Annotated in this window: 50 protein-coding genes (1 of these 50 running past the window's edge); 26 read left to right on the top strand and 24 right to left on the bottom strand. The window is 69.8% G+C overall.

Annotated elements, in window-relative coordinates; genetic code table 11:
- On the top strand, positions 1 to 300 hold the 3' portion of the coding sequence (locus tag A9310_RS00250) for a hypothetical protein (RefSeq protein ID WP_139104500.1). The gene continues 330 nt to the left of window position 1, outside the view; the window shows 300 of its 630 coding nt (coding positions 331–630); the start codon falls outside the window, past its left edge; it ends in the stop codon at positions 298 to 300.
- Between the two features lie 21 nt (positions 301 to 321).
- On the opposite strand, the gene A9310_RS00245 is transcribed toward A9310_RS00250, so the two are convergent.
- Entirely contained in the window at positions 322 to 1,689 is a 1,368-nt protein-coding gene (locus tag A9310_RS00245; protein ID WP_175401037.1) for a DUF349 domain-containing protein, read from the bottom strand.
- 262 nt (positions 1,690 to 1,951) lie between these two features.
- Here A9310_RS00245 and A9310_RS00240 point away from each other — a divergent pair, with 262 nt between their 5' ends.
- The 4 genes from A9310_RS00240 to hflX are packed head-to-tail and all read left to right on the top strand — an operon-like array spanning position 1,952 to position 6,068.
- Complete coding sequence (locus A9310_RS00240; RefSeq protein WP_065628919.1) at positions 1,952 to 2,734, top strand: hypothetical protein; 783 nt, start codon at positions 1,952 to 1,954, stop codon at positions 2,732 to 2,734.
- Positions 2,731 to 3,651, top strand: coding sequence for a tRNA (adenosine(37)-N6)-dimethylallyltransferase MiaA (miaA, locus tag A9310_RS00235; RefSeq protein WP_065628918.1), 921 nt, complete (start codon positions 2,731 to 2,733; stop codon positions 3,649 to 3,651). Before A9310_RS00240 ends, miaA begins: the two co-directional genes overlap by 4 nt.
- Positions 3,652 to 3,661: 10 nt before the next feature.
- The gene (gene dapF / locus A9310_RS00230) at positions 3,662 to 4,573 is read left to right on the top strand and encodes a diaminopimelate epimerase (RefSeq protein ID WP_065628917.1); all 912 of its coding nucleotides are present in this window, start codon (positions 3,662 to 3,664) and stop codon (positions 4,571 to 4,573) included.
- Positions 4,574 to 4,625: 52 nt separating this feature from the next.
- Positions 4,626 to 6,068 (top strand): GTPase HflX, encoded by a 1,443-nt coding sequence (hflX, locus tag A9310_RS00225; RefSeq protein WP_065628916.1) that lies wholly within the window; start codon positions 4,626 to 4,628, stop codon positions 6,066 to 6,068.
- Between the two features lie 40 nt (positions 6,069 to 6,108).
- Here the strand turns inward: hflX and A9310_RS00220 are convergent, their stop codons facing one another.
- From A9310_RS00220 to A9310_RS00205, 4 genes are all read right to left on the bottom strand, one after another.
- Positions 6,109 to 6,369 carry an HPr family phosphocarrier protein gene (locus tag A9310_RS00220; protein WP_058250193.1) on the bottom strand — a complete coding sequence of 87 codons (261 nt, stop codon included), beginning with the start codon at positions 6,367 to 6,369 and terminating at the stop codon, positions 6,109 to 6,111.
- Positions 6,370 to 6,467: 98 nt separating this feature from the next.
- Positions 6,468 to 8,606, bottom strand: a complete 2,139-nt coding sequence (locus tag A9310_RS00215; RefSeq protein WP_065628915.1) for a fructose-specific PTS transporter subunit EIIC — start codon at positions 8,604 to 8,606, stop codon at positions 6,468 to 6,470.
- 116 nt (positions 8,607 to 8,722) lie between these two features.
- Positions 8,723 to 9,688 (bottom strand): 1-phosphofructokinase family hexose kinase, encoded by a 966-nt coding sequence (locus tag A9310_RS00210; protein ID WP_065628914.1) that lies wholly within the window; start codon positions 9,686 to 9,688, stop codon positions 8,723 to 8,725.
- Entirely contained in the window at positions 9,685 to 10,455 is a 771-nt protein-coding gene (locus tag A9310_RS00205; RefSeq protein ID WP_058250196.1) for a DeoR/GlpR family DNA-binding transcription regulator, read from the bottom strand. Before A9310_RS00205 ends, A9310_RS00210 begins: the two co-directional genes overlap by 4 nt.
- Positions 10,456 to 10,604: 149 nt before the next feature.
- Here A9310_RS00205 and A9310_RS00200 point away from each other — a divergent pair, with 149 nt between their 5' ends.
- On the top strand, positions 10,605 to 12,314 hold the full coding sequence (locus A9310_RS00200) for a phosphoenolpyruvate--protein phosphotransferase (RefSeq protein ID WP_065628913.1): 1,710 nt from the start codon (positions 10,605 to 10,607) through the stop codon (positions 12,312 to 12,314).
- On the opposite strand, the gene lexA is transcribed toward A9310_RS00200, so the two are convergent.
- A complete protein-coding gene (gene lexA, locus A9310_RS00195) occupies positions 12,292 to 12,996 on the bottom strand; it encodes a transcriptional repressor LexA (protein ID WP_058250198.1) in 705 nt (234 codons plus the stop codon). The two genes, A9310_RS00200 and lexA, sit on opposite strands and share 23 nt — an antisense overlap.
- Positions 12,997 to 13,220: 224 nt before the next feature.
- On the opposite strand from lexA, the gene A9310_RS00190 reads away from it, so the two are divergent.
- Both A9310_RS00190 and nrdR read left to right on the top strand, forming a co-directional pair.
- Positions 13,221 to 13,760, top strand: coding sequence for a LysM peptidoglycan-binding domain-containing protein (locus A9310_RS00190; RefSeq protein ID WP_065628912.1), 540 nt, complete (start codon positions 13,221 to 13,223; stop codon positions 13,758 to 13,760).
- Positions 13,761 to 13,859: 99 nt separating this feature from the next.
- A complete protein-coding gene (nrdR, locus tag A9310_RS00185; protein ID WP_058250310.1) occupies positions 13,860 to 14,360 on the top strand; it encodes a transcriptional regulator NrdR in 501 nt (166 codons plus the stop codon).
- On the opposite strand, the gene hrpA is transcribed toward nrdR, so the two are convergent.
- Positions 14,334 to 18,320 (bottom strand): ATP-dependent RNA helicase HrpA, encoded by a 3,987-nt coding sequence (gene hrpA, locus A9310_RS00180; RefSeq protein ID WP_065629070.1) that lies wholly within the window; start codon positions 18,318 to 18,320, stop codon positions 14,334 to 14,336. The genes nrdR and hrpA overlap by 27 nt on opposite strands.
- A gap of 82 nt (positions 18,321 to 18,402) precedes the next feature.
- Here hrpA and A9310_RS00175 point away from each other — a divergent pair, with 82 nt between their 5' ends.
- Positions 18,403 to 19,653 carry an aspartate aminotransferase family protein gene (locus tag A9310_RS00175; RefSeq protein WP_065628911.1) on the top strand — a complete coding sequence of 417 codons (1,251 nt, stop codon included), beginning with the start codon at positions 18,403 to 18,405 and terminating at the stop codon, positions 19,651 to 19,653.
- 166 nt (positions 19,654 to 19,819) lie between these two features.
- Here A9310_RS00175 and A9310_RS00170 read toward each other — a convergent pair whose 3' ends face one another.
- Both A9310_RS00170 and A9310_RS00165 read right to left on the bottom strand, forming a co-directional pair.
- Positions 19,820 to 20,353, bottom strand: a complete 534-nt coding sequence (locus A9310_RS00170; RefSeq protein ID WP_065628910.1) for an alkyl hydroperoxide reductase — start codon at positions 20,351 to 20,353, stop codon at positions 19,820 to 19,822.
- Between the two features lie 11 nt (positions 20,354 to 20,364).
- Positions 20,365 to 20,952, bottom strand: a complete 588-nt coding sequence (locus tag A9310_RS00165) for a peroxiredoxin (RefSeq protein WP_058250204.1) — start codon at positions 20,950 to 20,952, stop codon at positions 20,365 to 20,367.
- A 125-nt stretch (positions 20,953 to 21,077) separates the two neighbouring features.
- Between A9310_RS00165 and A9310_RS00160 the strand changes: the two genes are divergently transcribed.
- Complete coding sequence (locus tag A9310_RS00160) at positions 21,078 to 22,010, top strand: hydrogen peroxide-inducible genes activator (RefSeq protein ID WP_065628909.1); 933 nt, start codon at positions 21,078 to 21,080, stop codon at positions 22,008 to 22,010.
- Here the strand turns inward: A9310_RS00160 and A9310_RS00155 are convergent.
- Together A9310_RS00155 and A9310_RS00150 are read right to left on the bottom strand one after the other, a co-directional pair.
- Complete coding sequence (locus A9310_RS00155; protein ID WP_175401043.1) at positions 22,007 to 24,130, bottom strand: RNA helicase; 2,124 nt, start codon at positions 24,128 to 24,130, stop codon at positions 22,007 to 22,009. The genes A9310_RS00160 and A9310_RS00155 overlap by 4 nt on opposite strands.
- A gap of 17 nt (positions 24,131 to 24,147) precedes the next feature.
- Positions 24,148 to 25,119 carry a proteasome assembly chaperone family protein gene (locus tag A9310_RS00150; protein ID WP_065628907.1) on the bottom strand — a complete coding sequence of 324 codons (972 nt, stop codon included), beginning with the start codon at positions 25,117 to 25,119 and terminating at the stop codon, positions 24,148 to 24,150.
- A gap of 239 nt (positions 25,120 to 25,358) precedes the next feature.
- Here A9310_RS00150 and A9310_RS00145 point away from each other — a divergent pair, with 239 nt between their 5' ends.
- On the top strand, positions 25,359 to 26,030 hold the full coding sequence (locus A9310_RS00145) for a hypothetical protein (protein ID WP_065629069.1): 672 nt from the start codon (positions 25,359 to 25,361) through the stop codon (positions 26,028 to 26,030).
- A gap of 91 nt (positions 26,031 to 26,121) precedes the next feature.
- Positions 26,122 to 27,246 carry a DUF4192 domain-containing protein gene (locus A9310_RS00140; protein ID WP_065629068.1) on the top strand — a complete coding sequence of 375 codons (1,125 nt, stop codon included), beginning with the start codon at positions 26,122 to 26,124 and terminating at the stop codon, positions 27,244 to 27,246.
- Positions 27,247 to 27,282: 36 nt separating this feature from the next.
- On the opposite strand, the gene A9310_RS00135 is transcribed toward A9310_RS00140, so the two are convergent.
- A complete protein-coding gene (locus A9310_RS00135; protein ID WP_065628906.1) occupies positions 27,283 to 27,978 on the bottom strand; it encodes a metal-dependent transcriptional regulator in 696 nt (231 codons plus the stop codon).
- 185 nt (positions 27,979 to 28,163) lie between these two features.
- Between A9310_RS00135 and A9310_RS00130 the strand changes: the two genes are divergently transcribed.
- Positions 28,164 to 29,408 (top strand): acetoin utilization protein AcuC, encoded by a 1,245-nt coding sequence (locus A9310_RS00130; protein ID WP_065628905.1) that lies wholly within the window; start codon positions 28,164 to 28,166, stop codon positions 29,406 to 29,408.
- Between the two features lie 46 nt (positions 29,409 to 29,454).
- Positions 29,455 to 32,244, top strand: a complete 2,790-nt coding sequence (locus A9310_RS00125; RefSeq protein WP_240199188.1) for a bifunctional GNAT family N-acetyltransferase/acetate--CoA ligase family protein — start codon at positions 29,455 to 29,457, stop codon at positions 32,242 to 32,244.
- Between the two features lie 44 nt (positions 32,245 to 32,288).
- On the opposite strand, the gene A9310_RS00120 is transcribed toward A9310_RS00125, so the two are convergent.
- Both A9310_RS00120 and A9310_RS00115 read right to left on the bottom strand, forming a co-directional pair.
- Positions 32,289 to 33,227, bottom strand: a complete 939-nt coding sequence (locus A9310_RS00120) for a sigma-70 family RNA polymerase sigma factor (protein WP_175401036.1) — start codon at positions 33,225 to 33,227, stop codon at positions 32,289 to 32,291.
- Between the two features lie 302 nt (positions 33,228 to 33,529).
- Positions 33,530 to 33,988, bottom strand: coding sequence for a DUF3099 domain-containing protein (locus A9310_RS00115; protein WP_065628902.1), 459 nt, complete (start codon positions 33,986 to 33,988; stop codon positions 33,530 to 33,532).
- A 212-nt stretch (positions 33,989 to 34,200) separates the two neighbouring features.
- On the opposite strand from A9310_RS00115, the gene A9310_RS00110 reads away from it, so the two are divergent.
- Positions 34,201 to 34,473, top strand: coding sequence for a DUF3039 domain-containing protein (locus A9310_RS00110; RefSeq protein ID WP_058250213.1), 273 nt, complete (start codon positions 34,201 to 34,203; stop codon positions 34,471 to 34,473).
- Positions 34,474 to 34,504: 31 nt separating this feature from the next.
- Here the strand turns inward: A9310_RS00110 and A9310_RS00105 are convergent, their stop codons facing one another.
- Complete coding sequence (locus A9310_RS00105) at positions 34,505 to 35,743, bottom strand: YihY/virulence factor BrkB family protein (RefSeq protein ID WP_065628901.1); 1,239 nt, start codon at positions 35,741 to 35,743, stop codon at positions 34,505 to 34,507.
- Positions 35,744 to 36,026: 283 nt separating this feature from the next.
- Between A9310_RS00105 and A9310_RS00100 the strand changes: the two genes are divergently transcribed.
- Entirely contained in the window at positions 36,027 to 37,769 is a 1,743-nt protein-coding gene (locus A9310_RS00100) for a DEAD/DEAH box helicase (protein WP_065628900.1), read from the top strand.
- A 149-nt stretch (positions 37,770 to 37,918) separates the two neighbouring features.
- Here the strand turns inward: A9310_RS00100 and A9310_RS00095 are convergent, their stop codons facing one another.
- From A9310_RS00095 to ppgK, 4 genes are all read right to left on the bottom strand, one after another.
- The gene (locus tag A9310_RS00095) at positions 37,919 to 38,125 is read right to left on the bottom strand and encodes a hypothetical protein (RefSeq protein WP_004018852.1); all 207 of its coding nucleotides are present in this window, start codon (positions 38,123 to 38,125) and stop codon (positions 37,919 to 37,921) included.
- A gap of 256 nt (positions 38,126 to 38,381) precedes the next feature.
- The gene (locus A9310_RS00090; protein WP_065628899.1) at positions 38,382 to 39,431 is read right to left on the bottom strand and encodes a sulfite exporter TauE/SafE family protein; all 1,050 of its coding nucleotides are present in this window, start codon (positions 39,429 to 39,431) and stop codon (positions 38,382 to 38,384) included.
- Positions 39,432 to 39,824: 393 nt separating this feature from the next.
- Positions 39,825 to 41,387: an RNA polymerase sigma factor gene (locus A9310_RS00085; protein WP_083207184.1), complete on the bottom strand. Its 1,563-nt coding sequence runs from the start codon at positions 41,385 to 41,387 to the stop codon at positions 39,825 to 39,827.
- Positions 41,388 to 41,443: 56 nt separating this feature from the next.
- Complete coding sequence (gene ppgK / locus A9310_RS00080; protein ID WP_065628897.1) at positions 41,444 to 42,262, bottom strand: polyphosphate--glucose phosphotransferase; 819 nt, start codon at positions 42,260 to 42,262, stop codon at positions 41,444 to 41,446.
- Positions 42,263 to 42,432: 170 nt separating this feature from the next.
- Here ppgK and A9310_RS00075 point away from each other — a divergent pair, with 170 nt between their 5' ends.
- Positions 42,433 to 43,386: an inositol monophosphatase family protein gene (locus tag A9310_RS00075; protein WP_065628896.1), complete on the top strand. Its 954-nt coding sequence runs from the start codon at positions 42,433 to 42,435 to the stop codon at positions 43,384 to 43,386.
- Positions 43,387 to 43,438: 52 nt separating this feature from the next.
- Here A9310_RS00075 and cei read toward each other — a convergent pair whose 3' ends face one another.
- The gene (gene cei / locus A9310_RS00070) at positions 43,439 to 44,131 is read right to left on the bottom strand and encodes an envelope integrity protein Cei (RefSeq protein WP_065628895.1); all 693 of its coding nucleotides are present in this window, start codon (positions 44,129 to 44,131) and stop codon (positions 43,439 to 43,441) included.
- A 410-nt stretch (positions 44,132 to 44,541) separates the two neighbouring features.
- Here cei and A9310_RS00065 point away from each other — a divergent pair, with 410 nt between their 5' ends.
- Positions 44,542 to 44,841 (top strand): DUF4193 domain-containing protein, encoded by a 300-nt coding sequence (locus A9310_RS00065; RefSeq protein WP_004018846.1) that lies wholly within the window; start codon positions 44,542 to 44,544, stop codon positions 44,839 to 44,841.
- Between the two features lie 97 nt (positions 44,842 to 44,938).
- On the opposite strand, the gene A9310_RS00060 is transcribed toward A9310_RS00065, so the two are convergent.
- Complete coding sequence (locus A9310_RS00060) at positions 44,939 to 45,511, bottom strand: DUF3093 domain-containing protein (protein WP_065628894.1); 573 nt, start codon at positions 45,509 to 45,511, stop codon at positions 44,939 to 44,941.
- Between the two features lie 22 nt (positions 45,512 to 45,533).
- Between A9310_RS00060 and dut the strand changes: the two genes are divergently transcribed.
- Both dut and A9310_RS00050 read left to right on the top strand, forming a co-directional pair.
- On the top strand, positions 45,534 to 46,019 hold the full coding sequence (gene dut, locus A9310_RS00055) for a dUTP diphosphatase (protein WP_065628893.1): 486 nt from the start codon (positions 45,534 to 45,536) through the stop codon (positions 46,017 to 46,019).
- 109 nt (positions 46,020 to 46,128) lie between these two features.
- Complete coding sequence (locus tag A9310_RS00050) at positions 46,129 to 47,019, top strand: DUF3710 domain-containing protein (protein ID WP_065628892.1); 891 nt, start codon at positions 46,129 to 46,131, stop codon at positions 47,017 to 47,019.
- Positions 47,020 to 47,043: 24 nt separating this feature from the next.
- Here the strand turns inward: A9310_RS00050 and A9310_RS00045 are convergent, their stop codons facing one another.
- Positions 47,044 to 47,775, bottom strand: coding sequence for an alpha/beta fold hydrolase (locus A9310_RS00045; protein ID WP_065628891.1), 732 nt, complete (start codon positions 47,773 to 47,775; stop codon positions 47,044 to 47,046).
- A gap of 295 nt (positions 47,776 to 48,070) precedes the next feature.
- Here A9310_RS00045 and A9310_RS00040 point away from each other — a divergent pair, with 295 nt between their 5' ends.
- Complete coding sequence (locus A9310_RS00040; RefSeq protein ID WP_004018839.1) at positions 48,071 to 48,445, top strand: OB-fold nucleic acid binding domain-containing protein; 375 nt, start codon at positions 48,071 to 48,073, stop codon at positions 48,443 to 48,445.
- A 92-nt stretch (positions 48,446 to 48,537) separates the two neighbouring features.
- Positions 48,538 to 49,164 carry a DUF3159 domain-containing protein gene (locus tag A9310_RS00035; protein ID WP_139104502.1) on the top strand — a complete coding sequence of 209 codons (627 nt, stop codon included), beginning with the start codon at positions 48,538 to 48,540 and terminating at the stop codon, positions 49,162 to 49,164.
- Here A9310_RS00035 and A9310_RS00030 read toward each other — a convergent pair.
- Complete coding sequence (locus A9310_RS00030; protein ID WP_065628889.1) at positions 49,145 to 49,807, bottom strand: TrkA family potassium uptake protein; 663 nt, start codon at positions 49,805 to 49,807, stop codon at positions 49,145 to 49,147. The two genes, A9310_RS00035 and A9310_RS00030, sit on opposite strands and share 20 nt — an antisense overlap.
- Before the next feature lie 22 nt (positions 49,808 to 49,829).
- A complete protein-coding gene (locus tag A9310_RS00025; protein WP_065629067.1) occupies positions 49,830 to 50,498 on the bottom strand; it encodes a TrkA family potassium uptake protein in 669 nt (222 codons plus the stop codon).
- Positions 50,499 to 50,576: 78 nt separating this feature from the next.
- Here A9310_RS00025 and A9310_RS00020 point away from each other — a divergent pair, with 78 nt between their 5' ends.
- From A9310_RS00020 to A9310_RS00005, 4 genes are all read left to right on the top strand, one after another.
- Positions 50,577 to 52,592 carry an APC family permease gene (locus A9310_RS00020; RefSeq protein ID WP_083207182.1) on the top strand — a complete coding sequence of 672 codons (2,016 nt, stop codon included), beginning with the start codon at positions 50,577 to 50,579 and terminating at the stop codon, positions 52,590 to 52,592.
- The gene (locus A9310_RS00015; RefSeq protein ID WP_065628887.1) at positions 52,589 to 53,896 is read left to right on the top strand and encodes a class I SAM-dependent RNA methyltransferase; all 1,308 of its coding nucleotides are present in this window, start codon (positions 52,589 to 52,591) and stop codon (positions 53,894 to 53,896) included. The genes A9310_RS00020 and A9310_RS00015 overlap by 4 nt, the downstream gene beginning before the upstream one ends.
- 151 nt (positions 53,897 to 54,047) lie before the next feature.
- The gene (gene dxs / locus A9310_RS00010) at positions 54,048 to 56,006 is read left to right on the top strand and encodes a 1-deoxy-D-xylulose-5-phosphate synthase (protein WP_065629066.1); all 1,959 of its coding nucleotides are present in this window, start codon (positions 54,048 to 54,050) and stop codon (positions 56,004 to 56,006) included.
- A 41-nt stretch (positions 56,007 to 56,047) separates the two neighbouring features.
- Positions 56,048 to 57,187: a glutamate--cysteine ligase gene (locus A9310_RS00005; RefSeq protein ID WP_065628886.1), complete on the top strand. Its 1,140-nt coding sequence runs from the start codon at positions 56,048 to 56,050 to the stop codon at positions 57,185 to 57,187.
- Positions 57,188 to 57,671 lie beyond the last annotated feature (484 nt).

The raw sequence follows: 57,671 nt of genomic DNA, 5'->3' as shown, positions 1-57,671 counted from the left end.
CGCCGGTGGTTCCTGGCGTGGATCGCGCTGTGCGGGTGCGCCATCGCGTGCGTCGCCGGGATGCTGGCGTGGTGGTCGCGGAACACGCCGGGCGTCGGTGGCGTCGAGCCGCCGTCGGGCGTTGGCATCGGCCTCGTGCTGGGCTGGATCGCGGTCTTCGTGCTCACGTTCCACTGGTCCCGCGTCGTGTGGGCGCGGAGCTCCTATCAGCTCGCGCTCGAGGACGAGCGGCGCCGGCAGGCCGCCGAGCAGGAGGCCTACGCCGCAGCGCTGTACCGCAAGAACCCGCACGAGGACTGATCCGGCCGGCCCCGACCGGACTCAGCGGTCGGTGACGGCACTCTCCGCGGCGGCGGCCCACTCGCGCCACTGCGCAGCCTGATCGCGCAACTTCGCGGCGTCGCGGTCCTTTCCGCGTTCGGCCGCCTTGCGTGCCTGGTCCTCGAGTTGCGCTGCGCGACCGGCGAATTGCGCCGCCCGCGCCAGTGCCTCGGGATCGGTCCGTTGCCACTGAGCGTCCTCGGCGTCGCGGATGCGCTTCTCCAGGGCCCGCGCGCGGGCCTCCAGGCTGTGCATCTGATCGCGCGGGACCTTGCCCAGCTCGTCCCACTGATCGCGGAACGACCGGAACTCGCGGCGGGCCGCGTCGAGATCGGCGGCCGGGTCGATGGCCTTCTCGGCGGCATCGAGCAGGGCGACCTTGGCGGTCGCGTTCGCGGAGAATTCCGCGTCGCGCTCCGACGACGCCGCGTTGCGGGCGCCGAAGAAGACGTCCTGTGCGGCCTTGAACCGCTGCCAGAGGGCCTCGTCGGTGTCCCGCGGGGCGCGGCCGGCCGCCTTCCACTCACCGAGCAGTTCCCGGAACTTGGCCGACGTCGGACCCCAGTCGGTGGAGCCGGACAGCTCCTCGGCGCGGGCGATGAGTGCTTCCTTGCGTTCCTTCGCACCGGCGCGCTCGCGGTCGAGTTCGGCGAAGTGCGCACCTCGCCGGCGATTGAAGGCGTCGCGCGCTTTGGCGTACCGCTTCCACAGCGCGTCGTCGGTCTTGCGGTCGACGCCCTTGATGGACTTCCACTCGTCGAGGATCTCGCGCAGCCGGTCGCCCGCGCTCTTCCAGTTGGTCGCGTCGGCGCCGATCTGCTCGGCCTCGGCGGCGAGGACCTCCTTGCGCGCGATGGCCTCCGACCGGGTCTTCTCGCGCTCGGCGCGGATGGTCTCGGCGACCTCGTCGGCGCTGCCGACGATCGCCTCGAGGCGGCGCTGCAGCGCGGCGACGTCACCGATCACATGCGCGTTGGGCAACTCGTCGAGCAGGTGCTTGGCGGCTTGCTGGGCCTTACGCGGGTCTCCCGAGCGGGCGGTGAGCCGTTCCTCGAGGATCTCGACCTCGGTGGCGAGGTCGTCGAACCGGCGTCCGAAGTGCGCAAGCCCCTCCTCGACCGTGCCGGCCTGCCACGAACCGATCTCGCGTTCGCCCTCGTCGGTCTTGAGCCACACGACACCCGACTCGTCGATACGACCGAAGCGGTGCGGATCGCCGGTGACGAGATGCGTGACGACCGGTTCGGACGCGATGCCGGGGCGGGGTCCGGGCTTGGGCCGGGGTCCCGGCTTGGGTCCCGGCTTCGGTGTGTCCGGCCCGGCGGGTGCCTGCTGGGGTTCGGAAGCCGATTCGGTCGGGTTGCTCATGTGCACGTGTCCTGCCGCTCAGTGGTGCCGCGCGTCACGGCTGCCGGTCGCTGGAGTCGGTTCTCGCCGGGCATCCTACGCCCGCGATCGCCGACAAGTACCGTTCCATTCAAGCAGTTCAGGCCCGTCGATGTGGCGTCCGTGCCGAGTTGGTGGGTCGCGGCGCGGGGTAACCGGCGCCGGGAGCGGAGCGAGCGGGCCGAATGTGACCGGCGCCGGGAGCGGAGCGAGCGGGGCGGATCCTGTCGACTAGCGTCGTGGTGTGCTTGCGGCCGTCGTCTTCGTTCCGAGTGCCCCGCTGCTCGTCCCCGAGTTGGCCGGACCGGCCGCCTTCGACACCGAGCCGGTGCGGCGGGCAGCTCTCGAGGCGGTCGCGGGCGCGCTCGGCATCGACCGCTGGGTGGCGATCGGAACCGCCGACGAGGCGATCGCGGGCCTGGTGGGCGAGCCCCTGCGCGGAACCTTCGCGCGCTTCGGCGTGGATGTCCCGGTCACGATCGACTCAGCGATCACCGATGTCGCCGCCACCGATGTCGCCGCCACCGATGTCGCGGTCACCGACCCGCTGCCCCGGATGAGTCTGTCGGCGCTGATCGCCGGGTGGATCGCCGAGCGGATGGCGCTGGGTCCGCTGAGCGTGTGCAGCGTCGGTTCCGCCACGCCGCCCGCGGAGTGCGTCGCGGTGGGTACCCGGCTGGCCGCCCGTCTCGACGAGGGCTCGGACGCCGTCGGGGTCCTGGTGGTGGGCGACGGGTCGACGGCGCTGACCGACAAGGCCCCCGGCGGGGGGCGTCGGGAATCGGCGGTGGCGCTGAACGACGCGATCGTGGCTGCGCTCGGATCGGCGGACACGGACACGCTGATGGCACTCGACCCTGCGAAGTGCGATGCCGAGGGCGTCGGCGGCCGGGTCGCGTGGCAGGTGGCGGCCGGTCTCGTCGGCGACCGGTCGGTCCGGGCGGTACCCGACTTCGCCGACGCGCCCTTCGGCGTGGGTTACGTGGTCGTGACCTGGACCGTCGACGACGGCGAGCACGCCCGATGACCGCGCCGCCCACCCCGATCGCTGTTGTCGGACCCACTGCCGGCGGCAAGTCCGATCTGGCCCTCGACCTCGCCGAACGGCTCGGCGGCGAGATCGTCAACATCGACGCGATGCAGCAGTACCGCGGCATGGACGTCGGGACGGCCAAGCTCCCGCCCGACGAACGCCGTGGCATCCCGCACCACCAGTTGGACGTGCTCGACGTGACCGAGGTGGCGACCGTCGCGCGCTATCAGCAGGCCGCGCGGGCCGACGTCGATCGGTTGCGCGCCGCGGGTCGGGTCCCGGTGATCGTCGGCGGATCGATGATGTACGTCCAGGGACTCCTCGACGACTGGCAGTTCCCGGCCACCGACCCGGAGGTCCGCCGGCGTTACGAGGACCTGCTCGACGAGCGCGGAGTGGGCGAGATGCACCGGTTGCTCGCGGAGGTCGACCCGGCCGCGGCGTCGACCATCCTGGCCACCGACGGTCGCCGCATCGTGCGGGCGCTGGAGGTGGTCGAGCTGACCGGTGCACCCTTCGCCGCGTCGCAGCCCACCATCGGCGAACCGCGCTGGGGCACGATCATCCTCGCCCTCGACCGGGACACCGATGAACTCGACGATCGGATCCGCCGTCGTACGAGAGCGATGTTCGAGCAGGGCCTCGTCGAGGAGGTGGAGGACCTCTGTTCCCGCGGCCTGCGAGAGGGACGCACCGCGTCGCAGGCGATCGGTTACAAACAGGTCCTCGCGGCCCTCGACGACGAGTACGACCTCGCGCAGGCCGAGGAGCTGACCTTCATCGGCACCCGGCGTTATGTGCGTCGGCAGCGCTCGTGGTTCCGCCGCGATCACCGGGCGCAGTGGCTCGACGCCGCCGCACCCGATCTGCTCGACCGAGCGCTGCGCATCGTCGACGCGCCTTCCCCGTAGGCTGTGATCCGTGACTTCCGCCCCGCAGAGCAGTGCGAGCGACGGCCTGCACTTCGTCAAGGGTCATGGCACCCAGAACGACTTCGTGGTCCTCGCCGACCCCGACGCCGAGATCGCGCTCGACGCCGCGACGGTCGCGGCGCTGTGCGACCGGCAACGGGGGATCGGCGCCGACGGATTGCTGCGCGTCGCCCGCTCGGGTGCCCTCGTCTCGGCCGGTGTCCTCGACGCCCTGCCCGACGGGGTGTCGGCCGACGACTGGTTCATGGACTACCGCAACGGCGACGGTTCGGTCGCGGAGATGTGCGGCAACGGGGTACGCGTCTTCGCCCACTACGTCCGGGATTCGGGACTCGTCGACACCGACACGTTCTCCGTCGGTTCCCGCGCGGGTGCCCGCGGCGTCACCATCCACTCCTTCGACGCCGTGCACGCCGAGGTCACGGTGGAGATGGGTCCGGCGCGGCTCGACGGGTCGTCGGTGGTCCGCATCGGTGACGACATCTACCCCGGTGCGATGGTCGACGTGGGAAACCCCCACCTGGCGTGCGTCGTCGCGGACATGACCGCGGCCGACCTCGACGCGGTCGACTTCTCCGCCGGCGTGATCATCGAGGCCGCCGACTTCCCGCACGGCGCGAACGTCGAGCTGCTGACCCCACCCGTGGAAGGCCCCGACGGCGGCCTGACCGCGCGGATGCGGGTGTTCGAGCGGGGCGTCGGGGAGACGCGCAGCTGCGGAACCGGCCTGGTCGCGGCGGCGCGCGCCGCTCTCGACGCCCGCGGCGCGGACACCGGCGAGCTGCGCATCGGCATCCCCGGCGGTGAGGTCACCGTGACGATCCGTCCCGACGGCTCGACCCTGCGCGGGCCGTCGATGCTGGTCGCCGACGGGGTGCTGCGGCCCGGCTGGGAGCGCTGAGCTCGATATTCGCGTGCTCGGCCCGGGCCGGTCGTGAGACCATGGTTCCCGTATGACCGAATCAGAAGCACAGATCATGTCCGCGGCCGATCTCGGGATCCGCGACACCGCGGATCCCACCACCGGCGAACTCCAACTGTCCGAGCGCGCCTCACTGCAGCGCATCGTGGGACTCTCCACCGAACTCACCGACGTCACCGAGGTCGAGTACCGGCAGCTACGACTCGAACGCGTGGTCCTGGTCGGCGTGTGGACCGAGGGCAGCGCGGCTGCCGCGAAGGCCAACATGACCGAGCTGGCCGCCCTCGCCGAGACGGCCGGTTCACAGATCCTGGACGCGGTGATCCAGCGTCGCTCCAAACCCGATCCCGCCACCTACATCGGCAGTGGCAAGGCCGAGGAATTGCGCGAGATCGTCCTCGCGACCGGCGCCGACACCGTCGTGTGCGACGGTGAGCTCACCCCCGCCCAGCTCAATGCGCTGGAGAAGGTGGTGAAGGTGAAGGTCATCGACCGCACCGCGCTGATCCTCGACATCTTCGCCCAGCACGCGACCTCGCGGGAGGGCAAGGCGCAGGTGTCCCTCGCCCAGATGGAGTACATGCTCCCGCGTCTGCGCGGTTGGGGTGAATCGATGTCCCGTCAGGCCGGTGGCCGGGCGGGCAGCAACGGCGGTGTGGGCCTGCGCGGTCCCGGTGAGACCAAGATCGAGACCGACCGTCGCCGCATTCGGGAGCGGATGGCCAAGCTGCGGCGCGAGATCCGTGGCATGAAGAAGGCGCGGAACACCAAACGTGCTGCGCGCAAGAGCGGTTCGATCCCGACGATCACCGTCGCCGGCTACACCAACGCGGGCAAGTCCAGCCTGGTCAACGCGATGACCGGCGCCGGTGTCCTCGTGCAGGACGCGTTGTTCGCGACCCTGGATCCCACCACGAGACGGGCGACGCTCGACGACGGCCGCGCGGTCGTCTTCACCGACACGGTCGGGTTCGTCCGGCATCTGCCGACCCAACTCGTCGAGGCGTTCCGCTCGACGCTCGAGGAGGTCGTCGACGCCGATCTGCTGCTGCACGTCGTGGACGGTGCGGACGCCTTCCCGATGGAACAGATCTCGGCCGTCCGTCAGGTCATCAACGAGATCGTCGCCGAAGAGGGCGTCACCGCGCCGCCGGAGTTGTTGGTCATCAACAAGATCGACGCCATCGACGGCAACCGACTCACCGAGTTGCGCGGCGCGCTCGGTCCGGATGCGGTGTTCATCTCCGCCCGGACCGGCGAGGGACTGCCCGAACTCTTCGGGCGGGTGCGCGAGTTCGTCGGCCGCGAGGACGTCGAGATGACCATCGAGGTGCCGTTCGACCGGGGTGATGTCGTGTCTCGCGTCCACAGCGAGGGCGAGGTCATCTCGTCGGAGCACACCGAGACCGGTACCACGATGAAGGTCCGCGTCCCGGCCGCTTTCGCGGGCGAGATCGCGGACCTCCGGATCTGAGCGCCACGCCGGCTGTACGGACCCAGTCGGCTGTACGGACCTAGTCGGCGTCGAGATCCTTCTCGACGAGACCGACGATGGTGTCGAGCGCAGCCTGGTCGTCGGCCGTCACGACCACGCGGGTGCCCTTCTCGGCCCCGAGCGTCATGATCATCAGCGCCGACCCCGCGTCCACCGGGTCACCGCCCTCGAGGCCCAGCGTCACCGGGCTGCCGGTCTCGGCGACCGCCTCGGCGATGATCGTGGCGGGGCGGGCGTGCAGTCCGACTGCGGAGCCGACGGTGGCGGTGGTGCTGGGCATGGGAACTCCTTCGAGTGTTGTCGTGTGTTCTGTGGTGGTTGTCGGGCGATTCGGTGCCGGGGAGCGCCCCGGATGTCAGGTGGTCGTGTGATCGGGTGTCAGACGGCGACCGCCTCGAGCTCGTCGAAGGCGACGGCGTCGCGACTGCGGTGCACCTGCTTGGCCGCGACCACCAGGACGGCGGACAGCACCGTACCGGCGACCAGCGCGACGAGGAACAGGACCCAGTTGTTCATGGCGAAGAAGACGAAGATGCCGCCGTGCGGGGCGCGCAGTTCGACACCGAAGGCCATGATCAGCGCACCGCTCAGGGCACCACCGGCCATCATCGACGGGATGACCCGGAAGGGGTCGACCGCGGCGAACGGGATGGCACCTTCGGAGATGAACGACGCGCCGAGGAGCCATGCGGCCTTGCCGTTCTCGCGCTCCGGTTCGGTGAACAGGCCCGGTCGGACGACGGTGGCGAGAGCCAGGGCGAGCGGGGGCACCATGCCGGCACACATGACCGCCGCCATGATCTGGAACTGCGCGGGTCCGGCAGTCGCCGCGTCGGCGATCCCGGCGGTGGCGAACAGGTACGCGCTCTTGTTGACCGGTCCGCCGAGGTCGAAGCACATCATCAGGCCGAGCACGATGCCGAGGGCGATGGCCGATCCGCCGGACATGCTCTCGAGGCCGCTGTTCATCTGCTCGGTCAGCCAGGCTAGCGGTTTGCCGAGGACCATGTAGAGCAGTCCGCCGACGATCATGCTGCCGAACAGCGGGATGACCACGACCGGCATGAGACCACGAGCCCACTGGGGCACCGGGGTCCGCGCGATCCACAGGCACACCACGCCGGCGATGAGACCGCCGATCAGTGCGCCGATGAAGCTGGCGCCCACGGCGAGCGAGACGATGCCGGCCACGAAACCGGGTGCGATACCGGGGCGGTCGGCGATCGCGAACGAGATGTAGCCCGCGAGGACCGGTACGGCCAAGCCCATCACGCCCGAGCCGATCGCGAAGCTCACCGCGCCCAGGTACTGCAACAACCCGCCCGCCGGCAGATCCCAGAGGCTGTTGTTCAGGGCGATGAACGCGCCGTCGCTGAGGGTGCCGCCGTCGTCGAGGTTCGTGTTGGCGACTTCGTAGCCGGCGAGCAGGAAGCCGAGCGCGATGAGCAGTCCGCCCGCCGCGACGAACGGGATCATGTAGCTCACACCGGTCATGAGTGCCTGGCGGGTACGGCCGGCGAGACCGATGCCCGACTTCGACGAGTCGGCCGCGTCCGCGTCCGCGCCGTCGCCGGTGACGCGCGCCGCGTTCGGGTCGCGCCCCGCCGCGACCGCCTCGGCGATCATGGCGTCGGGTTCGTTGATGGCGCGCTTCACCCCGGATGCGATGACGGGTTTGCCGCGGAACCGGTTGCGGTCCTTGACCCCGACGTCCGTGGCGAAGATGACGGCGTCGGCCGACGCGATCACATCCGGATCGAAGGCCGTGGTCGCCGAGGACCCCTGGGTCTCCACCGCGAACTCGACGCCGGCCCGCTCGGCGGCGTACTTCAGGGCGTCGGCCGCCATGTAGGTGTGGGCGATGCCGGTCGGGCATGCGGTGATCGCGACGATGCGCGGCGTGGCCGGTCCCGGGTCCGGGGTCCGGTCCGAGTCCGGGCGGGCCGGCGCACCTTCGGGTTCCGTGGTCGACGTCGCTGGTGCTGCCGCGGCGGCCGGGGCAGTGGTCGACGGGGCAGTGGTCGACGGGGTGGCGGTCGGCGCGGTGGCGGGGGCCGGGGGTGCGGGGTCGATGGCCTCGTTGACCAATTCGATGACCCGCTCCTCGTTCTCGGCCGCGCGGAGCGAGGCCACGAAGTCGGGCCGGACGAGTGAGCGGGCCAGCGAGCTGAGGAGCTTCATGTGCGCACTGGCACCCCCCTCGGGCGCGGCGATGAGGAAGACCAGGTCGGCCGGCCCGTCCGGTGCGCCGAAGTCGACCTTGCGGGACAGCCGCGCCATGGCGAGACTGGCCGCGGTCACCGACGCGGTACGGGCGTGCGGGATGGCGATGCCGCCGGGAAGTCCGGTGGCGGACTTGGCTTCTCGGTCCAGTGCGGCCCGCGCGAGGTCGGCGGGATCGGTGGTCCGGCCGGCCGCGGCGAGGGCGTCGGCGAGCGTGGTGATGACGGCGGCGGGATCGCCGCCGGCGTCGACGTCGAGACTCACCGTCTGCGCGGTGATGATCTGCTCGGTCATGGGATGTCCTTCGGTGGAAAGAGTGGGGTCGGTGCTGGGTGGGTCGATGGTGGATGGAGTCGGTGCTGGATGGGTGCGGTGTTGGATGGATGTGGAGACTCGCCGGGACGGTGCCGTCAGGTCATGCGCGCGGCTCCCGACAGTTCGGTCACCCGCACGCCGGGGAGGTCGAGGTGGTCGGGCGTGGGGGCCTGGGTGCCGGCGAGCGATGCGGCCGCCGCGCCGTACGCCACGGCCGACCGGAGGCAGTCGGCGGGCGCGGCCCCGGTGCTCTGCGCGATGAGGTAGCCGGCCAGTGACGAGTCGCCGGCGCCGACGGTGCTGCGCGGGACGATCGGCGGCGGGGTCGCCGACCACACGCCGGATGCGGTGACCAACACGGCCCCGACGGCGCCGAGGGTGGCGAGGACGTTGCCCCCGATCTGTTCGGCGATGGTCGCAGCGGCGTCGATGACCGGTCCGAGATCGTTGCGCGCGAGTGCTTCTCGGAGCTGTCCGGGGTCGGCGCCGGTCAGTTCGGCGAGCTCGTCCTCGTTGGGCTTGATCAGGTCGACGCGACCGGTGACGCTGGCACGGAGGGGAGCGCCCGAGGTGTCCACCGCGACCCGGCAGCCGGCGAGGACGAGGTCGTCGGCGATCGAGCGGTACCAGTCGTCGGGGACGCCGGGAGGCAGCGACCCGCAGAGGGTGACCCACTGCGCGGAGCCGGCGTGCTCACGGATCAGCCCGACGAGCGCCTCGCGGTCCGGGCCCGTCAAGGTGACGCCCGGTGCGTTGATCTTGGTGGTCGTCCCGTCGGATTCGGCGATGGTGATGTTGGACCGGACCTCGCCGTCGACCGGCACGGCGTCGTAGGGGAGTGCGAGGTCGTCGAGTGCGGCCCGCAGCGGGTCGCCCGGCCGCGCCGGGAGCAGTGCGCGGGTGGCCAGGCCCGCGGCCGCGACGACCCGGGCCACGTTGACGCCCTTGCCGCCCGGCTCGGTGCGGACCACGCCGGCGCGCTGCACCTCGCCGCGGGCGAGCGGTGCGCCGAGTTCGAGGGTGCGGTCGAGACTCGGGTTGGCGGTGACGGTGACGATCATGCGATCACGACCTCGACGCCACGCGCGGACAGGGCCGCCGAATAGGCCGGGTCGATCCCGGAGTCGGTGATGAGGACGTCGACGTCGTCGAGTCCGGCGAAGGAGGTGAGGTCCTCGCGGTCCATCTTCGAGCTGTCGGCAAGGACCACGACCCGTTGCGCGGCTGCGACCATCGCCGCCTTGACCGCGGCCTCGTCGGGGTCGGGTGTCGACAACCCGTGGGCCTCGCTCAGGCCGTTCGTCCCGATGAAGGCGGTGGTCACGCGCAGTCGGCGAAGCGCGTCCACGGTGTCGACGCCCACGGTCGCCTGGGTGAGACCGCGTACGCGTCCGCCGAGGGCATGGAGACCGTCGGGATGGGTTCCCGCGAGCAGGCCGGCGATGGGCAGGCTGTTGGTGAACAGGGTGAGCCTCCGATCGGGAGCGGTCGCCTCGGCCGCGCGGTAGGTGGTGGTGCCGGCGTCGAAGAGCACCGAGCCGCCGTCGGGCGGCAGGAACCGGATGGCCGCCCGGCCGATCGCGGTCTTCTGCTCGATCTGGCTCGACTCCCGTTCGTCGATCCCGAGCTCGCCGAGGGTGCGCATGATCTCGGCGCGCACGGCGCCGCCGTGGACCCGCTGGAGATGTCCGGCGCGTTCCAGTACCGCGAGATCGCGTCGGACGGTCTCGCTGGTGACGTCGAATTTCTCGGCGAGCGCGGCCACGGATGCCCGCCCCGCGAGTCGCACCTCGTCGACGATCGCCTGTTGTCTCTCCTCGGCGTACACACCGCTCCGATCTCCGGTTTCGACCAACCCGCTTGTTGAGGCGTGTGGGATTGGATGTTGTAGTAATTGTGTTTACGCCTGTTTGTGTTGACAAGTCAAGCACTTTTTGTAACGGTGGTCACATCGGTAGTCGAGTGAGAGGCAAGACGATGGCGCAGATCCTGACGGGAACCCCGGTGGTCGGCGGGTTGGCCCACGGTCCCGCGCTGTGGCCGGGCGAGCGACCCGACCACTCGCCGGAGAAGCTCGGCGTCGGTGTGGAGATCGCCGAGGAACGGCGCGCCGACGAGGTCACGCGCTTCGCCACCGCGGCCGGCGCCGTCGCCGCGCGGCTGCGCACGCGCGCGTCGCAGAACACCGGGGTGACGGCCGAGGTGCTCGCCGCGACGGCGGGCCTGGCCGAGGACCGCGGCTGGATCGGTGCCGCGACCGCGCTCATCGGCAAGGGCGCCCCCGCCGAGGCCGMTGCCGTCGCGGCCACCGAACAGTTCGCGGCGGTGTTCACCAAGCTCGGCGGACTGATGGCCGAGCGGGTCACCGATCTCAACGACGTGCGCGACCGGGTCCTCGCCGAACTGCTCGGCCTACCCGAACCCGGTGTGCCCACTCCGGAGGTGCCGTCGGTCCTGCTCGCCGACGACCTCGCGCCCGCCGACACCGCGGGCCTCGACCCCACGAGCACCATCGCCCTCGTCACCCGCCTCGGCGGACCGACCAGCCACACCGCGATCATCGCGCGCCAGCTGGGGATCCCGTGCGTGGTGGCGGTGGCCGACCTGGACGAGATCGAGCCCGGCACAACCGTTCTCGTCGACGGCAGCACCGGGCGGATCGAGGTGGAGCCCGATGCGGAGGCGGCCCGGGCTCGCGTCGACGAGGATCGGCGGCATGCCGCACTCGTCGCCGGCTGGACCGGTCCGGGGCAGACCGCCGACGGGGTCGCCGTGGCGGTGCTCGCCAACGTCGCCGACGGATCGTCGGCACGCGCCGCGGCCGGGTACCCCGTCGAGGGCGTCGGGCTCTTCCGCACCGAACTCGCGTTCCTCGAGCGTGCCGACGAACCGTCGGTGGACGAGCAGGCCGCGATCTACCGGGAGGTGCTCGATGCGTTCGACGGGCAGAAGGTGGTCATCCGCACCCTCGACGCCGGGTCCGACAAACCGCTCCGGTTCGTGACCCATCCCGACGAATCGAACCCAGCGCTCGGCGTGCGGGGCGATCGGATCGCGCTGGCGCACCCCGAGATCCGCGCGCATCAGCTCGACGCGATCGCGCAGGCCGCGTCGGGGTCGGCCGTCGCGCCGTGGGTCATGGCGCCGATGATCGCCTCGCCGGCGGAGGCGCGCACCTTCGCCGCCGAGGTCCGCGGCCGTGGTCTGGTCGCCGGGGTGATGATCGAGGTGCCCGCGGCGGCGATCCTGGCCGAAGCCGTCCTCGCCGAGGTGGACTTCGTGTCCATCGGCACCAACGATCTGACCCAGTACACGATGGCGGCCGACCGGATGTCGGCCGATCTCGCCGGACTGACCGACCCGTGGCAACCGGCCGTGTTGAGCCTCATCGCGGGTGTCGCGGCAGCGGGTGCACGTCAGGGAAAGCCGGTCGGGGTGTGCGGCGAGGCCGCCGCCGATCCGAACCTCGCCTGCGTGCTCGTCGGTCTCGGGGTCACCTCGCTGTCCAGCGCGCCGGCTGCTGCGGCGGCCGTGGGGGCCCGGCTCGGCGAGGTGTCCGCACCGGACTGCCGGGCCGCCGCCGAGGCTGCCCTGTCCACCTCGGATCCCGCCGCGGCGCGCGAGGCGGCCGCGGCGGTGCTCGACGGTTCGGTCGGTGGAGAGGTCAGACTCGCCGCATCACGGTGACGACCTTGCCGAGGATGACGGCATCGTTGCCCGGGATCGGATCGAACAGTTCGTTGTGCGGCATGAGCCAGACGTTCGGGCCCTGACGCTTGAAGGTCTTCACGGTGGCCTCGCCGTCGATCATGGCCGCGACGATGTCGCCGTTGTCGGCGACGTTCTGCTGCCGGACCACGACCCAGTCGCCGTCGCAGATCGCGGCGTCGATCATCGACTCGCCGACGACGCGCAACAGGAAGAGCGATCCCTCGCCGACGAGCTCACGGGGCAGTGGGAAGACGTCCTCGACGGCCTCCTCGGCCAGGATCGGACCGCCGGCCGCGATACGGCCGAGAACCGGCACGAAGGTCGGCTCGGGAAGCTGGCCGGCCGTCGGGGTGTCCGGCGACGGGGTGTCACTCGGGGCGATGTTGACCGCACGGGGACGGTTCGCGTCGCGCTTGAGCAGCCCCTTGCGTTCCAGCGTCCGCAACTGATGGGCCACCGATGACGTCGAGGCCAGGCCGACCTCGTCGCCGATCTCCCGGATGCTCGGCGGATAACCGCGCTCGCGCACCGAGCGGCGGATCACCTCCAGGACCCCGGCCTGTCGCGGGGTGAGTGAGGCCTCGGCGGCGGCGGCGTCGAACGGGGCCTCGTCGTCGGCGCCCCGCGCTCGGCCGCGCCTATCGCCGGTGTCACTCATGTTCGGTTCCTCTCGTCTTCGGAACGTGCTGGTAGATGGCTTGCGCCGGGTCCGAGCCTAGCGGAGTGCGACCGGCACCTCAAACATTTGTTCGATGTGTCGCGAGACTTTGTCGGGACGTCGTGCTACAAATTCGAACATCAGTGCATCGAACATCTGATCGATGTTCGAACACCGACCACCACACCCGCACGATCCCAGACACCCGAACACCGGAGGGCACCATGCGCACCGCCACTCTCGTCGCTCCCGTCCGCACCGACCGTCCCGACGCCGTCCGGCCGCGCACCGACCGCGCCGATCGCGTCCGGACCCGCGCCCCGCTGTCCGACGGCGGCCGACCGGTCGACAACCGGCCGGCCGGCACCCGGCCGCGGGGGGCATCGCCGGTGACCCCGCGGGTGGGCGGTACCCACTGTGGCTCTCCGGTCGGGGTCCGGGGACGTGGCCCGGTCGGGCCCGACGCGGCGGTGTTCCGTCGCCGCCGCCGCACCGCGGTCGCGCTCCTCGCCGGTGTCGGGCTGGCGTTCGTCGTGTGGGTGTTCGGTGTCGTCGGCCAGAATTACTCGGACTCGCTGACACCGTCCGCCGTGAGTTCCGAGGTCGTCCATGTGCGCTCGGGGGACTCGCTCAGCTCGATCGCCGGCCGGGTGGCACCCGAGATGCCGCGCGAGGTCGTGATCGACGAGATCGTCGCGATGAACGATCTGGGGTCGAGCGCGCTGCAGGTGGGCCAGCCCCTGCTCACCCCCCGGTACCGCTGAGGCCGGGCGGTATCCTCGATGTCACAGGGGCCGGCCGACAAGCGGCGGGGCGCACGCTTCGGGTGCGTTCCAGCGTCCCGCGACCTGCGTGAGGACACGATGCGCTGCCCCTTCTGCAAGAACGACGACACCAAGGTCATCGACTCGCGTGTCGCAGATGAAGGGCAGGCCATCCGCCGCCGTCGCTCCTGTGTGGAGTGCGGTCGCCGGTTCTCGACCGTGGAGAGCGCCGTGCTCGCGGTGGTCAAACGCAACGGCGTGACCGAGCCGTTCAGCCGGGAGAAGGTCATGCGTGGCGTGCGGCGAGCCTGTCAGGGCCGCCACGTCGCCGAGGACGCGCTCGCGCAGCTCGCCCAGCAGGTCGAGGACACGGTGCGCGCCAGTGGATCGGCCGAGATCCCCAGCAACGAGGTCGGACTCGCCATCCTGGGCCCGCTCCGCGATCTCGACGAGGTGGCGTATCTGCGCTTCGCCTCGGTGTACCGGTCGTTCGACTCGGTGGAGGACTTCCAGCGCGAGATCGACGACCTGAAGGCGGCATCGGGATCCGGGAGCGCGCTCGCCGAACCCGTGTCAGCCGAGTCGGTCCAGAGCTCGTAGGACCCGTTTCTCCGACACCGGGAACGCGGTGCCGAGACGCTGGGCGAACAGCCCCACGCGCAACTCCTCGACGAGCCACTGCGCTTCGTCGTCGACCACCGCCCGCCGGTGCTCGGGTACCTGTTCGAGGCGTTGGGCCCACCGTTCGACGACGCGATCGACGGCGGCCACCCCGGCCTGGTCGCGTGCTGCGGACGCGGGTAGTGCCTCCAGACGTGCTTGCGCGCCGTCGAGATAGCGCGGCAGATTCTCCAGGTGGCGTCGCGCGGTAGCCGCCACGAATCCGTCGAACACGAGGTGGGCGACCTGTTCGGCGACGTCGTCGGCAGCCAGCGAACCGGCGTGCCGGTCGATCGCCGCCCGCAGCGGGGACATCCGTTCGAGGGCTGCGACGGCCAGCGAGAAGTAGTCCGGTGCGGCCGCGGCGACCCGTGGCCGGATCCGTTCGAGCAGCGCCGAGAAGGATTGTGGTGAGCGAACCGCGGCGAGCTCTGCGTCGTCGATGTCGGCGACCGTGTCCCGAATGGCCCGTCGGGTGCAGTCGGCGAGCAGTGCCTCGGTGGTCGAGTACGGGCTCTGGCTCAGGGCGAGTCGTTCGACCGGACTCAGCGAGCCGGCGATCCGCTTGTGCAGCGGAGGTATCGCGAGGTCGAGGAGGGCGACGATCCCGCGTCGCAGGAGGCGGTCCCGTGTCTCCGGGCTAGCCGCATCGACGACGACAACGCCGCGCGCGTGGCCCTTCGCGTCGGAGACCACGTCGATCGTCGGGTACCGGGTCAGCCGCTGCCCCGCGACATCGACCGTCGTCTGCTCGGCGAGCGAGCCGATCCCATCGGCGGTCCAGGTCTTATACAGGTTGCGCGACACCGTCTTCGGCGCCGCGGGCGTTCCGGTCTGCTGGAGTTCGGGCAACGAGTCGGCGCGGGCGACGATCCGTCCGGAGTCGTCGGCCACCGCGAAATGCATGCGCAGGTGCGGCGGTACCCGGTCGGTGTCGAAATCGCCCGCGGTCACCCGCATCCCGGTGATCGCCGAGAGCTCGCGGGCCAGCCCGGTGGTGAGCGGCTCCTTGCGCGGGGTGAGCCGGCCGAGCGCGAGTTCGGCGAATCGCTGCGCGGGCGACATGCTCTTGCGGAGCTGTTTCGGCAGCGACTTGACCAGTGCGGTGGCCAGTTCGGCGCGCATGCCCGGGACCGACCAGTCGAAGCCGGCCGGTCGGACATGGGGGAGCAGTGCCTGCGGGATCACGACGGTGACGCCGTCGTCGGGTGCGCCCGGTTCGAACCGGTAGCGCAGTTCGAGTCGGGTGTCGCCCTGCTGCCAGGCGCCGGGATAGTCCGTGGGGGCGACGTCGGTGCCTCCCGTGACGTCCTCGGGGCGCAGATCCAGCAGATCCGGTTCGGCCCGGCGGGCCTTCTTCCACCAGGTGTCGAAGTGCCGGGCCGAGGTGACGTCGGACGGTAGCCGCTGGTCGTAGAACTCGAAGAGCTGGTCCTCGGTGATCACGAGACCCCGGGTGCGCGTGCGGTTCTCGACGTCCGAGGCGGCCTCGAGAAGCGTGCGATTGCGGTCGAAGAAGGCGTGCTGCGTCCGCCAATCGCCCTCGACGAGAGCGTGCCGGATGAACAGCTCCCGGGAGACCACCGGGTCGATGGGGCCGTAGTCGACGCGCCGGCGGGCGACGAGCGGGACCCCGTAGAGGGTCACGCGTTCGTAGGCCATCGCCGCTCCGCGTTTCGCCGACCAATGCGGCTCGCTGTGGGTGCGCTTCACGAGATCCCCGGCGAGTTTCTCGGCCCACAGCGGATCGATCCCGGCGACGGTGTGGGCGAACAGGCGCGACGTCTCGAGGACCTCGGCCGCCATGATGAAGGCGGGCGGCTTCTTGGCGAGCGGAGAAGCGGGGAAGATCATCAGCGTGGTGTTGCGCGCACCGGTGAACTCGCGGCCCTCGGTGTTGCGGGCGGCGATGTTGCTGAGCAACCCGGACAGGATGGATCGGTGGACGGCGTCGGCGTCGAGTTCGGTGGGCGCGACCGACCAGTCGAGGTTCTTGACGATCTCGGTCAGCTGCCGGTGGAGGTCCTGCCACTCCCGGATGCGCAGGAAGTGGAGGTACTCGCGCTCACACATGCGCCGAAAGCGGCTGCCGGACAACTCCTTGCGCTGTTCGCCGAGGTACCGCCACAGCTCCACGTAGGACAGGAAGTCCGACTGCGGGACGACGAAGCGCCGGTGCTGGGCGTCGGCGGCCTCCCGGTGCTCGGCCGGCCGTTCCCGTGGATCGGGGAGCGACATCGCGGCGGCGATCACGAGAAGGTGGTCGAGACAACCCAGTTCGTGTCCGGCGATGAGCATCCGGGCGACCCGGGGATCGACCGGGATCCGCGACATCGACCGGCCGATCGGGGTCAGTCGCGGGGGCCCGCCCTCGCGCGGGACGGTGATGGCGCCGAGTTCGGTGAGAACACCCATACCGTCGCGGATCGCGCGGTCGTCGGGCGGCTGGACGAACGGGAACTCGGCGATCTCACCCAGTTTCAGCGAGGTCATCTGGAGGATGACCGCCGCGAGGTTGGTGCGCAGGATCTCCGGGTCGGTGAAGGCCGGCCGGGAGTCGAAGTCGTTCTCGCTGTAGAGACGGATGCAGACGCCCGGGGCGACACGACCGCATCGACCGGCCCGCTGCCGGGCACTGGCCTGTGAGACCGGTTCGATGGGAAGACGATTGACCTTGGTCCTGGTCGAGTACCGACTGATACGGGCGGTGCCGGTGTCGATGACGTAGCGGATGCCGGGCACGGTCACCGACGTTTCGGCGACGTTGGTCGCCAGCACGATCCGGCGTCCGTCGGAGGGGGAGAACACCTTCTGCTGCTCGGCGATCGAAAGTCGCGCATAGAGCGGCACGATCTCGGCACCGGGACCCTTGCTGCCGCCGGTTCGTCGACGGAGCGCCTCGGCGGTCTCTCGGATGTCCCGTTCGGTGGGCAGGAACACGAGGATGTCGCCGCGGCCACCGGCCCACAGTTCGTCGACGGCGGCGTCGATGCCCTGGATCTGGTCGAGATCCGCATGTTCGCCGCCGCCGGCGTCGTCCCCGTCGTCGGGGCGTTCCTGCAGGCTCAGCGGTCGATACCGGATCTCGACCGGATAGGTGCGTCCGGATACCTCGATGACCGGGACCGAGGTCTTCGGCGTGCTGAAATGCCGTGCGAAGCGCGCCGGTTCGATCGTCGCCGAGGTGATGATCACCTTCAGATCGGGGCGTCGGGGCAGCAGGCGGCGCAGATAGCCGAGGATGAAATCGATGTTGAGGCTGCGCTCGTGGGCCTCGTCGATGATGAGGGTGTCGTAGCGGCGCAGCATGGGGTCGGTGGCGATCTCGCGGAGCAGGATGCCGTCGGTCATGACCCGGACGAGGGTGTCGGCGCCCGACCGGTCGGTGAACCGGACGGAGTAGCCCACCGCGTCGCCGAGTTCGGTGTCGGTCTCGTCGGCGATGCGCTTGGCGACCGAGCTCGCGGCGATGCGCCGGGGCTGGGTGTGCCCGATCGACCCGCGGATGCCACGCCCGAGTTCGAGGCAGATCTTGGGGAGCTGGGTGGTCTTGCCCGAGCCGGTCTCGCCCGCGACGACCACGACCTGGTGGTTGCGGATCGCCTCGGCGATCTCGTCGCGTGCGGCGGAGACCGGTAGTTCGTCGGGGAAGCGCATAATCGGCACGGTCGCGCGCCGCCGGTCGAGACGGGCGCGTGCCTTGTCGACATCGGCGACCAACTGTCGCCACTTCGCGGCATCCGGGCGCGCGGCGAGCCGATCGATGCGACGACGCAACCGGTCGGCGTCGACGAGGCCCACGTCGTCGAGTGCGCGGAGCAGATCCGAGCGGGGGATGTCCGATGCAGCGGTGTCCGGTGGAGACGGGGACGGGTCAGGTGACGAGGACGGGGCCGACATGATCACTCCAGGATATGGGGAAGCGCCGAGGCCGGTTCACCCCAGTGGCCGCGTGGGCCGCGTGGACCGGCATCATGGGGCCATGGCTGATGGTTCGAGCACTGGTACTGGATCGTTGTGGCACGGTTTCGCCGACATGGGTGCGGTGACCGCGAGCGGGCCGTTCGTCGTGACCAGGGGAGAGGGTGCGCGGATCTTCGACCGCGACGGCAACTCCTACCTGGATGCGACCGCCGGACTGTGGTTCACCAACGTCGGGCACGGCCGGACCGAGATCGCCGATGCCGTCGCGCGCCAGCTCGGCACCCTCGCGCACTACTCCAACTTCGGTGACTTCGCGAGCGACGTCACCCTGCAGCTCGCCGAGGAGCTCGGCGCCATCGCGCCGGTACCCGGATCGAAGATCTTCTTCACCTCCGGCGGCAGCGACTCCATCGACACCGCGGTCAAACTCGCCCGCCGCTACTGGGTGGAGCAGGGCCGCGAATCCAAGCGGGTCGTCGTCAGCCGCACCAAGGCCTATCACGGGATGCATGCCGCGGGTACCTCGCTGGCGGGCATCCCGCTCAACCACGACGGCTACGGCGAACTCATGCACGACGTCCAGAACGTCGAATGGGACGACGCGAAGAGCCTGCTCGGTCTCATCGAGCGCGTGGGCGCCGACAACATCGCCGCGTTCTTCTGCGAGCCCATCATCGGGGCCGGCGGCATCTATCTCCCGCCGGAGGGCTACCTCGCCGAGGTGCGGGACATCTGCCGCGACCACGACATCCTCTTCGTCGTCGACGAGGTCGTCACCGGCTTCGGCCGCATCGGCGGCGAATCCTGGTTCGCCTCCGCACGATTCGGCCTCGAACCGGACATGATCACCACTGCCAAGGGGCTCACCTCGGGGTATGTCCCGATGGGCGCGGTGTTCATCGCACCGCGGATCGCCGAGCCGTTCTTCGCCGGTGGCGTCTGGTGGCGGCACGGGTACACCTACGGCGGCCACGCGGGCGCGGCGGCGGCGGCCCTCGCGAACCTCGAGATCATCCGGCGAGAGAACCTGCTCGCCGAGGCGACACGGCTCGAGGGCGACCTCGCCGCCGCGCTGTCGCCGCTCGCCGACCTCGACACGGTCGCCGAGGTCCGGACCGGACTCGGCGCGGTCACCGCGGTACAGCTGGCTGACCCCGCGACGGCCCCGGCGACGGTGGTCAAGCTGCGCGAACACGGGGTGAGCACCCGCGCCGCAGGTCAAGGGGCGCTGCAGATCTCGCCCGCGTTCGTGATGACGACCGCCGAGGTCGGCGAACTCGCCGACCGGATGCGCGCGGCGCTGAGCTGACCCTGGGGCGCCCGTTCGTGCTGCTCCCTGAGGAGCGCCTGGAGCTTGCGGAGGGCGCGTCTCGTTCTGCTCCCTGAGGAGCGCATGGAGCTTGCGGAGGGCGCGTCACGAAGGGGCCCGGCTGCGTAGCGCAGCCGGGCCCCGTCGTCGTCTCACATGCGACGGATCAGGCGTTGGCGAGCACCTCGGTGGTCGCGATTGCCTGGGCGACACCGCTGACGATCGACGCGACCTTGAGCGCCTCGAGGATCGCCTCACGGTCGACGCCGGCCTCGCGCAGGGTGTTCTCGTGCGCGGCGACGCAATGACCGCAGCCATTGATCGAGGACACCGCGAACGACCACAGCTCGAAAGCGGCCTTGTCGACGCCGGGGTTGCCGATGATGTTCATCCGCAGGCCCGGACGCAGGTCGTCGTACTTGCCGTCGAGGAAGCCGCGACCCCGGTAGAACACGTTGTTCATACCCATGATCGACGCGGCGCCGAGCGCGGCGTTGTAGGCCTCGGCGGACAGTGTGTCGGCGGCCTCGTCGGCGATCTCGCTGAGCACCTTCGCATTTCGCGTGGCGGCAGCGGTCGACAGCAGGGTGCCCCACAGCTGCTCCTCGGTCAGCGCGGTGGTGCGGCTGATCGAACCCAGGTTGAGCTTGAGGTCCTTGGCGTACTCGGGAAGTGCTTCCTTCAGATTGTCGATGCTCATCTGCTCTCCTCTCAGACGCCGGCCGTCATGAGCTCGCCGGCGTCGATCGTCGGGTCACCCTTCTTCCAGTTGCAGGCGCACAGTTCGTCGGACTGCAGTGCGTCGAGGACGCGCAGGACCTCGTCGACGTTGCGGCCCACGGAGCCCGCGGTGACCGACACGAACTGGATCTCGTTGTTCGGGTCGATGATGAAGGTGGCGCGGTCGGCGACGCCGTCCGCATTGAGAACGCCTGCCGCGGTGGCGAGTTCGCGCTTGAGGTCGCTCAGCATCGGGAACGGGAGGGTCTTGAGGTCCTCGTGCTGTGCGCGCCACTGAAAGTGGACGAACTCGTTGTCCACCGAGGCGCCGAGCACCTGGGTGTCGCGGTCGGCGAACTCGTCGTTCAGCTTGCCGAACGCGGCGATCTCGGTCGGGCAGACGAAGGTGAAGTCCTTCGGCCAGAAGAACACGACGCGCCACTGACCGGGGTGATCGTCGGACGACACGGTGGTGAAGTAGTCGTCGGGCTGCTGGGCATTGACCTTGCTGAGGTCGCCACCGATGACGGCGGTGAGGTTGTAGGCAGGGAACTGGTCACCGATGGTGAGCAGGGCCATGTATCGCTCCTTCAGCTGGTGAATGTACGGAATCTGCGCGCGAATGAGTTTCGCGACGTACGGGTACCATCGTGCCGGATTCCGGTCGAAAACGAAACGTGATTACTAGCACTACACTGATAAGCATGTCCGATAGAACTTATCAGCCGACCGTGGCCGGGTTGCGTGCCTTCGTCGCACTCGCGCATCGACGCCACTTCGGCACTGCGGCAGCCGATCTCGGTGTCAGTCAACCGTCGCTGTCGCAGGCGTTGTCGGCGTTGGAGTCCGGTCTCGGTGTGACCCTCGTCGAACGCACCACGCGGCGTGTCCTGTTGACCGCCGAGGGAGACGAACTCCTCCCGCGAGCGATCGCGGTGACCGAGGCCATGGACGAGTTCACCTCGGCGGCCGCCGGAACGGGCCGTCCGCTCAGCGGGCCGCTGCGGCTGGGGGTCATCCCGACGGTGGCGCCCTACGTCCTGCCGACGCTGCTGCGCGGACTCGGGCGACGGCTCCCGGACCTCGTACCCCGGGTGGTGGAGGAACAGACCGCCCGCCTCATCGAACAACTGCGCACCGGCACGCTCGACGTCGCGCTGCTCGCTCTCCCCGTCGACATGCCCGGCATCGTCGAAGTTCCCATCTATCGTGAGGATTTCGTTCTCGCACTCCCGTCCGGTCACGCGCTGGCCGGACGCCGCCGCGTCGATCCCACGGCGCTCGCCGACCTGCCGCTCCTCCTCCTCGACGAGGGGCACTGTCTGCGCGATCAGGCGCTCGAGGTGTGCCGGCTCGCGGGCGTGCGGCCCGATCTGGGTCAGACCCGGGCCGCCTCGCTGACCACCGCGGTGCACTGCGTCGTCGGCGGTCTCGGCGTGACGCTCATCCCGCAGACGGCGGTGGCCTCCGAGACGGCGTCGGGTGATCTGGCCACCGCGACCTTCGCGGCCCCGCGGCCGGGGCGGCGGATCGGCCTGGTCTTCCGGGCGTCCGCGCGCCACGACGAGGCCTACCGCGAACTGGGCTCTCTCATCGGCGATCTCGTCGGCGCGACCGGTGCCGTGACCGCGCTCTAGACCGTGCCGCCGGCCATCTCGGCCGCGGCCGCCTGTGCGGCGAGAGCCTCCCACTCGTCGACGAGACTCGAGTCGACCTCACGGACCATGGTGCCCAGCTCCTCGACGATCCGCTCGATCTCGGGGGTCACGACGCTCGTCGGAACGCCTTGCCGGAGAACGCGATAGCAGTCCGACAGATAGCGCAGCAGCACGCCCTCGCTGCGCGCCAGCCCGTACGCGGAGATCAGCTCGGTGAAGGTCATGGCCTTCTCCAGCATCTCGCGGAGCACCGACTTCGGCGCCGGCGGGAACGACGACACCCACGGGTGCCCGCGACGATAGATGTCGAACGCGGCGAAGATCTCCTCGGCCAGCGGCTGCGGCCAGGTGATCTCCTCCAGGCGCGACATCCGCTCCTCGTACTCGATGCCGTCGGCCTTCATCTCCGCGATCGCGGCGTCGCGCGCGACCTTGCGCTGGGCCAGCAGCAGGGGTCGCGGGTTCTCCAGGGTCGATTCGAGGATGGAGACCACATCGAGTGCGTGAGTGGACGACTCGGGGTCGAGGATCTCGAACGTCGCCAGCGCGAAGGCGGACAGCGGGTTGGTCAACGCGAAGTTCTCCGGCATGTCCACGCTCAGGGCGATGTGCCGGCCGGTGTCGTCGGGTTCGGCGAGTTGCACGACGATGCCCGCGTCCCGGAGCCCCCGGTAGAGCTCGATCGTGTGCTTGATGGTGCGCAGCTGGCGGTCGCGCGGTTCGTGATTGTCCTCGAGAAGGTGGCGGACCGCGGCGAAACAGTCGCCCGGTCGGCCGAGGACCTCGAGGAGCATGGCCGTCGTCATCTGGAAGTGGCTGCGCAGGGGCTCGTCGGGCGCGTCGACGAGCTGAAGGAAGGTCTTTTCCCCCCACGAGACGAAACCCTCGGGTGGCTTCTTGCGCACCAGCTTTCGGAGCTTCTTGGCATCGTCGCCGGCCTTGGCCACCGCACGGGCGTTCTCCACGTCGTGGTCGGGGGCCTGTGCGACGACATAGCCGATCGTGTCGAAACCGGCCCGCCCGGCCCGGCCGGCGATCTGATGGAATTCGCGTGCCCGCAGGCGGCGGACCCGCCGTCCGTCGTATTTGCTCAGGGCCGCGAACAGGACCGTGCGGATCGGCACGTTGATGCCGACGCCGAGGGTGTCGGTGCCGGCGATCACCTTCAGCAGCCCTTGCTGCGCAAGACGTTCGACCAGACGGCGGTAACGGGGGAGCATCCCGGCGTGGTGGACGCCGATACCGGCGCGCAGCAGTTTGGACAGTGTGTTGCCGAAGCCGGTGGAGAACCGGAAGTCACCGATCGCCTCGGCGATCGCCGCCTTCTCCCCCTTGTCGCAGATCCGGACGCTGAGCAGCGCCTGCGCGCGCTCCACCGCGGCGGCCTGGGTGAAGTGCACCACGTAGATCGGCGCCCGCCCCCGGTCGACGAGCTCCTCGATCGTCTCGTGGATCGGGGTCATCGCGTAGGCATGGTCCAAGGGGACCGGACGCTCGGCGCCGGTGATCTCGATCGTCTCGCGTCCGGTGCGCCGGGTCAGGTCGTCGACGAAGAACGACACGTCGCCGAGCGTCGCCGACATCAGCAGGAACTGCGTCGACGGCAGTTCGATGAGCGGGACCTGCCAGGCCCAACCGCGGTCGGGTTCGCCGTAGTAGTGGAACTCGTCGGCGACGAGGGTGCCGATGTCGCTCGCGCCGCCGGCGGCGAGGGCGAGGTTGGCGACGATCTCGGCGGTCGCACACACGATGGGCGCGTCGGCGTTGACCGCGRCGTCGCCGGTCAGCAGTCCGACCTGGTCGGCGCCGAACATGGCGCACAGCTCGAAGAACTTCTCGCTGACGAGCGCCTTGATGGGTGCGGTATAGAACGCACGCTCGCCGCGGCAGCGCGCGAAGTACAGCGCGCCCGCCGCGACGAGTGATTTGCCCGAGCCGGTCGGCGTCGCCAGGATCACGTGGCTGCCGGCGAGGAGCTCGAGAAGCGACTCCTCCTGATGCGGGTAGAGGTCGAGGCCGCGTCCCGTCCACCACTCGGTGTAGCGCTCGAGCGCGGTGTCCTCGTCGTCGGTGGGGACCAGGACGTGCGGCGCGGGTATCGGTGCGGTGTCCGGGATCAGATCGGTGATCGCGGACCCTCGTCCCCGGGGCCGGCCTCACCGTCGCCGGTCTGCTCGGCCAGGAACCGTTCGAGTTCGGCGCCGAGTTCGTCACCGCTGGGCAGCGATTCCTCGGCGGCGAGCAGCGACGAGCGTTCCTGCGCGGCCTGGGTGAACGTGTCGTACTGGGTCTCCAGCGCCGCCACCACGGACTCGATCTCCGAGTTGCCCTCGACCTCGTTGTCGACCTGTGCGCGCACCTTCTCGGCGGCGCTGTCGAGAGCGGCGAGGGGGAGGTCGAGACCGGCGAGCTCGGCGACCGCCGCCAGCAGGCGTGCGGACGCCGCCGGGTAGTTGGTCTGCGCGAGATAGTGCGGGACATGTACCGACAGGCCCGACGCCCGGTAGTCGTGTTCGCCCATCCGCAACTCGAGGAGCATCGACGCGCTGGCGGGCAGCTTCATCGCCGATCCCCACCGGGGCAGGTCACCGAGGGCGTCGGGATCACTGCCGTGCGCCGTGATCGATGGCGGGCGGGTGTGCGGTACGGCCATCGGGATCGCGTTGAGGCCGATGACGTCGGTGACGCCGAGTCCGTCGCTCAGGCGTCGGACCGCGTCGACGAACTGCTCCCACCGGAGGTCGGGTTCAGAACCGGCGAGCAGGAGAAAACCCTTGCCCGAGTTGTCGCGGATCGCGTGCAGCGCCAGCGTCGGCATCTCGACGTCGGTGAAGGTCTCGCCGCTGAACGAGATGGTCGGCCGGCGTGACCGGTAATCCATCAGCTCGTCGGAGGAGAAGGTCGCGACCAACTCGGACTCGAGGCTGTCGCGGAGGTGCGTCGCGGCCAGCGCCACCGCGTGCCCGGCGTCGGCGAAGCCCTCGAGCGCGTGGATCAGTACCGGACCCGTGCCGTCGGGCCGGGTCACCTGCGGAGCGGGAAAGGCGAGTTCATACAGCGCGTCGTTGCGCGCGGGCTGCTCGTCCACGTCGTCCCTCCTTCTGCTGGCAGCTGTCCCGGAAGAGACAGCTGAACGTCCATTGTCTCGCACCGCACCCGGCGGTGGCCACTCGCCTCGGTGCAACCACCGCGACACACCGGTGATTCCCCCCGTTGGTGTTCCTGTTTTGTTGTTCCCCAGGGGTGTGTCCTCGACACCTGGCGGAGACGCCGGTGGCACAGTAGACCGTTGTGATCGAGCCGCATGCGCCCCGACTGCGCCTGTCCCTGCCCGGCCGCCTCGTTCCCGGCACGGTGGCCGGTCTCGTCGCCGCGGCGCTCGTGCTGTCCGCCTGCTCCGTCGGCGGGCAGCCGGAGCCGTCGAGTCCGGACCTGTCCGCGCGATCGGTCGAGGCCGCGGACTTCCCGAACGGCGCCGCGAGTCCCATCCCGACGTCGGCGGTCGCGAACGCCCTGGCCGACGTGACCGGGGCGCCGATGCCCGGACAGGCGGGCACCGAGGTGTCGCCGCCGGAGTGTGCACCCGCGTCCGTCCCCGCGGACGGAGCGGTCGCGTTCCTGGGTCCCGGCCCGGGGGAGCGGGCCACCCYCACCTCGGTCGTGGCCGGTGTCGAGACGCCGCTCGACGACGTGGTCGAGTTGGCCGAGCGCTGCCCCGAGACCACCACGACCACGTTCGGGGCGTCCTCGACGATCACCACCGAGGTGCTGCCCCCGCCGCCGGCGCCGGACGGGGTCGACACCGCGACGCTCCGCCGCACGATCGTGACCGGCGGCGGTGTCCCGTCCACCACGAGCGCTCTCACGCTGCTCGGCGAGCGGGACGGCGTCCGGGTGTACACCGAATACCGTTGGCCCGCAGCAGGTCCCGTACCTCCCGAAGCGTCCGCCGCGCTCGACACGCTGTTCGGAAAGGCGCTCGCGGCCGCGTTCGGCTGACCAGTACCGCCCTGTGGATGACCTCTCCTGGTTGTCCACAGCGTGTGTCGACCGCCGTTCGAGCGGCTCGGCCACGGGTGACGCTGTCGCCATGCAGATCCTCGAACCGCCACCGCATGGCCCCCACGACCCGACGACGCTGCTCACCTCGATCCCCGCTCGACTGGGGTTCGTCCCCGAGCGGTCGATCATCGCGATCGCCGTCGCCGGCGACCGCACGGTGAACGCGACCATGCGGCACGACCTCGCCCTCGCGCCCGACGGCAGCCCCACGCGCGAACTGGTCGTCGTCCTCGCCGGACTTGGTGAGATCACGTCCACCTACGGCATCGAGGAGATCCTGGTCGTGATCGCCGATGACCGCTACCCGGCGGACGACCGTCGTTATCGGCGGATCCTCGCGATGAGCGACCGGTACTTCGGCGATGTCGGTGGTGTCGCAGCCGGGTTCGTGGTGCCGGGCTTCGATGCCGGCGTGCACTGGTCGACCATCTGGTGTCCGGAGGACCGGGCCTGGTCGGTCGACGTGTCCGCGGGGTCGGCCGGACAACTCGACGATCCGCACACGAGTCCGACCGCGGTCGCGGAGGCGGTGCGCTCGGGACGGCGGATCCTCGCCCGGCGCTCGGAGATGCGGACGATGCTCGAACCGCTCGACGGCGAATGCGGTCCGGGACGTCCGCTACCGGACTGTCGGGCGTGCCGCGGCATCGATCTCGATCAGAGCGATCTCGACTCGTTCGATCCTGACGAGGAGGACGTCGAGACCTCGACGCGCGCACTCGACCTGGTCATCAGCGCGATGATCGATGCGGAACAACCACTGGATTGTGGCGAACTGGACCGACTGGAACGGGCGATCCTGCGCCCCGACGTCCGCGACGCCGCGCTCGCCCTGGCCGTCACCGAACTCCGGGGAGCCGCCGAACACCTGTGGCGAGAACTCACCCGGCGTCTGTCCGGACGCGGACGGTCCACCGCCGCAACACTTCTCGCACACCTGCACTACATCGGCGGGGACGGCGCCTACACCGGTGTCGCCCTCGACGTCGCACTCGCGAGCACGGACGCCGACCACCTGGCCACGCTGCTCGACACCGCCCTGCGGGCAGGTGTCCGCCCGGCCAGGCTGTGGGGCACCATCGAGAAGTCCTACGACGCCGCGAAACGCCTCGGCGTCGTCATCCCGGCGGCGACACTGCGTACCGCCGGGTGACCACTGCAGACCTTGCTGTGTCAGACCTTTGCTGTGTCAGACCTTTTCGACGACCTTCTCGACGAACAGCGAGTGCGCCATGTCGGACGAAAGTTCGAGGCCGTCGTGACCGGGTGTGTCGATCGTGATCGTGCCGGCCGTGTTCGACACCGTCACACGGGCGTTGGGAACCACGCCCGCCTCGCGCAGCGCGCCGATCAGTTCGGTGTCGGACTGGGCGTGTTCGGACAGGCGACGCACGATGACCGGCACCGTCTCACCCGGCGGGAGGTCGGCGAGGCGGGTGGCGCCGTCGTCGGAGCTCGGCACCTCCACGCCCAGCAACTCCAGTCCCGGGATGGGGTTTCCGTAGGGCGAGGTCGTCGGGTATTCGAGGACCGCGAGCAGGCGGCGTTCGACGTTCTCACTCATCACGTGCTCCCAGCGGCAGGCCTCCTCGTGGACCTGATCCCAGGGCATTCCGATGACGTCGACCAGAAGGCGTTCGGCGAGGCGATGCTTGCGCATCACCGCGACGGCGAGCGTGCGTCCGCGGTCGGTCAGTTCGAGGTGTCGGTCCCCGGCGACCCGGAGGAGGCCGTCGCGCTCCATGCGGGCAACGGTCTGCGACACGGTGGGACCGGACTGGTCCAGACGCTCGGCGATCCGCGCCCGCAGCGGCACGATGCCCTCTTCTTCGAGATCGTAGATCGTTCGCAAGTACATCTCGGTGGTGTCAACCAGGTCGTTCACTGTGCGCAATCCCTTTCGTCCCCGCCAAGATTACCCTCTTCGGGAGTGGTGACCGCGATCTCACCGCGACCGGGGAGTCCCGGGGCGGCGGTACGTGGCGCGCACTCGTGTCCGACGCGACATCCGTGGCCGCTGCGCGATGTGTACCACTAGCCTGAGGTCGTGATCAACACTACGAGCGCCCGATGACGACGGCCGTCATCTGGAGCGAGGACTTCCTGTCCTACCGATGGGCCCACACGCACCCGATGAACCCGGTCCGACTCGCCCTCACGATGACCCTCGCGCAGAGCCTCGGAGTCCTCGACGACGTCGAGACGATCCCGCCGCAGGCCATCGACGACGACGCCCTGACCGTCGTCCACAGCCGCGACTACATCGACGCGGTCCGTGCGGTCGGTTCGGGGACGGCGTCGCTGTCGGGGCCGTTGCTCGAGCGGTTGTTCGGCCTCGGCGACGCCGACAACCCGGTTTTCACCGGGATGCACGAGGCCGCGCGCCTGCTCGTCGGCGGCACGCTGGCCGCGGCGCAGACGGTCGTCTCCGGGGCGGCGACGAGAGCGGTCAACATCGGCGGCGGCATGCATCATGCGATGCGCTCGCGCGCCGCCGGATTCTGCATCTACAACGACTGCGCCATCGCGATCAGGTATCTGCTCGACCACGGCTTCGACCGCATCGCCTACATCGACGTCGACGCCCACCACGGCGACGGCGTCCAGGTCGAGTTCGCCGCCGACCCGCGGGTGATGACGGTCTCGCTGCACCAGCACCCGGCGACCCTGTGGCCCGGCACCGGATGGCCGACCGAGGTCGGGGACGGCGACGCGGCGGGCAGCGCGGTCAACCTGGCCCTCATGCCCAACACCGAGGACCGGTTGTGGCTGCGCGCCTTCCACGCCGTGGTGCCGTCGCTGATCGCCGAGTTCCGGCCGCAGATCATCGTCAGCCAGTGCGGTGCCGACAGCCACCGCGCCGATCCGCTGACCGACCTCTCGCTCACCGTCGACGGACAGCGGGCGGCGATGATCGCCATGCGCGACCTCGCCGACAAGTACTGCGAGGGCCGCTGGATCGCGGTCGGCGGCGGTGGCTACGGCGTCGTCAACGTGGTGCCGCGCAGCTGGACGCATCTGCTGGGCGTCGCCCTCGGTCGCGAGGTCGATGTATCGTCGGTCATCGACGAATCCTGGTGTGCCACAGCCGAACAGATCTCCGAGCAGGTGCACTCCGACTATGCCGCCCCGCCCGTTCGGGTCATGGGCGACGGGGGCATCGTCGACTACCAGCCGTGGGCCGGCGACGCCGGCCAGGAACCACCCGACGGTGTCGCGGCCAACGCCCAACGCCAGACCGACCGCGCGATCCTCGCCACCCGACGCGCGGTCTACCCGCTTCACGGTCTCGACCCGGAGGACCCCCGTGACTGACGACACCTCGACCGCCGACGCCACCGCGCCCGCAGGCACTCCCGCCATGGCCGATCAGCCGGAACCGCGTAGCCCGTGGGATTATCCGCGGCACTGGATCGCAGATGTGCTGGCCTCCGATGGCGGCGTCGTGCACCTGCGACCGATCGTGCCCGACGACGCCGACCGCATCGTGGCCTTCCACTCCAAGCTCTCCGAGCGCACCCGGTACATGCGGTACTTCGGTCCGACTCCGACCCTGCCGCCGCGCGAGGTGGCCCGGATGACGACCGTCGACCACCAGCAGCGTGTCGCGATCGTCGCCGAACTCGGGGGCGAGATCATCGCGGTCGGCATCTACGAGGGTCTCGGCTTCGACGGCAAACCCGAATCGGCCGAGGTGGCGTTCGTCGTCGCCGATGAACACCAGGGCCGCGGCCTCGGACCCATCCTGCTCGAACACCTGGCCGGTGCGGCGGCGGAGAACGGTTTCACCCGTTTCGAGGCCGAGGTCCTCAGCGAGAACCCGAACATGGTCGCGGTGTTCCGCGACGCGGGGTATCAACTCGCACGGAGCTTCGACGGCTCGACCGTGCACGTTGAGTTCCTCATCGACCCCACCGAGGCGCTGCTGTCGGTGCGCAACGCCCGTGAACGCGCGTCGGAGGCCCGCAGCGTCGCCAATCTGCTGCGACCCGCCTCGGTCGCGGTGATCGGGGCCTCGACCGACCCGAACAAGGTCGGAAACGCCCTGTTGGCCAACATCATCGCCGGGGGATTCACCGGGCCGGTGTTCCCGGTCAACGGCCCCGCCCGGGTCGAGGAGGAGCCCGAGCCGGGACGGCCCGGTGTCGGCCGCGAACCGACGCCGGCGCGTCGTCGCACCCGGGAACGACCGCCGTCGGTGCGGGGGATCCGGGCCTACGAGACCGTCCGCGACATCCCCGACCCCGTCGACCTCGCGGTGGTCGCGGTGCCGGCCGCGCGCGTCGACGACGTGCTCGACGACTGCCTGGTCAAGGGTGTGCGCACGCTCGTCGTGGTGTCGTCGGGCTTCGGCGAGTCCGGCGAGGAGGAGGGCCTCGAGAACGAGCGCCGCCTGGTCGCCCAGGTCCGCGAGCACGGGATGCGACTGGTCGGGCCGAACGCGCTGGGCGTTGCGAACAACGACCCGGCGGTCGCGCTCAACGCGACCCTGGCGCCGCGCATCCCGGCCGCCGGCCGGGTCGGGTTCTTCTGTCAGTCGGGCGCCCTGGGCATCGCGATCCTCGACACCGCGGCCCGTCGCCAGATCGGCCTGTCGACGTTCGCCTCGGCCGGCAACCGCGCGGACGTGTCCGGCAACGACCTCCTGCAGTACTGGGACACCGACGCCACCACCGACGTCATCCTGCTCTACCTGGAGAGCTTCGGTAACCCGCGCAAGTTCTCCCGGATCTCGCGGCGGGTCTCACGCTCGAAGCCGATCATCGCGGTAAAATCCGGCCGGGGTGCGATGACGCCGGTCCGGGCGGCGCGCTCGGCGGCCACCCTCGACGACCAGATCGCCCGCATGATGCTCGAACAGGCCGGCGTCATCCAGGTGGACACGATCCCCGAGTTGTTCGACTGCGCGGCCGTGTTCGCCTATCAGCCGCTGCCGCGCGGCCCGCGCGTCCGCATCATCGGCAATTCGTCGGTGCTGGGCAGCCTGGCGGCGGACACCGCGCGCAACGGCGGCCTCGAGGTCGTCGACACCGTCGATCTCGGTGCCGGCGCCTCGGAGGAGGAGTTCGAGTCGACGGTCTCGGCGGCCATGGCCGACCCGGGCGTGGACGGGATCATCGTCGTGTTCGTGCCGCCGGTCGCGGTCGGCGCCGACTGGCACGCCCGGGCGCTCATGGCGGCGGCCAACACCCCCGACGCCGACGCCGACAAGCCGATCGTCACGACCTTCCTAGCCGTCGACGGCATCCCGCCGGGGTTGACTCGGCCCGGCCCGAACGGCATGCCGACCAAGGGGTCGATTCCGTCGTACGGCTCGCCCGAGCGCGCGGCCGCCTCACTGGCGAGGGCGTGGCAGTACGCCCGGTGGCGCCTGCGGCCGGAATCGGTGGTCCACCGTCCCGACGGCACCGATCCCGAGGCCGCGCGGATGTTCGTGCGCGAGGCGATGGTCGGCGACGGTGCGACCGGTCGTCCCGCCGAGCGGTTGCTGGGGCATGTGGAGTCGGCGAAGCTGTTGCGCTGGTACGGGATCGACGTGGTCCCGTTCCGCGAGGTGACCACGATGCACGAGGCATCCGCGGCGGCCCGTGAACTCGGGCTGCCGGTGGCGGTGAAGGCGACGTCGGACAAGTGGCGCGGTCGTCTCGACCGCGAGGGCGCGCGCCTGGACCTACCCGACGCGACGACGGTGGTGACGGCGTTCGCCGAACTGACCGAACTCACCGGCGACCGCGTGCTGCACGTGCAGAAGATGGCGCCGAAGGGCGTCGGTACGGTCATCCGGGTGCGCGACGATCCGTCGTTCGGTTCGGTGATGTCGTTCGGTCTGTCCGGGCGGACCTTTGACCTGCTGGGCGACCACGGTTACCGCGCCGTCCCGCTGTCCGAACTCGATGCACGGGAACTGATCGAGGAGCCGCGTTCGGCACCGCTGCTGTCGGGCTACCGCGGGGAGGAGCCCGCCGACAAGGAGGCGCTCGCCGATCTGCTGCTGCGCATCTCGACGCTCACCGACGACATCCCGGAGGTCCGCGAGGTGGTCTGCGATCCGATCCTGGCCTCGGTCGACGGCGCGGCCGTTCTCAATGCCCGGATACGCGTGGGCCCGGTGCCCGACAGGCGGGACACCGGRCCCAGGCGACTCGGGTGACCGAGTGGACTCAGTGAAGGAGGCGGCGGAGCGTGCGGGGACGCTCAGCTGGCGTAGGCGCGCAGGCGCTCGGCACGGTCGCCGTGGCGGAGCTTGCCCATGACCTCGCGCTCGATCTGGCGCACGCGCTCGCGCGACAGCCCGAACATGCGGCCGATCTGATCCAGGGTGCGCGGCTGGCCGTCGTCGAGGCCGTAGCGCATCCGGATGACCTGCTGCTCACGCTCGTCCAGCGTCGCCAGGACGGCGCGGATGTCGGAGTGCAACAGGCCGGCGATGACGGCGTTCTCGGCGGAGGTGGCCTCGGCGTCCTCGATGAAATCGCCCAGGGGAGCTTCCTCGTCGCTGCCCACCGGCATGTCGAGGCTCACCGGATCGCGGCTGTGGTCGAGCAGGTCGGCGATCTTCTCCGCGGGGATGCCCGATTCGTTGGCCAGCTCGTCGTCGGTCGCTTCGCGGCCGAGCTGCTGGTGCAGCTCGCGCTTGATGCGGGCCAGTTTGTTGACCTGCTCCACGAGATGGACGGGGAGCCGGATCGTGCGGCTCTGGTCCGCCATTCCGCGGGTGATCGCCTGACGAATCCACCAGGTGGCGTAGGTCGAGAACTTGAAGCCCTTGGCGTAGTCGAACTTCTCCATCGCCCGGATCAGACCGAGGTTGCCCTCCTGGATCAGGTCGAGGAGAGGCATGCCGCGGCCGGTGTAGCGCTTGGCCAGCGACACGACCAGGCGGAGGTTCGCCTCGAGCAGGTGGGCCCGGGCGGCCTCGCCTTCACGGACGATGACCGCGAGGTCACGCTTCTTGGCCGCGGACAGCCGCTTCTTGGTGGCCAGAACGTGTTTGGCGTAGAGCCCGGCCTCGATCTGCTTGGCGAGTTCGACCTCCTGCTCCGCGTTGAGAAGGGCGGTGCGACCGATTCCGTTCAGATAGACACGGACCAGATCCGCCGCTGGAGACTGGGCGTCGAGATCCTGTTCGGTCATCGCCGGCCGGGTACCCGGAGGGGTGACTTCGGCGAAACCTTTGGTCGGGGTCGAACGTGCAACTGTCGAGCGTGACATGCGGCCTCCTGACTTGAGTGCGTTCACTGGGTCCAACGCCCTTGTGTGGGCGATAGTTCCCGAGAGTGGTTCGGAGCAAACCTCGCCGAGGCTTGGTGACCTGCGCATTCTTTTTCGCGACTCGACAACCGGCTGAGAAGTTGCTGAGATGTCGCGCGCGGGGGAACCCGAGGGAACGCGGGAACGCACGGGGCCGCGGTGCCGACCCGTCTGGTCCGGAGGTGTCAGGCGCGGGGGTCGTCGGGATCGACGACCTGCCCGTCGATGGTGCGCGACAGCTGGTGGTCGGTGCCGGTATCGGTCAGTGCCGGGGGTCCGACGACGTGATGGTCGGCGCCGTACTTGTACTGGGGGACCTCGCCGCGCTTGCGCGGCGGACGGTCGTTGGCGATCAGGACCGCCGCCCATGGCAGCGGGATGGAGATCGCGACGATGGCCAGCGCCAGTAGTCCGGACCCGGTGATGCCGTAGGCGATACCGGCGATGACGAGCGCCGGCACGCGGAAAGCCATGAGGAACAGATACTTACGCACACGCGCTCGGTGCTGGGCCTCGAGCGAGTCCGGTGCGTCGGTGATCAGGTACGCCTCGGCGCCCGGACGTTTCGACGCGGGATGTCCGTGCTCGTCGACGTGCGGCGACGTGCTGTTGCGGCCGTGCTGTCCGCGAGCGGACTCACCCATGGATTCCCATTGTTCGAACACCCTCTCCACTGTCCTCCTTTTGGCGGTCTATTGCACCCGCCGCCGGGAGCGTAGTGAGCGGGGCGAATCGGGTCCCGCCGCCGGGAGCGTAGCGAGCGGGGCGAATCGGGTCCCGCCGCCGGGAGCGTAGCGAGCGGGGCGAATGAGCACTCGGGTGTTCCGTCGGCCCGGTTGTGACGCACAATGGACGAATGGGAACCGAAACCATCGAACGCCCGGACCTCGACGAATGGTCCGACACCAAGACCGACGAGCGTCCCGATGCCGACGCGACCGACCGGGGTGACGACGACCGCCCCAAGTTCTTCCACTACGTGAAGAAGAACAAGATCGCCGAGAGTGCGGTCATGGGTAATCATGTCGTCGCCCTCTGCGGCGAGACCTTCCCGGTCACGCGGTCGGCCAAGCCCGGGTCGCCGGTCTGCCCGAAGTGCAAGAAGATCTACAACAAGATGCGCAAGTGACGCGAGGCGGCTGATCGGCGGGCGTCGCCGGTCAGCCGCGGTCGCGGTGCCGCGCCTGCCGGCGGATCGGGCCGGAGGACAGCCGGTCGGGCAGGGTCCGGAGTTGGCCGGTGAAGTCGGAGGTCTGGGAGTTCACCCAGTGCCGGACCTGCGTGGTGGTCGACGCCTTCGCGGGCCAGAATTGTTGCACGGCCGCGTTGAACTCGGCGCCGATCACGATGCCGAAGCCCAGCGAAAACGTGAAGAGCAGGAACGCGATCGGTGTGGCCAGCGCCCCGTAGGAGACCCCGGCCTCGGTGATCTTGGTCAGATAAATGCGCAGCACGTAGCTCGCGACCCAGAAGAACACGCCGGCCACGATCGCCCCGCCGATGAGCCGATGCCACGGCAGGGGATTGGGCAGCGCGAGGTGGTAGAGCGTCGTCAGGACGAACAGCAGGAGGACGGCGACGAACGGGAAGTAGCCGTAGTCGATGAGGGTGGTGACGAACGATCCCCACGACTCCGGCACGATCGCGCGCAGGTAGTTCGGTCCGAGCGCGACGAGGGGCAGCAGGAACACCGCGACGCTCAGGAAGCCGACGTAGAGGAACAGCGCGAAGAACCGCTGCCACACCGGGTGTCGGACCTCGTGCTGGTCGTGTGCGTGCGCGATCGAGGCGATGAAGCACGAGACGGCCGACGATCCCGCCCACAATGAGATGACGAACCCGACCGACATGAGGCCGATCCGGCCGCGCCCGAGCACGCTGTCGACCGTCGGGGTGATCAGGTCGTCGACGACCGTGGGGGTGAAGGTCCGGCCGGCGAGGTCGATGATGCGGGCGTAGACGACGTCGACGGTGTCGGGGCCGAACCAGCCGGCGACGTAACCGACCGAGCCGAGCAGACCCAGCAGCAGCGGCGGCAGCGACAGCGCCTGCCAGAACGCGGCCTGTGCGGCCCAGCCGATGATCCCGTCGTCCCAGGACTTGACGATCGTGCGCCAGACCACGCGATGAATGTTCGGCAGGACCGGCAGGCCCGGTCCGGACGCCGCCTCGGTTCGTTCCGGATCGTCGTTCCCGGTCTTCTCCGACCCAGCGTCCGGTTCGGTCGACCCCTTCGCGCCGCGGAGGACTTCGACGTCCCCGGAGGCCGGGGCGGACCGCAGCGGCGCGCGCAGGGGTTCGGTCGCGGCCCCGACATCGGCGAGTGGGTCGCCGATCGGCGCGGTGACCGCAGTCGACACGGGACCCGGCGGGACGGCGGGCGGGCTCGCGGCAACCACCGACGACGGGTCGTCGGCCAGTGGGACCGGATTCCTCTTGCGCGTTGTGATGTGTTCAATATCCCCGATCGGGAGGCCGATTGGGTACCCGGGTCACCAGGCGAGTCGTTCGGATCGCCCACGGGCGCCCGTCGCGGCGGACGCCGCGGCCCGGTGTCGGGATGCGGGAGCTGTCGCGCTTCGGCGGTACCATTGGCGGGTCCCCTCGGGCGCGGGCCCCGCACGCGAGGGGTCGTTTCATGTCCGGCCGGAAACCCGCACGCGTGGAGGAGCAGCCCAGAAGGTGACGTCAGCCGAACCCTCCGGATCCACCGCCGGCCCGAAACTCCAGCTCCGCGCTTGGCAGCGTCGTGCGCTGACCAAGTACCTGACGCAGAAGCCGAAGGACTTCCTCGCCGTGGCGACGCCGGGCGCCGGCAAGACGACGTTCGGCCTGCGTATCGCCCGCGAACTCCTCGATGACCGCACCGTCGACAAGATCACCGTGGTCGCCCCGACCGAACACCTGAAGCACCAGTGGGCCGAGGCCGCCGCGCGGGTCGGGATCGCGCTCGACTCGCGGTTCACCAACGCCGCCGGACAGACCAGCTCGGACTTCCACGGCGTCGTCGTCACCTATGCACAGGTGGCCGCCCATCCGGCCCGGCACCGGGTGCGCACCGAGAACTACCGCACCCTGGTAATCCTCGACGAGATCCACCACGGTGGCGATGCCAAGTCGTGGGGCGAGGCGATCCGGGAGGCCTTCGACGACGCCGAGCGCCGGCTCCTGCTGACCGGTACACCCTTCCGCTCCGACGACTCGCCGATCCCGTTCGTCACCTACGAACCGGAGGCCGGCGGGCATCAGCGCTCCAAGGCCGACCACACCTACGGCTACGCCGACGCACTGAAGGACGGCGTCGTCCGTCCGGTCGTGTTCCTCGCCTACTCCGGTGAGGCCAGCTGGCGCGACAGCGCGGGCGAGGAGTACACCGCCCGGCTGGGCGAACCGCTCTCCGCGGAGCACACCACCCGCGCCTGGCGTACCGCGCTGGACGCCCACGGCGACTGGATTCCGGCGGTCCTCACCGCCGCACACACGCGGCTGGGACAGCTCCGTGCGACCGGCACACCGGATGCGGGCGGGCTGGTCATCGCCACCGATCAGACCGCGGCCCGCGACTACGCCGAACTGCTCACCGCCATCACCGGCAAGCCGCCGACGCTGGTGCTCTCCGACGACCCGAAGTCGTCGTCGAGGATCGGCCAGTTCGCCGCGTCCACGGACGAGTGGATGGTGGCGGTCCGCATGGTGTCCGAGGGTGTCGACGTCCCCCGCCTGGCCGTGGGTGTGTACGCCACCAGCTCGTCGACGCCGCTGTTCTTCGCCCAGGCCATCGGACGATTCGTGCGATCGCGTCGTCCGGGTGAGACCGCGAGCGTCTTCCTGCCGTCGGTCCCGGTGCTGCTCGACCTCGCCAGCCAGATGGAGGTCGAGCGCGATCACGTGCTCGGCAAGCCGCACCGCGAGAGCGACGGCCTCGACGACCAATTGCTGATCGACGCCAACAAGCAGGAGGACGAGCCGGGGGAGGACGAGCCGAAGTTCCAGTCGCTGCATGCCGACGCCGAACTCGATCAGGTCATCTTCGACGGCACCTCGTTCGGCACGGCCACGTTCGCCGGTAGCGACGAGGAGTCGGACTATCTGGGGTTGCCCGGGCTGCTCGATGCCGACCAGGTGCGTGCCCTCCTGCGCAAACGCCAGGAGGAACAGGTCACGGCGCGAACGGTCGCGTCGTCCTCGGAGTCGTCGGCTGCCGAGCCGCCCACTCCCGGCCGGCCGGCGGGAACCACCGGCGAGAATTTGCACGCCCTGCGCAAGGAACTGAATACGCTCGTCGCGATGCATCATCACCGCACGGGCAAACCACACGGCATGGTGCACAACGAGTTGCGGACTCGGCTGGGCGGGCCCCCGACCGCCATGGCGACCGCCGATCAGCTGAAGGAACGGATCGCCGCACTGCGCGAGTGGCGCTGATAGACACTGCGCGAGTGGCGCTGATAGACACTGCGCGAGTGGCGCTGGTCGGGCGGCCCGGAACAGGCCCGGACACGACAGAGCCCGGCCGGTTGCTCCGGCCGGGCTCTGTGCGCGTAGGGAAAGCCCGCGTTCGATCGTCGGAGGTGTCAGACCAGCTCGCCGGCGGATTCGACGACGGTGGCGCTCAACTCGACAAGGCGGGCCTCGTGCTCGTTGAAGTGGTGGCGGCAGAAGAGAAGTTCGCCGCCCTTGGGCAGGACGGCCCGTACCTTGGCTGCGGCGCCGCAGCGATCGCAGCGATCGGCGGCAGTGAGCGGCAGGTAGATCGGGGCTGTGGTGGCGATGTCAGTCATGGTTCGTTCCTCCGTCCCGGTCCGGCGCCGGGTGTCCGGTCGCCTTCCCTTCGAGCCGACACATCCGGGCGATGCGTCAACCTCACTCTGTCAGACGCTCGGGGCGTTCGTATTGTTCCGACGGTGCTCTCGGTGTGTCGTCACTCACCGTTTACACCAGGCAACAACTCGACAACGATCGCCCGAACGCAATGCGACCCGGCCATGGGGCCGGGTCGCACCACTCTACGCGTTGTGCGCGGGACGAGTCGTTCGGTCAGCTCGTCCGCGTGGGGGTGTGTGTTCCGCTCGCACCCGCATCGGGTTCGGGTGCGGAGTCGGCGGCCGGGATGTCCGACGTCGACGTTCCCTCGGAGCCGGGGCGTTCCGCGCCCTCGGCGCCCACGAGCGCCTCTTCCTGCTCCTCGCGGAAATGGGTGACCGCGTCGGAGGACTCGTTCTCCCGGTCGCGCAGGTACTCGCGGAGCGAGTAGGCGAACGCCGCGGCCCAGGCGATGGCGATCACGATGTAGAAGACGTTGCGCACCGAGCCGGGGGCGTCGATGAAGTCGCTCTTCAGCAGGCTGCGGGTGTTCGTGAGGACGATCAGGCCGCCGACCGAGGCGCCCAGCAGGCGCGGCGGGATGTGACGCACGAGCCACGCCGCGATCGGTGCGGCGATCACGCCGCCGACGAGGATGGCGGCGACCCATGCGAAGTTGATTCCCTGCGAACCGAGACTGAACAGGAAGCCGAGGCTCGCGGCGACGGCGATGATGAACTCGCTTGTGTCGATCGAACCGATGACCTTGCGGGGCTCGAGACGGCCGCTGGCCAGGATGGCCGGGGTGCCGACCGGACCCCAACCGCCGCCACCGGTGGCGTCGACGAATCCGGCGACGAATCCGAGCGGGCTGAGGAATCGCTTGCGCAGCGGCTTGCCGAGGTTGTGGCGGGGGATGCCCTGGAAGGTGAACCGCACCAGGATGTAGAGCCCGAGCAGCAGCAGGATCACGGCCATGACCGGCGCGGCGGTCTCGGTGGAGAGACTCGACAGGATCGTGGCGCCGAGGAAGGCGCCGATGGCTCCCGGGATCGCGATACGGCGCACGACGCGCCAGTCGACGTTCCCGAACTTCCAGTGCGAGACGCCGGAGACCAGCGTGGTGCCGATCTCGGCCAGGTGCACGGTGGCCGAGGCGGCAGCCGGGTTGGTGCCGATGGCGAGGAGGAGGGTCGTGGTGGTGACGCCATAAGCCATGCCGAGACTGCCGTCGACGAGCTGAGCAGCGAAGCCGACGAGGCCGATCAGGACAATCGTTCTCATAGTGGGTCTTTCCGGGAAGTCACGCCGTCAGGGACGTGACGAGGCTGGGGCAGGCACTCGGTGCCCGCGACGAAGTGGAACGCGGAGGAGGGGATCGCAGGTGGCGTTCTCGCCCTCGGGTGGGGTCTGTCGCGTCACAGACACAGCATCGATGCTGTGCGCAGCAGGTCGACGGTGGCACGGCGCACCAGCATGGCGCCGCGTCTGCTCCCGGTCACTGCGTAAGTCACCGCGCCATCCTATGTAGTGCGTCCCCGAAAGCCCGAGAATCCGGTCGTGTCCAAATCGGAGCGCGCAGAACTATTGACAGATCGATGTCGATGTGGATGACACAACGACATCGCCCCCGGAACCGTGAGGTTCCGGGGGCGATGAGGCTGTTGTCGTCACCGACTAGTCGAGATAGTCACGCAGGACCTGGGAGCGCGACGGGTGGCGCAGCTTCGACATCGTCTTCGACTCGATCTGACGGATGCGCTCGCGGGTCACGCCGTAGACCTGCCCGATCTCGTCGAGGGTGCGGGGCTGGCCGTCGGTCAGTCCGAAGCGGAGGCGGACCACGCCGGCCTCACGTTCGGACAAGGTCTCGAGCACTGACTGCAGTTGATCCTGCAACAGCGTGAAGCTGACCGCGTCGACCGCGACGACGGCTTCGGAGTCCTCGATGAAGTCGCCGAGCTGGCTGTCGCCCTCATCGCCGATGGTCTGGTCCAGCGAGATGGGTTCCCGGGCGTACTGCTGGATCTCCAGCACCTTCTCCGGGGTGATGTCCATCTCCTTGGCGAGTTCTTCCGGCGTCGGCTCGCGGCCGAGGTCCTGGAGGAGTTCACGCTGGATGCGACCGAGCTTGTTGATGACCTCGACCATGTGCACCGGGATACGGATGGTGCGGGCCTGGTCGGCCATGGCGCGGGTGATCGCCTGACGGATCCACCAGGTGGCATATGTCGAGAACTTGTAGCCCTTGGTGTAGTCGAACTTCTCGACCGCGCGGATCAGACCGAGGTTGCCCTCCTGGATGAGATCCAGGAACGCCATACCGCGGCCCGTGTAGCGCTTGGCCAGCGACACGACGAGGCGCAGGTTCGCCTCGAGCAGGTGGTTCTTGGCGCGGTTGCCGTCGCGGGAGATCCAGTTCAGGTCACGCTTCTGGGCGGTGCTGAGCTTCTCGCCGGCATCCATGATGCGCCGAAGACGTTCGGTGGCGAACAGCCCGGCCTCGATGCGCTTGGCCAGTTCGACCTCTTCCTCGGCGTTGAGGAGGGCGACCTTGCCGATCTGCTTCAGGTACGCGCGGACACTGTCGGCGGAGGCGGTGAGCTCGGCGTCCTTGCGGGCCTGACGCAGCGCCTCGGACTCCTCTTCGTCCCAGACGAAGTCGCCGGACTTCGCGGCGGCGGCCTCGTCCTTGGACGCGGCCTTCGCGGCGGCCGGGGTTGCGCCGCCGGCGGCGGGCGCGGTCGCCTCCTCGGACTCGTCGTCGTCCTCCGACTCGTCCTCGGAGTCGTCGTCGACCTCCAGGTCGTCGTCGATCTCGACGTCCTCGAGTTCGGCGTCGGGACCGTCGATGTCGTCGATCGAGTCCGGGTCGTCGGGCTCGGCGTTCGGATCGTCGCCGGAACCCTCCGCGGACGCGGCCTTCTTGGCGGCCTTCTTCGGTGCCGCCTTCTTGGTGGCCTTCTTCGCCGGGGCCTTCTTGGCGGGGGCCTTGCGGGCGGCGGTCTTCTTCGCAGCCTTCTTGGCGGTTCGCTTCGCCGGGGCGTCGGTCGCGGCTGGGGTCGACTCCGTCGACTCGGCCTCTGCATCACCCTGGTGGGTCGTGATGGCTGCCACGTACAACCTTTCGAACTGTCTTCTGTGGTGTCTTCTGTCGTCTGTCACCAGACGCGACACGGCAGCATGAGCCGCCGTGGACGAGGTCTTGGTTTCTCGGTTGGAATGACCGGTGACGACCATTGTAACGACATCGCCGTCCCCGGTGTGTCAAAGCCCTGGTCACGCCCTGCGCGGCGTCACGTCTTCAGTCCCTGGGACACTGCCATGGCCGCACCGACGATGCCGGCGGTGTTCAACAGCGTCGCCGGTACCACGGGCGTCTTGTTGGTCAGCAGCGGAATCCACTTGTCGGACTTGCGGCTGATACCGCCGCCGGCGATGAAGAGATTCGGCCAGAACAGCGCCTCGTAGGTCTCGAGGACCTCGGAGACCTTCTCGGTCCACTTCTCGTACGACCAGCCCTTCTCCTCGCGGACACGCGAAGACGCCTGGTGCTCGGCTTCCTTCTTGCCGACCTGTAGGTGACCGAGCTCGGTGTTGGGCACGAGGGTGCCGTTGATCAGGATCGCCGACCCGATACCGGTTCCGAACGTCAGCAGCATCACGACCCCCGCGACGCCCTTGCCCGCGCCGTACGCGTCCTCGGCCATACCCGCGGCATCGGCGTCGTTGAGGACCGACACCTGCCTACCGCCGAGGTATCCGCTGAAGAGGTCGTAGACGTCGGTGCCGATCCAGGCCTTGTCGATGTTCGCCGCCGTGCGCATGATCCCGTCGGTCACGACCCCGGGGAGGGTGACACCCACCGGGCCGGTCCAGTCGAAATGCGCGACCACCTCGGCGACGCCCCGGGCCACGGCCTCGGGTGTCGCGGGCTGCGGGGTGAGCACCTTGAACCGTTCGCCGACGAGTTCACCGGTGTCGAGATCGACGATGCCGCCCTTGATCCCGGAACCGCCGACGTCGACCCCGAAACCGAGGTTCGTCGGAGGTGTTGGATCATCGGGGCCGGCGACATCGGAGTCGGACGATCCGGGGACGGACGTGTCGGTCATGGCGGGGCTCCCTGTCCGGGTCGGTGTCTGAGGGTGGGGGCAATCCGAGACCAGCCTATTCACGCGACCGGCGCAACGCCCGTCATCGCAACGCATGTCGACACGATTCGACCACCCGGGAGGAGAGATCGGTCACCGCGATCGGTGGTGCGCTCCGGCCATGTGCTCACATGGAGGGCGTGGATCAGACAATTCCGGTGGACGAGCTCGCCGCGGTCGCCGGCGCCGTGGCCCGGGAGGCCGCCGCGCACGTACGTCGCCGCCGGCCCGAATTGTTCGGTGCGACACCGGGACACGGCGAGCCGCCGCAGCCCGCCGCGGTGGATTCCACCGTCCGGCCCGTCTCGACGAAGTCGACGGTGCAGCCCGTGTCGACGAAGTCGACAGTGCAGCCTGTGTCGACGAAGTCGACGGAAACCGATCCGGTCACCCTCGCCGACACCGAGACCGAACGCCTGATCCGCTCGCTGCTGCGTGAGGCGCGCCCCGACGACGAGGTGCTGGGCGAGGAGGACGGCGGGAGCCGGGCGGTGCCTACCGGTGTCCGATGGGTGGTCGATCCGATCGACGGGACCGTCAACTTCATGTACGGCGTGCCGGCCTATGCGGTGTCCATCGCGGCCCAGGTCGACGGACAGTCGGTCGCCGGGGTCGTCGTCGACGTCGCCCGCGACGTCACGTACGGCGCGACCCTCGGCGGGGGAGCGTGGGCGGCGGACTCCGCCGGGGTACGCCGGCCGCTCCGCTGCAATCCGGTCGACAGGGCCGAACTCGCGCTCGTCGCAACGGGCTTCGGGTACGACGCGGCGCGCCGCCGGCAGCAGGGACGCATCGTCGCCGAACTGCTCCCACGTGTCCGCGACGTCCGACGCATCGGCGCCGCGGCCCTCGACCTCTGCATGGTCGCGGCCGGCGCGGTCGACGCCCACTACGAACACGGTCTGAGCCCGTGGGACTGGGCCGCCGGCGGACTGATCGCCGCCGAGGCCGGCGCCGTCGTCCAGACTCCGCCACCGGATTCGCGGGCCGACGAGGGACACATCACCGTCGCTGTCGCGCCCGGGGTGGCCGACGAATTCCTCGCGCTGCTCGACGAATTCGACGCTCGCAGCCCGCTCACCTGACGGCCTCCCGCTTCTCGCCAGAGGTCGCCGGCCGCCGCACTGCGTGCGGAGCTCAGCAGGGGGCGGAGTGCACGGCCTCGACGAGGACCGGGTCGACACCACTCGCCGGATTCTTCGGATCCGCCGACCGCAGCGCCTCGAGGGCAGCCTGCGCGTCCTGCGACATCTCGCCACCCGAGTGGTGGACCCCGAGTGCGACGTCGACGGCCGTGCCGCGCCGGCCGTCGTCGACCAACTGGGCGCACGGGAACGCCAGCCATGTGGCCGCCGCCGCCGCGCGACCGGCCGGCCCGAACCGGATCTGTGCGACACAGTTGAGATCCCGGTTGGGATAGACCGGGTCATCGGCGTACGGCGTGTCCGGCACCGGGCTGAACCCCTGCGCGGTCAGGTCGTCGGACACCGTGCGGGCCGCGCCTCGTTCGTCGGAGGCGTTGAGGACGCGGACGCCGAAGGTCGACAGCGGGGCCGGAGCGACTCCGAGCATCTCGTCCCGTCCGACGACGGTGAGGGTCGGCGGGGCCGGCGGAGGTGGCGCGCCCGCTTCCACCGACGTCGGCGGAGTCGGTTGATTGCACGCTGTCGGAACGGATTCGGACTCGCCGCCGCCCAGCGCAACCGCCCACACCACCACGCCGACGACCATCAGGACGACGACCGTGACGATCGCCGGTGCGTAGCGCCGCCGACGGTAGGGTCGGCCCTGCTCGTCGGTCGGATAGCCGACCGTAATCTTCGACACCACCGTGGACTGACTCCTCACTGGGCGTTGCGTGATCTCGGATCACTGTAGAGGGTGACCCCGCAGTGCCCCGCGAGCCTCGCCGGGAGCGGTACGACTGGGGTGTACCGGGGCATGGATCGGGCGCCGAACCGAAACTTACCGACGAGTTGGGTCCCGGGTATTGACCTTCGATAGCGTGTCGACTATACTTCGGGCGCCCGCGCTTCCAGACCCGGGGTGCGCCCGATATGAAACCGTGATCGAAATCACGCAATACGTCTGATCCTCTGGTACGAATCTCGCCCGAGACGACGTTGCAGTGACCCCATCGGTAAGACAATCCCGGCGGAGTCGTGCGCAATAACACCGGGTGGCGACGCCAGCGCCGTCACCGTGAGCGCCCCTCACACTCTCGACAAGTTAGGCAAGGAATGGCTACAGATTACGACGCGCCACGACGGACGGAGACCGAGGACCTCAACGAGGACTCGCTCGAAGAACTGAAGGCTCGACGCAGCGAGGCGCAGTCCTCGGCAGTGGATGTCGACGAGAGTGATACCGCGGAGTCCTTCGAACTCCCGGGCGCCGATCTCTCGGGCGAGGAACTGTCCGTGCGTGTCATCCCCAAGCAGGCCGACGAGTTCACCTGTACCAGCTGCTTTCTCGTCTACCACCGCAGCCGGTTGGCCGAGGAGAACGGAAGCTCGCTCATCTGCGTCGACTGCGCGTGAGATGAACTGAGTCCAGCTGTCACAGCTGATGAAGGGGGCCGACGCCGAATACGGCGCGGCCCCTTCGTCGTGTCTCGGGTAGAGAGTCGTGCCCGGGTCAGGCGGTGGGTGCGGGACGGTCGGCCGCGGCGTCGTCGACGCCCAGCGCCGCAAGGAGTTCGGCGGGCCGACGTGTCGAGACCAGCCAATACGGTGTCGGGTCGTCGGGGTCGTCGAGCACGATGAGGACCATCGTCTTCACCCAGGAGCGGTGCACGAGATAGGCCGCCGGGTCGAGCTGCCGCCCGAGTGCGGCGCTCTTCGCGGTCGCCGGGACCGTCGCCGCCCGCGCGACGACGGCGCGCGGCAGGACCGCACGGTGGGCATGCAGCTCCCGATCCGCGGTCACCCGGATGCGGGTACGGCTCATCGACCACAGCATCACGACGCACAGCACGCCGGTGGCCACGTATCCGATGATGCTCCAGGCGCTCCCGCGCGCCGACAGCTGGATCTCGTAGCCCACCACGCCGGTGAGGACCACGGCTGCCAACCACCACCACCACGGCACGTACAGGCGCTCGTCGAACAGATCGGCGGTCGAGTCGGTGACGCCGGCGTTCCGCCCGGTGGGTGCGGGGGAGGCGTCCGAGGGTCCTCCGGGGCGCTCGGGCGAATGATCTGCGGTCACGTGACCAGCGTAGTCTGCCTGCGTGGCCTCAGATCTCCCCCCTGCGCACCCCGCTGACCCGGCGCCGATCGCGCTCCGACGCCTCGATCCCGACCTACCGCTGCCGACCAGGGCGCACCCCGGGGACGCGGGGGTCGATCTCTATTCGACGATCGATCTCGAACTGCCCGCCGGACGCCGTCAACTCGTCGGGACCGGGATCGCCGTGGCGTTGCCGATCGGCACCGTGGGGCTGATCCACCCGAGGTCGGGACTGGCCGCCCGGGCCGGCCTGTCGGTCGTGAACACCCCCGGCACCATCGACGCGGGCTATCGCGGGGAGATCAAGGTCTGTCTGATCAACCACGATCCGGAGCAGACGATCTCCATCTCGCGGGGAGACCGCATAGCCCAGCTGATCGTGCAGCGCGTCGAGCTGCCCGACTTCGTCGAGGTCGACGAACTCGACGACACCGCACGCGGCGACGGCGGGTACGGATCGAGCGGGGGATCGGCGATTCTCGCCTGACCGCTGCGGTGAACCGTCGCCCGGGGCTCTCCCCGACGGGAGTCGATTAGTGTTTCCCGTGTGTCCGGCGGATCGCTGTCGCCGGCGGTGACGAACGAGGAGTGACGCGATGGCACAGGACGGATCAGAGGAGCTGCGGGTCGGTCAGGCGCGCGGCCCCTACGACATCGACGCACTGGCGACCCGGCCGCAGGAGCTCGAGAACTCCCATCTGGACCTCGGATCGGTGCTGGTCCCGGTGGTCGAGGGCGGACAGGTCACCGTCGAGATGTCCGAGGCCCACCAGCCGCAGAACGTGTACCTGGTGACCCCCATCGGCCGGATCTCGGTGAGCGCCTTCGCCGCACCCAAGTCCCCCGGGATGTGGCGTGAGGTGGTCCGTGAGCTGGCCGCTTCCCTCCGCGACGACGGCGCGGCCACGAGTGTCGAAGACGGGCACTGGGGGCGTGAGGTGGTCGCCGAGACGGACGGTGCGACCCACCGGTTCATCGGGGTCGACGGCCCGCGCTGGCTCGTCCGGTGCGTGGGCAGCGGACCCACCGAGCATGCGGACGACCTCGCACGGTTGAGCCGCGCCGTACTGGCCGAGACGGTGGTCCGACGCGGGTCCGAGCCGTTCCCCCCGCGGGATCCGCTGCCCGTCGTGTTGCCGCCGGTGCTCGCCGAGCAGGTCGCGGCCGCCCAGCAGCAGATGTTCGCCGGCCCCCCGGCCGGACAAGAATCCCCGGACCCCTCCGCCCAGAACCCCACCGCACAGGACGCGGGCCCGGGTGCCGCGACCACCGAGGACGCGACCGACGATTCGGTACCCGTTGCCGGGGGTGCGCTCGATCAGGTCGCCCACGCCACCGTCTATGGGGAGAACGCCTACCGCGACGAGCCGGAGGCGGCCGCCGCCCGGGAAGTGGAGTCCGCGGCTCCCGCCGATCCCGAGGTCGACGAGGAGCCGTTGCCGCCGTCGTCGGGTTCGGCGATGCAGCGCTTCCGCCGCCGCCGCTGAAGCTCCGGCCAGACCGGGCTCCGATCACCCCGGCGGGTCGGTGAGTGCGACAAGCCCGGCCCGGAGCTCGTCTCCCAGCACACCCGGATCGTGGCCCCAGTCGTCGAGCGCGATCTCGACGAGGGTCGATTGCGGCGCGGCAGCATGCCATTCGCGGGCGACGGCGATGGGGTGGACCGGATCGTCGGCGGCCGCGACGATGGCCAGCGGCACCGTGAGCCCGGCGATCTCGGCCGGCGTCGGCGCCCGATGACGAGCCGCCTCGCGCAACATGCCGGCGAGGCCCGGGTACAGACCCCGCCACGACCGGGTCAGTTCCGCGGCCAGCCAGTCCGGGCTGCTGCTCGCCATCGCCGCGATGGTCGCCTCGAGTCCGTCGCGTTCGAGTGCATCGGCGGTGGCGCCGGCACTCGCGGCCGCGGGTGCCGAGTGGGCGTCGCCGCTCCATGCCGGCAGCGCGGCGAGCACCCCGGCGCAGCGTCGGTCGGTGTCCTGCAGGGCCCACTCGAGCGCGATCGCGGCCCCGATCGACACCCCGCCCACGAGGATCGAGCGGTGGGCTCCGGCGGCCCGCTCCAGCCCGCGGAGGTGGCCGTCGATCAACGGCGTCGTCGGGTCCAGCGCGATGAGCTCGACTCCCAGGTCCGCTGCGGCGCGCTGAAAGGAACGGGTCACGTGATCGGCGTCGGAGCCCGTTCCGGGGATGCCGACCAGAGCCGTCGGGCGAGGGCGGTGCGGACCGTCGGTGCCAGGCATCAGGGCATCATCCCCTAGTGGTGTGTCTCGAAAAGAGGTGGCCGGTATCCGGTGGGGCGCCGGGGACCATTCGCTTGTTTCCGAGACACACCACTAGGGTGTCCGGAGGTCCCCGCGCAGACCTGGACAGCGGGGGTCCGGCGACCACGGAATGGCCCCGCGGTCGCCGACGTTGTCACTGGCCGAGGCCGAGGTCTACGCTGGCGGGCAGGTCACCGATCACTCGTTCGGCGACCCACGGACACCGCTCTGTACAGCCCTGCGGTGCCGGCCGAAATCCATTGGGAGGGTCGAGATGCCCACTGCCGGCTATCTCAAACGACTGACCCGTCGGCTGACCGAAGATCTCGGTGACGCCGACGCAGAGAAGATCGCCGAGGAATCCAAGGCGACAGGTGCCCAGCGCGCATCCGAGTGCTGCCGCGGTGACGAGGTCACCATGCACGGCGAACTGCGTGCGGTCGAGACCTGTTCGCGGTCGGCCAAGGCGGGGGTGAAGGCCGAGTTCTTCGACGGCTCCGACATCGTGATGCTGAAGTGGCTGGGCCGTAACCGCATCACCGGCATCGAGCCCGGCCGCAAGGTCACCGTCCGGGGCCGGCTCGCCGAGCAGGACGGCCACAAGGTGATCTACAACCCTTATTACGAGTTGCACGGCGTCGACGAGTGACCGGTCCGGTCCCCGAGCATCCGGCCTCGAGACAGCCGGACGCCGAACCGTCGGCACCCGGACGGTCAGCACCCGAGCAGGCGGCGCCCACGGTGCTCGAACAGATCGGTGGCGTCTCCGGCCTGGTCTATTCGACCGTGCCCGTGGTGGTGTTCGTCCCCGTCAACTCCTTCTTCGACCTCCGGACCGCCATCTACGCGGCTCTCGGCGTGGCGGCGCTGCTCTTCGTCGTACGGCTCGTGCGCCGCGAACCCCTGACCCCCGCGATCTCGGGTCTGCTCGGCGTCGCCATCTGCGTCTTCATCGCCGACCGGGTGGGGGATGCCAAGGGCTACTTCCTCTTCGGGATCTGGAGCACCCTCGTCTATGCGATCGTGTTCGCCGGCTCGATCCTGGTGCGGTGGCCCCTCATCGGGGTGGCCTGGCATCTGATCAACGGCGAGGGTTCCGGCTGGCGCAAGCAGCGGTCCATCCTCCGCGCCTACGACATCGCCACCGCACTGTGGGCGGTGCTCTTCGCGGCGCGCTATCTGACGCAGTCGGAACTGTACGACGACGGGGCCACCGGGTGGCTGGCGTTCGCGCGCATCGCGATGGGGTGGCCGCTGACCGCGCTCGTGGTGCTCGCGACGATCCTCCTGGTCCGCCGGGCGCAGCGAGCCGAGGCGGCGCGCGCCGGCACCCCGCCGGACGCGGACGTCACCGCGCGATCTGCATAGCCTCGTAGAGGGCGGGCTCGGCCTCGGTGGGCGCGATGAAGACCAGTTCGTCGCCGCCCTCGATGGGGTCGTCGCGCTGCGGGACGATGACGCGGCCGCCGCGCAGGATCGCGACGAGCGCGGCGTCGCGCGGCAGTTCCAGCTTCCGGACGGGCTTGCCGGCGAGGGGAGTGTTCGACGGCAGGGTGAGTTCGACGAGGTTGGCCTGCCCCTGACGGAACGTCATCAACCGGACCAGATCGCCGACGGACACCGCCTCCTCGACCAGGGAGGCGAGCAGGCGCGGGGTCGAGACTGCGACGTCGACCCCCCAGTCCTCGCCGAACAGCCACTCGTTACGCGGGTCGTTGACGCGGGCGACGACCCGGTTGACGGCGAACTCGGTCTTCGCGAGCAGGCTCACGACGAGGTTGGCCTTGTCGTCGCCGGTCGCGGCGATCATGACGTCGTAGGTCTGTAGTTGCGCCTCTTCGAGATTGGCGAGTTCACACGCGTCGGCGAGCACCCAGCCCGCGCCGACGACCGCGTCGGTGTCGATGTGGCCGGCGTTGCGCTCGAAGAGCGTGACCTCGTGGGCGTTCACCAGCAGTTCGCGGGCGATCGAGCGCCCGACCGCGCCGGCTCCGGCGATGGCGACCTTCACTTCGGGACTCCTTCGGCCCGGGTCATCCGGACTCGTTCTGGGTGAACGGCCGCGCGGCGACGCCGCGGGCGTTCTTGAGGTTGTCGAGCATGACCGCCCCGTAGATCACATCGTCCTGTTGCAGAACGGTTTTCGCCTCGGGGAGAACCGGACGTCCGACACGGCTGAGGAAGGCCACCCGCGCGCCGGTCTGCTCCTGGAACTTGCCGACCGAGATCCCGATCCACGAGTCGTCGACGTCGATCTGGGCGATCGCCAGCGAACCCGACGGGTCACGCCACTCCATCGTCGTCGTCTCGCCGAGCGCCGAGACGAACCGCTCGGTCGTCCAGGGGACGGTCGCCACCGTGGGGATCCCGAGCCGCTCGTACACCTCGGCGCGCTTGGCGTCGTAGATCCGGGCGACGACGCGCTCGACGTCGAAGGTCTCGCGGGCCACCCGCGCCGAGATGATGTTCGAGTTGTCCCCGGAGGACACCGCGGCGAACGCGTCGGCGTGCTCGATGCCCGCCTTGACGAGGATCTCGCGGTCGAACCCGACCCCGGTGATCGTGCGGCCCGCGAAGTCGGGACTCAGCCGCACGAACGCGCTCGGATCCCGATCGATGATCGCGACGTCGTGTCCGCGCTTCTGCATCGACATCGCGAGCGCGGATCCGACCCGCCCGCAACCCATGATGACCACCTGCACGGCATTCCTCTCCACACGCGGCTCGTCTGCCGCGAGTCGAACCTACCCGCCTCGGCGCCAACGCTCTAGGGTTGCCTGGTGTCCACCGTCTCCAAGGTGTCCGTCGCGACGAAACGCCTCCTGCTCGGCAGGCCTTTTCGCAGCGACACGCTCGGTCACACGCTGCTGCCCAAGCGGATAGCCCTGCCGGTGTTCGCCTCCGACGCGATGAGCTCGGTGGCGTACGCCCCACAGGAGATCTTCCTGGTGCTGTCCGTCGCCGGGATCAGCGCGCTGGCGTTCACGCCCTGGGTGGCGATCGCCGTCGCCGTCGTCATGGCAGTGGTCGTCGCGAGCTACCGCCAGAACGTGCACGCCTACCCCTCGGGTGGCGGCGACTACGAGGTCGCGACCGTCAATCTCGGTCCCAACGCGGGCCTGACCGTCGGCAGCGCTCTGCTGGTGGACTACGTGCTCACGGTGGCGGTGTCGGTCACGTCGGCGGCGGAGAACATCGGTTCGGCGATCCCGTTCGTCGAAGAGCACAAGGTGTGGTTCTGCGTCGGCGCGATCATGCTGCTCGCCGCGGTCAACCTGCGCGGCATCAAGGAGTCCGGCGCCGTGCTCGCGATCCCGACCTACGGGTTCATCATCGGTGTCCTGGGCATGCTCATCTGGGGGTTCACCGAGATCTACGTGCTCGGGCAGGACATCCATTCCGAGACCGCCGACTTCGGCATCGTGCCCGAACAGGACAACCTCACCGGGCTGGCGCTGATCTTCCTCGTCGCCCGGTCGTTCTCCTCGGGCTGTGCGGCGCTCACCGGGGTGGAGGCCATCAGCAACGGGGTGCCGGCCTTCCGGAAACCGAAGTCGCGCAACGCCGCGACGACGCTGCTGCTGCTGGGCACGTTCTCCATCACCCTGCTGATGGGCATCGTGCTGCTGGCGGAGAAGATCGGCGCGAAGTACGTGATGAACCCGGAGCAGGACCTCATCGGGGCGCCGGAGGGTTATCAGCAGAAGGCCATGATCGCCCAGTTGGCCCATGCCGTCTTCGACTCGTTCCCGCCGGCCTTCTTCTTCGTCGCCACCGTCACCGCGCTGATCCTGCTGCTGGCCGCGAACACCGCCTTCAACGGTTTCCCGGTGCTGGGCTCGGTACTCGCGCAGGACCGCTACCTGCCGCGCCAGTTGCACACCCGAGGCGACCGCCTGGCGTTCAGCAACGGCATCCTCTTCCTCGCGATCGCCGCGATCATCTTCGTCGTCGCGTTCGGCGCGCAGGTGACGTCCCTGATCCAGCTCTACATCGTGGGCGTCTTCGTGTCGTTCACCCTGAGCCAGACGGGCATGGTGCGGCACTGGACCCGTCTGCTGCGTACCGAGACCGACCCGAGCGCGCGGCGTCGGATGATGCAGTCCCGGGTAGTCAACACGGTCGGCCTGGTGATGACCGCGACGGTTCTGGTCGTCGTCCTGATCACCAAGTTCACCGAGGGTGCCTACATCGCCGTGATCGCGATGGTCTCGTTGTTCGTGATCATGAAACTCATCCATCACCACTACGCGTCGGTGCAGCGCGAACTCGACCGCGCCGAGGACGACGACGAGGCCGTCCTGCCCAGCCGCACACATTCGATCGTGCTCGTGTCCAGCCTGCACATGGCGTCCAAGCGGGCCCTGCGGTACGCGCGGGCCACCCGTCCGGACGTCCTGGAGGCGATCACGGTCAACGTCGACGACCGCGACACCCGCAAGCTCGTCTCGGAGTGGGAGGCCAGCGACATCACCGTCCCGCTGAAGGTCATCGCCTCGCCCTATCGCGAGATCACCCGGCCCGTCATCGAATACGTGCGCCGGGTGCGGCGCGAGTCGCCGCGCGACGTCGTGACCGTGTTCATCCCGGAGTATGTCGTCGGGCACTGGTGGGAGCAGATCCTGCACAACCAGTCGGCGCTGCGCCTCAAGGGCCGGCTGCTGTTCGAGCCCGGCGTGATGGTGACCTCGGTGCCGTGGCAGCTCACCTCGTCGGACCGGCGCAAGGAAGACCGCGCGTACTGGGCGCCGGGGGAGACCCGCCGTGCACTCGGCGAACCCGAACGGCGACCGTGAGCGGCCCGGCAACACCGCGCCGGGTCGAGGTGACCGTCGACCGTCCGGCCAACGGCGGTGAGTCCGTGGGCCGCGCCGACGGCCGCGTCGTGTTCGTCCGCGGGGCGATCCCCGGCGAACGGGTGGTCGCCGAGATCACCGACGACCGGCACGACTCGTACTGGCGGGCCGAGGTGGCGGAGGTGCTCGACGCCTCGCCGCATCGGGTGGCGCCGCGGTGTCCGGCGGCTGCGGCCGGGGCCGGGTGCTGTGATCTCGCGCACGTGGCACCCGATCACGCGCGGGACCTGAAACAGGCTGTGCTGCTCGATGTCCTGGATCGCGTTGGTCGTCTACCGGGCGAGATCGTCGCCGGCACCGAGCTGGCGACCGACGGCGTCCGGCGTCTCGGGGACGCCGACACGGGGTGGCGAATCCGGACCCGCCTGGCCGTGGACGGCCGGGGGCGCCCGGGGCAGTCGGCGTTCCGCGGCCGCGGCGTCGTCACCGAGGCCTGCGTCCAACCCGCCCCGGGAATGCTCGACGGACTCGCCGACCGCGGTTTCACCCCGCACTCCGAACTCGCCGTCGTGCTCGATGCCGACGGCGCGCGCCACGTCACCGAACTCGCGCCCGTGGCGGAGCCGCGCCGGGGCCGCGCCGACAGCCGGCGCCGGGCGCAGCAGAACCGCGCCCGGCACGCACGGCCCCGTGCCCAGCGGGTCGTCGAAGGCGAGGCGACGGCCGTCCAACGGGTCGGCGGGCGGTCGTGGGACATTCCCGTCGCGGGATTCTGGCAGGCGCACCGCGACGCGCCACGGACCTACGCCGAGACCGTCGTCGACTTCGTCGGTGCTCATCTCGGGGGACCGCCACGTGTGGCGTGGGATCTGTACGGCGGGGCAGGGGTGTTCGCAGGTGCACTGCTCGACGGCCCGGCCGGTGCGCCGGACACGGTGCACATCGTCGATTCGGATCCGGCCGCACTCGACGCCGCCGAACAGGCCTTCGCCGGCGACGGCGATCGGGTTCACACCCACCGCGGGGAGGTCGCGGCCCGGATCGCGGACCTCACCGCACGGCCGGACGTCGTCGTCCTCGATCCCCCGCGTACGGGAGCAGGGGAACGGGTGATCGGGGCGATCGCCGACGCCCGGCCCGGCATCGTGGTCCACGTGGGCTGTGACGCCGCCCGATTCGCACGTGATCTCGGATACTTCGCCGCACGCGGATTCCGTGTCGTCGACATACGCGGTTTCGACGCATTCCCGCTGACGCACCACGTGGAGGCGGTGGCCTGCCTCGTTCCCGCCGCCGACGGCTGAGCGACGCGCGCTCGCGAGGTCCGGGATCCCGACGCGTCGGCCATCCGTCGATCGGGCTCGCGACGAATGCTTCCGTAGACTGACCAGACATGTGCCGGACGTTCTCCGGCTCGACAGCCGACCTGGCGTCACGCCGGTGATGGAGGAAACGATGGGTGTGCTCGACCGGATCAGCTCGCCGGCCGATCTCCGGCCGCTGTCGGACGAGGAGATGAAGGTCCTCTCGGCCGAGATCCGGACGTTCCTGATCGAGAAGGTCGCCGCCACGGGCGGACATCTCGGACCGAACCTCGGAGTCGTCGAGTTGACCCTCGGAATTCACCGCGTCTTCGACTCGCCGTCGGATCCGATCCTGTTCGACACCGGCCACCAGTCCTACGTCCACAWGATCGTCACAGGACGCAAGGACGGCTTCGATCAGCTGCGCCAGCGCGGCGGGCTCACCGGCTACCAGGAGCGCGCGGAGTCCGAACACGACTGGGTGGAGTCCTCGCACGCGTCGGCGGCGCTGTCGTATGCGGACGGGCTCGCGAAGTCCTTCGAACTGACCGGTCAGCCGGATCGCACGGTGGTCGCGGTGGTCGGCGACGGCGCCCTGACCGGCGGCATGTGCTGGGAGGCGATCAACAACATCGCCGCCTGCAACCGCCGGGTCGTCATCGTGGTCAACGACAACGGTCGGTCCTATGCGCCGACGATCGGCGGACTCGCGAGTCACCTGTCGGGGCTGCGCCTGCAGCCCGGGTACGAGAAATTCCTCGACGAGGGTCGCCGCGTCGTCAAGCAGGTGCCGGTCGTCGGGGAGCCGGCATACGCCGTGCTGCACGGGATGAAGAGCGGGCTCAAGGACCTCCTGGCCCCGCAGGCGATGTTCACCGATCTCGGCCTGAAGTACGTCGGGCCCGTCGATGGTCACGACATCGACGCGGTCGAGTCGGCGCTGCGGCAGGCCCGCGACTTCGGCGGCCCGGTGATCGTGCACACCGTGACCCGCAAGGGCATGGGCTACGCCCACGCCGAGAACCACGTCGCCGACCTCATGCACGCGACCGGCATCATCGACCCGGTCACCGGCCGGCCCACGAGCGTCTCACCCCAGGACTGGACCGCCGTGTTCTCCGCCGCACTCCTCGACGCCGGCGCCAACCGTCCCGACGTCGTCGCGATCACCGCGGCGATGCCCGGGCCGACGGGACTCACCCCCTTCGGCGAGCGCTACCCGGACCGCATGTTCGACGTCGGCATCGCCGAACAGCATGCGATGACCTCGGCGGCCGGACTCGCGCTCGGCGGACTGCATCCGGTTGTCGCGATCTACTCGACGTTCCTCAACCGCGCGTTCGATCAGCTGCTGATGGACGTCGCGCTGCTGAAGCAGCCGGTGACGCTCGTCCTCGACCGTTCCGGCATCACCGGACCCGATGGCCCCAGCCACCACGGCATGTGGGATCTCTCGCTGATGGCGATGGTGCCCGGCCTGCGGGTCGCCGCACCCCGTGACGCCGTCCGACTGCGCGAGGAGTTCGACGAGGCTCTCGGCGTCGCCGACGGCCCCACAGCCCTCCGATTCTCCAAAGGTGCTGTCCCCGAAGACATCCGGGCGGTCGAGCGGCTCGACGACGGTGTGGACGTTCTGCACCGGACGGACCGGGACCTCGGTCCGGCGGGCGGCGATGTGCTCATCGTCGCGGTCGGTGCCTTCTGCGGGCTGGCCGTCGACACCGCCGAACGCCTGGCCCGTCAGGGAATCGATGCGACGGTCGTGGATCCGCGCTGGGTACTGCCGGTGCCCACCTCGGTGGTCGAGGTCGCGCGCCGCCACCGGCTCGTCGTGACGCTCGAGGACGGGTGCACCAGCGGCGGCGTCGGTTCCGCGGTCGCCGCCGCGCTGTCGGCGGCGGAGGTGCTCGTACCGGTCCAGATCAAGGGCATCCCGCAGGAGTTCATCGCACACGCCTCGCGCAACGAGATCCTGGGCGATCTCGGGTTGACCGCGCAGGACCTCGCCCGGTCGATCACCGCGACGGTCTCGGGCATGCAGGCCGGTCCCGGCCTGGACCGGGCGATCGAGAACACGCCCGATCCGGCGGAGAGCCGCGCCGAGGACTGACGTCCCGTTTGACCGATGCCGCCGCTGGGCATTTTCTCCGTGTGAACGACGAGTACGGTTCCGCGGGCGGGGATTTCCGGGGCATTCCGGCGCCGACCCTCGGGGTCGAGGAGGAGTTCGTCCTCSTCGACCGGGAGACCGGACGGCCGGTCGGGAGCAACCGCGAGGTCGCGGCCGCGGCATCCGCGCGCGGCCTCGACCTCGAGTTGGAACTCACCTCGTCGCAGGTGGAGATCGCCACGCCGACCGCGGCGACGAGTCAGGAGATCGGCGACCACCTGCACCGGCTGCGGGGCATCCTGGCGGCGGCCGCCGACGACGTGGGCGTCGACGTGGTCGCCTGCGGGGTGCCGCCACGCGTGCCCGAGTCGTTTCCGGTGACCGACACCGGCCGCTACCGGGCGATCGCCGCGCGGTACGGCATGCTGGCCCACGAACAGGGCATCAGTGGCTGTCACGTCCACGTGGGTGTCCCGGACACCGACACCGCCGTCGCGGTGTGCAATCGCCTGCGCCCGTGGCTACCGATACTGCTTGCGCTGTCGGCGAACTCGGCGATCTATCGCGACGCCGACTCCGGCCACGCCAGTTGGCGCTCGGTGCTCTGGTCGCGATGGCCGGCGGCGGGACCGCCACCGCACCTGCGGTCGGCCGAACACTTCGCCGAGACGGTCGAACTCCTCGTGGCCACGGGCACTATTCTCGACCCGCACATGCTGTACTGGGACGCTCGGCCGTCGGATCACCTGCCCACGGTCGAGGTGCGGGTCGGGGACGTGCAGATGCGGGTGGAGGAGACGCAGACCTTCGCCACCCTCGTCCGTGCGGCGGTGATGATCGCCCTCGACGACCTGCGCGCGGGGGACCGGCGGTTCCCGGCCGCGGACCTCGATCCGGCGCTGCTGTCGGCCGCGTACTGGATCGCCGCCCACGACGGCGTCGACGGGCGTGCGCTCGACCCGACGACCGGCGCGTTGGTGCCGGTCTGGACGCGGGTCGAGCAGCTACTCACCGTGCTCGCACCCGCACTGGACCGACTCGGCGAGCGGGACGGCGTCGCACAGACGCTGGACCGGCTGCGTCTGCAGGGCAACGGGGCCTCTCGGCAGCGGCGCCTCTTCGAGGAGTCCGGATCGGCTCTCGCCGTGGTCCGGGCCGCGACGCTGCACCCGCCCGTCTGACGACGGACGCCTGCCCTTCGTGGGGCTCGTCGCTAGGCGCTCCTCGCACCTCAGTACCAGCGGCCTGACGGCCGTCCTGGACTACGAAAGAAACCTGTGTGCTCGCGGCGAGCCCTACTACTGCTCCCTGAGGAGGCCGGAGCTTGCGGAGGCCGTCACGAAGGGTCCTGGTGAGATGCGTCGCGAACCCTAATGGGGGTGGATCGGCGTCCTGCAGGGGATGCTGGTTTGTGTGAGCCTTCCCGGCCGGTGACCACTCCGAGACCCTGAAACGGTGTCGGATTTCTACACGAAGACCGTGGCCCGGCCGGGTAAGGATCACCCGCTAGAACGCTTCTGGGATGTCGTGCCCCCTGAACCATGTGGGGTGAGCACTGATCCATTAGGCCGCGTCAAGGGTGATCACCCCAAGGTTCACACCGACGATCGATCGAGACGACCGAAGACGAGGTGAACGACCGACATGATCTGTGTGGGCAACGAC

This window comes from Gordonia sp. UCD-TK1, from assembly GCF_001691435.1.
GTDB lineage: Bacteria > Actinomycetota > Actinomycetes > Mycobacteriales > Mycobacteriaceae > Gordonia > Gordonia hongkongensis.
Note: the sequence above shows the minus strand (reverse complement) of the source record. Positions and strands in the feature narration are given on the sequence as shown.

Bases quoted from the DNA above. Each gene is read 5' to 3' on its own strand.
- A9310_RS00245 (WP_175401037.1), bottom strand. From the start codon at position 1,689: ATGAGCAACCCGACCGAATCGGCTTCCGAACCCCAGCAGGCACCCGCC.
- miaA (WP_065628918.1), top strand. From the start codon at position 2,731: ATGACCGCGCCGCCCACCCCGATCGCTGTTGTCGGACCCACTGCCGGC.
- hflX (WP_065628916.1), top strand. From the start codon at position 4,626: ATGACCGAATCAGAAGCACAGATCATGTCCGCGGCCGATCTCGGGATC.
- A9310_RS00220 (WP_058250193.1), bottom strand. From the start codon at position 6,369: ATGCCCAGCACCACCGCCACCGTCGGCTCCGCAGTCGGACTGCACGCC.
- A9310_RS00215 (WP_065628915.1), bottom strand. From the start codon at position 8,606: ATGACCGAGCAGATCATCACCGCGCAGACGGTGAGTCTCGACGTCGAC.
- A9310_RS00210 (WP_065628914.1), bottom strand. From the start codon at position 9,688: ATGATCGTCACCGTCACCGCCAACCCGAGTCTCGACCGCACCCTCGAA.
- lexA (WP_058250198.1), bottom strand. From the start codon at position 12,996: ATGAGTGACACCGGCGATAGGCGCGGCCGAGCGCGGGGCGCCGACGAC.
- A9310_RS00190 (WP_065628912.1), top strand. From the start codon at position 13,221: ATGCGCACCGCCACTCTCGTCGCTCCCGTCCGCACCGACCGTCCCGAC.
- nrdR (WP_058250310.1), top strand. From the start codon at position 13,860: ATGCGCTGCCCCTTCTGCAAGAACGACGACACCAAGGTCATCGACTCG.
- hrpA (WP_065629070.1), bottom strand. From the start codon at position 18,320: ATGTCGGCCCCGTCCTCGTCACCTGACCCGTCCCCGTCTCCACCGGAC.
- A9310_RS00175 (WP_065628911.1), top strand. From the start codon at position 18,403: ATGGCTGATGGTTCGAGCACTGGTACTGGATCGTTGTGGCACGGTTTC.
- A9310_RS00170 (WP_065628910.1), bottom strand. From the start codon at position 20,353: ATGAGCATCGACAATCTGAAGGAAGCACTTCCCGAGTACGCCAAGGAC.
- A9310_RS00165 (WP_058250204.1), bottom strand. From the start codon at position 20,952: ATGGCCCTGCTCACCATCGGTGACCAGTTCCCTGCCTACAACCTCACC.
- A9310_RS00160 (WP_065628909.1), top strand. From the start codon at position 21,078: ATGTCCGATAGAACTTATCAGCCGACCGTGGCCGGGTTGCGTGCCTTC.
- A9310_RS00140 (WP_065629068.1), top strand. From the start codon at position 26,122: ATGCAGATCCTCGAACCGCCACCGCATGGCCCCCACGACCCGACGACG.
- A9310_RS00130 (WP_065628905.1), top strand. From the start codon at position 28,164: ATGACGACGGCCGTCATCTGGAGCGAGGACTTCCTGTCCTACCGATGG.
- A9310_RS00120 (WP_175401036.1), bottom strand. From the start codon at position 33,227: ATGACCGAACAGGATCTCGACGCCCAGTCTCCAGCGGCGGATCTGGTC.
- A9310_RS00115 (WP_065628902.1), bottom strand. From the start codon at position 33,988: ATGGGTGAGTCCGCTCGCGGACAGCACGGCCGCAACAGCACGTCGCCG.
- A9310_RS00110 (WP_058250213.1), top strand. From the start codon at position 34,201: ATGGGAACCGAAACCATCGAACGCCCGGACCTCGACGAATGGTCCGAC.
- A9310_RS00095 (WP_004018852.1), bottom strand. From the start codon at position 38,125: ATGACTGACATCGCCACCACAGCCCCGATCTACCTGCCGCTCACTGCC.
- A9310_RS00090 (WP_065628899.1), bottom strand. From the start codon at position 39,431: ATGAGAACGATTGTCCTGATCGGCCTCGTCGGCTTCGCTGCTCAGCTC.
- A9310_RS00085 (WP_083207184.1), bottom strand. From the start codon at position 41,387: ATGGTCGTCACCGGTCATTCCAACCGAGAAACCAAGACCTCGTCCACG.
- ppgK (WP_065628897.1), bottom strand. From the start codon at position 42,262: ATGACCGACACGTCCGTCCCCGGATCGTCCGACTCCGATGTCGCCGGC.
- A9310_RS00075 (WP_065628896.1), top strand. From the start codon at position 42,433: ATGGAGGGCGTGGATCAGACAATTCCGGTGGACGAGCTCGCCGCGGTC.
- A9310_RS00065 (WP_004018846.1), top strand. From the start codon at position 44,542: ATGGCTACAGATTACGACGCGCCACGACGGACGGAGACCGAGGACCTC.
- A9310_RS00050 (WP_065628892.1), top strand. From the start codon at position 46,129: ATGGCACAGGACGGATCAGAGGAGCTGCGGGTCGGTCAGGCGCGCGGC.
- A9310_RS00045 (WP_065628891.1), bottom strand. From the start codon at position 47,775: ATGCCTGGCACCGACGGTCCGCACCGCCCTCGCCCGACGGCTCTGGTC.
- A9310_RS00040 (WP_004018839.1), top strand. From the start codon at position 48,071: ATGCCCACTGCCGGCTATCTCAAACGACTGACCCGTCGGCTGACCGAA.